Origin of the sequence: Lentzea sp. NPDC051213 (genome assembly GCF_044455585.1) — a bacterium.
Lineage (GTDB): Bacteria > Actinomycetota > Actinomycetes > Mycobacteriales > Pseudonocardiaceae > Lentzea.
Map to the genome: position 1 here is coordinate 56,818 of NZ_JBITEX010000013.1, position 57,444 is coordinate 114,261.

At 68.6% G+C, this 57,444-nt stretch carries 52 protein-coding genes (2 of these 52 cut by a window edge); 28 read left to right on the forward strand and 24 right to left on the reverse strand.

Annotated features, from left to right (window positions below; genetic code table 11):
• On the forward strand, positions 1–499 hold the 3' end of the coding sequence (locus ACIA8G_RS41420; protein ID WP_396424293.1) for a hypothetical protein. Its footprint begins 1,139 nt before the window's first position; the window shows 499 of its 1,638 coding nt (coding positions 1,140–1,638); its start codon lies beyond the left edge, outside the window; its stop codon occupies positions 497–499.
• On the opposite strand, the gene ACIA8G_RS41425 is transcribed toward ACIA8G_RS41420, so the two are convergent.
• From ACIA8G_RS41425 to ACIA8G_RS41440, 4 genes are all read right to left on the reverse strand, one after another.
• Complete coding sequence (locus ACIA8G_RS41425) at positions 480–1,091, reverse strand: ANTAR domain-containing response regulator (protein WP_396424294.1); 612 nt, start codon at positions 1,089–1,091, stop codon at positions 480–482. The genes ACIA8G_RS41420 and ACIA8G_RS41425 overlap by 20 nt on opposite strands.
• Before the next feature lie 42 nt (positions 1,092–1,133).
• A complete protein-coding gene (locus ACIA8G_RS41430; RefSeq protein WP_396424295.1) occupies positions 1,134–1,952 on the reverse strand; it encodes a hypothetical protein in 819 nt (272 codons plus the stop codon).
• 200 nt (positions 1,953–2,152) lie between these two features.
• Positions 2,153–2,758: a hypothetical protein gene (locus tag ACIA8G_RS41435; RefSeq protein WP_396424296.1), complete on the reverse strand. Its 606-nt coding sequence runs from the start codon at positions 2,756–2,758 to the stop codon at positions 2,153–2,155.
• Positions 2,755–3,111: a PLDc N-terminal domain-containing protein gene (locus ACIA8G_RS41440; RefSeq protein WP_396424368.1), complete on the reverse strand. Its 357-nt coding sequence runs from the start codon at positions 3,109–3,111 to the stop codon at positions 2,755–2,757. The genes ACIA8G_RS41435 and ACIA8G_RS41440 overlap by 4 nt, the downstream gene beginning before the upstream one ends.
• Positions 3,112–3,516: 405 nt before the next feature.
• On the opposite strand from ACIA8G_RS41440, the gene ACIA8G_RS41445 reads away from it, so the two are divergent.
• From ACIA8G_RS41445 to ACIA8G_RS41465, 5 genes are all read left to right on the forward strand, one after another.
• Positions 3,517–5,103: a thiamine pyrophosphate-binding protein gene (locus ACIA8G_RS41445; protein WP_396424297.1), complete on the forward strand. Its 1,587-nt coding sequence runs from the start codon at positions 3,517–3,519 to the stop codon at positions 5,101–5,103.
• Between the two features lie 29 nt (positions 5,104–5,132).
• On the forward strand, positions 5,133–6,512 hold the full coding sequence (locus ACIA8G_RS41450; protein ID WP_396424298.1) for an ArnT family glycosyltransferase: 1,380 nt from the start codon (positions 5,133–5,135) through the stop codon (positions 6,510–6,512).
• 99 nt (positions 6,513–6,611) lie between these two features.
• Entirely contained in the window at positions 6,612–7,445 is an 834-nt protein-coding gene (locus tag ACIA8G_RS41455; protein ID WP_396424299.1) for a helix-turn-helix domain-containing protein, read from the forward strand.
• Positions 7,446–7,456: 11 nt separating this feature from the next.
• Entirely contained in the window at positions 7,457–7,627 is a 171-nt protein-coding gene (locus ACIA8G_RS41460; protein ID WP_396424300.1) for a DUF397 domain-containing protein, read from the forward strand.
• A complete protein-coding gene (locus ACIA8G_RS41465; RefSeq protein WP_396424301.1) occupies positions 7,624–8,109 on the forward strand; it encodes a DinB family protein in 486 nt (161 codons plus the stop codon). Before ACIA8G_RS41460 ends, ACIA8G_RS41465 begins: the two co-directional genes overlap by 4 nt.
• Here ACIA8G_RS41465 and ACIA8G_RS41470 read toward each other — a convergent pair whose 3' ends face one another.
• The 3 genes from ACIA8G_RS41470 to ACIA8G_RS41480 all read right to left on the reverse strand — a co-directional run bounded on the left by ACIA8G_RS41470 (position 8,110) and on the right by ACIA8G_RS41480 (position 10,476).
• Positions 8,110–8,748, reverse strand: coding sequence for a HEAT repeat domain-containing protein (locus ACIA8G_RS41470; RefSeq protein WP_396424302.1), 639 nt, complete (start codon positions 8,746–8,748; stop codon positions 8,110–8,112).
• A gap of 101 nt (positions 8,749–8,849) precedes the next feature.
• Positions 8,850–9,461 carry a hypothetical protein gene (locus tag ACIA8G_RS41475; protein ID WP_396424303.1) on the reverse strand — a complete coding sequence of 204 codons (612 nt, stop codon included), beginning with the start codon at positions 9,459–9,461 and terminating at the stop codon, positions 8,850–8,852.
• Positions 9,462–9,558: 97 nt separating this feature from the next.
• Entirely contained in the window at positions 9,559–10,476 is a 918-nt protein-coding gene (locus tag ACIA8G_RS41480; protein ID WP_396424304.1) for a LysR family transcriptional regulator, read from the reverse strand.
• Between the two features lie 82 nt (positions 10,477–10,558).
• Between ACIA8G_RS41480 and ACIA8G_RS41485 the strand changes: the two genes are divergently transcribed.
• From ACIA8G_RS41485 to ACIA8G_RS41510, 6 genes are all read left to right on the forward strand, one after another.
• A complete protein-coding gene (locus ACIA8G_RS41485; protein ID WP_396424305.1) occupies positions 10,559–12,043 on the forward strand; it encodes an aldehyde dehydrogenase family protein in 1,485 nt (494 codons plus the stop codon).
• Positions 12,036–13,184: an NAD(P)/FAD-dependent oxidoreductase gene (locus ACIA8G_RS41490; protein ID WP_396424306.1), complete on the forward strand. Its 1,149-nt coding sequence runs from the start codon at positions 12,036–12,038 to the stop codon at positions 13,182–13,184. Before ACIA8G_RS41485 ends, ACIA8G_RS41490 begins: the two co-directional genes overlap by 8 nt.
• 9 nt (positions 13,185–13,193) lie before the next feature.
• Positions 13,194–14,312, forward strand: coding sequence for a Glu/Leu/Phe/Val dehydrogenase (locus ACIA8G_RS41495; protein WP_396424307.1), 1,119 nt, complete (start codon positions 13,194–13,196; stop codon positions 14,310–14,312).
• Positions 14,309–15,394 carry a CaiB/BaiF CoA transferase family protein gene (locus ACIA8G_RS41500; protein WP_396424308.1) on the forward strand — a complete coding sequence of 362 codons (1,086 nt, stop codon included), beginning with the start codon at positions 14,309–14,311 and terminating at the stop codon, positions 15,392–15,394. The genes ACIA8G_RS41495 and ACIA8G_RS41500 overlap by 4 nt, the downstream gene beginning before the upstream one ends.
• Before the next feature lies 1 nt (position 15,395).
• Complete coding sequence (locus ACIA8G_RS41505; RefSeq protein WP_396424309.1) at positions 15,396–16,556, forward strand: acyl-CoA dehydrogenase family protein; 1,161 nt, start codon at positions 15,396–15,398, stop codon at positions 16,554–16,556.
• Between the two features lie 101 nt (positions 16,557–16,657).
• Entirely contained in the window at positions 16,658–17,206 is a 549-nt protein-coding gene (locus tag ACIA8G_RS41510; protein ID WP_396424310.1) for a TetR/AcrR family transcriptional regulator, read from the forward strand.
• 8 nt (positions 17,207–17,214) lie between these two features.
• Here ACIA8G_RS41510 and ACIA8G_RS41515 read toward each other — a convergent pair whose 3' ends face one another.
• The 4 genes from ACIA8G_RS41515 to ACIA8G_RS41530 all read right to left on the reverse strand — a co-directional run bounded on the left by ACIA8G_RS41515 (position 17,215) and on the right by ACIA8G_RS41530 (position 20,066).
• A complete protein-coding gene (locus ACIA8G_RS41515) occupies positions 17,215–17,925 on the reverse strand; it encodes a peptidylprolyl isomerase (RefSeq protein WP_396424311.1) in 711 nt (236 codons plus the stop codon).
• 50 nt (positions 17,926–17,975) lie between these two features.
• Complete coding sequence (locus tag ACIA8G_RS41520; RefSeq protein WP_396424312.1) at positions 17,976–18,308, reverse strand: hypothetical protein; 333 nt, start codon at positions 18,306–18,308, stop codon at positions 17,976–17,978.
• 61 nt (positions 18,309–18,369) lie between these two features.
• The gene (locus ACIA8G_RS41525; RefSeq protein ID WP_396424313.1) at positions 18,370–18,996 is read right to left on the reverse strand and encodes a response regulator; all 627 of its coding nucleotides are present in this window, start codon (positions 18,994–18,996) and stop codon (positions 18,370–18,372) included.
• Positions 18,993–20,066 carry a sensor histidine kinase gene (locus ACIA8G_RS41530; protein WP_396424314.1) on the reverse strand — a complete coding sequence of 358 codons (1,074 nt, stop codon included), beginning with the start codon at positions 20,064–20,066 and terminating at the stop codon, positions 18,993–18,995. The genes ACIA8G_RS41525 and ACIA8G_RS41530 overlap by 4 nt, the downstream gene beginning before the upstream one ends.
• Positions 20,067–20,174: 108 nt before the next feature.
• Between ACIA8G_RS41530 and ACIA8G_RS41535 the strand changes: the two genes are divergently transcribed.
• The 6 genes from ACIA8G_RS41535 to ACIA8G_RS41560 all read left to right on the forward strand — a co-directional run bounded on the left by ACIA8G_RS41535 (position 20,175) and on the right by ACIA8G_RS41560 (position 27,890).
• Positions 20,175–20,858, forward strand: coding sequence for an ABC transporter ATP-binding protein (locus ACIA8G_RS41535; RefSeq protein WP_396424315.1), 684 nt, complete (start codon positions 20,175–20,177; stop codon positions 20,856–20,858).
• Complete coding sequence (locus tag ACIA8G_RS41540; protein ID WP_396424316.1) at positions 20,855–22,630, forward strand: FtsX-like permease family protein; 1,776 nt, start codon at positions 20,855–20,857, stop codon at positions 22,628–22,630. The genes ACIA8G_RS41535 and ACIA8G_RS41540 overlap by 4 nt, the downstream gene beginning before the upstream one ends.
• 117 nt (positions 22,631–22,747) lie before the next feature.
• Positions 22,748–24,307, forward strand: coding sequence for a discoidin domain-containing protein (locus ACIA8G_RS41545; protein ID WP_396424317.1), 1,560 nt, complete (start codon positions 22,748–22,750; stop codon positions 24,305–24,307).
• A 75-nt stretch (positions 24,308–24,382) separates the two neighbouring features.
• Positions 24,383–26,398, forward strand: a complete 2,016-nt coding sequence (locus tag ACIA8G_RS41550; RefSeq protein ID WP_396424318.1) for an NACHT domain-containing protein — start codon at positions 24,383–24,385, stop codon at positions 26,396–26,398.
• Positions 26,399–26,450: 52 nt separating this feature from the next.
• On the forward strand, positions 26,451–27,155 hold the full coding sequence (locus ACIA8G_RS41555) for a hypothetical protein (RefSeq protein ID WP_396424319.1): 705 nt from the start codon (positions 26,451–26,453) through the stop codon (positions 27,153–27,155).
• Positions 27,156–27,197: 42 nt separating this feature from the next.
• Positions 27,198–27,890: a hypothetical protein gene (locus ACIA8G_RS41560; protein WP_396424320.1), complete on the forward strand. Its 693-nt coding sequence runs from the start codon at positions 27,198–27,200 to the stop codon at positions 27,888–27,890.
• A 4-nt stretch (positions 27,891–27,894) separates the two neighbouring features.
• On the opposite strand, the gene recQ is transcribed toward ACIA8G_RS41560, so the two are convergent.
• Together recQ and ACIA8G_RS41570 are read right to left on the reverse strand one after the other, a co-directional pair.
• Positions 27,895–29,841 (reverse strand): DNA helicase RecQ, encoded by a 1,947-nt coding sequence (gene recQ, locus ACIA8G_RS41565; RefSeq protein ID WP_396424321.1) that lies wholly within the window; start codon positions 29,839–29,841, stop codon positions 27,895–27,897.
• Between the two features lie 39 nt (positions 29,842–29,880).
• Entirely contained in the window at positions 29,881–31,731 is a 1,851-nt protein-coding gene (locus tag ACIA8G_RS41570) for a Xaa-Pro dipeptidyl-peptidase (RefSeq protein ID WP_396424322.1), read from the reverse strand.
• A gap of 101 nt (positions 31,732–31,832) precedes the next feature.
• Between ACIA8G_RS41570 and ACIA8G_RS41575 the strand changes: the two genes are divergently transcribed.
• From ACIA8G_RS41575 to ACIA8G_RS41590, 4 genes are all read left to right on the forward strand, one after another.
• The gene (locus ACIA8G_RS41575; protein WP_396424323.1) at positions 31,833–32,771 is read left to right on the forward strand and encodes a maleylacetate reductase; all 939 of its coding nucleotides are present in this window, start codon (positions 31,833–31,835) and stop codon (positions 32,769–32,771) included.
• 90 nt (positions 32,772–32,861) lie between these two features.
• Entirely contained in the window at positions 32,862–34,160 is a 1,299-nt protein-coding gene (locus ACIA8G_RS41580) for an alpha/beta hydrolase (RefSeq protein ID WP_396424324.1), read from the forward strand.
• On the forward strand, positions 34,157–36,610 hold the full coding sequence (locus tag ACIA8G_RS41585; RefSeq protein ID WP_396424325.1) for a phosphatidylglycerol lysyltransferase domain-containing protein: 2,454 nt from the start codon (positions 34,157–34,159) through the stop codon (positions 36,608–36,610). The genes ACIA8G_RS41580 and ACIA8G_RS41585 overlap by 4 nt, the downstream gene beginning before the upstream one ends.
• 178 nt (positions 36,611–36,788) lie before the next feature.
• Positions 36,789–38,963: an ATP-binding protein gene (locus tag ACIA8G_RS41590; RefSeq protein WP_396424326.1), complete on the forward strand. Its 2,175-nt coding sequence runs from the start codon at positions 36,789–36,791 to the stop codon at positions 38,961–38,963.
• On the opposite strand, the gene ACIA8G_RS41595 is transcribed toward ACIA8G_RS41590, so the two are convergent.
• The 9 genes from ACIA8G_RS41595 to ACIA8G_RS41635 form a co-directional block, all read right to left on the reverse strand.
• A complete protein-coding gene (locus ACIA8G_RS41595) occupies positions 38,960–39,568 on the reverse strand; it encodes a LysE family translocator (RefSeq protein ID WP_396424327.1) in 609 nt (202 codons plus the stop codon). The two genes, ACIA8G_RS41590 and ACIA8G_RS41595, sit on opposite strands and share 4 nt — an antisense overlap.
• A gap of 19 nt (positions 39,569–39,587) precedes the next feature.
• The gene (locus ACIA8G_RS41600; protein ID WP_396424328.1) at positions 39,588–40,196 is read right to left on the reverse strand and encodes a LysE family translocator; all 609 of its coding nucleotides are present in this window, start codon (positions 40,194–40,196) and stop codon (positions 39,588–39,590) included.
• A 58-nt stretch (positions 40,197–40,254) separates the two neighbouring features.
• A complete protein-coding gene (locus ACIA8G_RS41605; protein WP_396424329.1) occupies positions 40,255–40,692 on the reverse strand; it encodes a GNAT family N-acetyltransferase in 438 nt (145 codons plus the stop codon).
• Between the two features lie 41 nt (positions 40,693–40,733).
• Positions 40,734–41,252, reverse strand: a complete 519-nt coding sequence (locus tag ACIA8G_RS41610) for a DUF4232 domain-containing protein (RefSeq protein WP_396424330.1) — start codon at positions 41,250–41,252, stop codon at positions 40,734–40,736.
• Positions 41,253–41,306: 54 nt separating this feature from the next.
• On the reverse strand, positions 41,307–42,434 hold the full coding sequence (locus tag ACIA8G_RS41615) for an acyl-CoA dehydrogenase family protein (RefSeq protein WP_396424331.1): 1,128 nt from the start codon (positions 42,432–42,434) through the stop codon (positions 41,307–41,309).
• Between the two features lie 51 nt (positions 42,435–42,485).
• Positions 42,486–45,560, reverse strand: a complete 3,075-nt coding sequence (locus tag ACIA8G_RS41620) for a S8 family serine peptidase (protein ID WP_396424332.1) — start codon at positions 45,558–45,560, stop codon at positions 42,486–42,488.
• A 202-nt stretch (positions 45,561–45,762) separates the two neighbouring features.
• Complete coding sequence (locus ACIA8G_RS41625; protein ID WP_396424333.1) at positions 45,763–48,102, reverse strand: chitinase C-terminal domain-containing protein; 2,340 nt, start codon at positions 48,100–48,102, stop codon at positions 45,763–45,765.
• Between the two features lie 85 nt (positions 48,103–48,187).
• Positions 48,188–48,856, reverse strand: coding sequence for a response regulator (locus tag ACIA8G_RS41630; protein WP_396424334.1), 669 nt, complete (start codon positions 48,854–48,856; stop codon positions 48,188–48,190).
• Positions 48,853–50,415, reverse strand: a complete 1,563-nt coding sequence (locus ACIA8G_RS41635) for an ATP-binding protein (RefSeq protein ID WP_396424335.1) — start codon at positions 50,413–50,415, stop codon at positions 48,853–48,855. Before ACIA8G_RS41635 ends, ACIA8G_RS41630 begins: the two co-directional genes overlap by 4 nt.
• A 142-nt stretch (positions 50,416–50,557) precedes the next feature.
• Between ACIA8G_RS41635 and ACIA8G_RS41640 the strand changes: the two genes are divergently transcribed.
• Genes ACIA8G_RS41640 through ACIA8G_RS41650 form a run of 3 tightly spaced genes read left to right on the forward strand, consistent with a single transcriptional unit; the run spans position 50,558 to position 53,515 of the window.
• Positions 50,558–51,526, forward strand: coding sequence for a Bug family tripartite tricarboxylate transporter substrate binding protein (locus ACIA8G_RS41640; RefSeq protein ID WP_396424336.1), 969 nt, complete (start codon positions 50,558–50,560; stop codon positions 51,524–51,526).
• A complete protein-coding gene (locus ACIA8G_RS41645) occupies positions 51,523–52,026 on the forward strand; it encodes a tripartite tricarboxylate transporter TctB family protein (protein WP_396424337.1) in 504 nt (167 codons plus the stop codon). The genes ACIA8G_RS41640 and ACIA8G_RS41645 overlap by 4 nt, the downstream gene beginning before the upstream one ends.
• Positions 52,019–53,515 carry a tripartite tricarboxylate transporter permease gene (locus tag ACIA8G_RS41650; protein WP_396424338.1) on the forward strand — a complete coding sequence of 499 codons (1,497 nt, stop codon included), beginning with the start codon at positions 52,019–52,021 and terminating at the stop codon, positions 53,513–53,515. The genes ACIA8G_RS41645 and ACIA8G_RS41650 overlap by 8 nt, the downstream gene beginning before the upstream one ends.
• On the opposite strand, the gene ACIA8G_RS41655 is transcribed toward ACIA8G_RS41650, so the two are convergent.
• A complete protein-coding gene (locus ACIA8G_RS41655) occupies positions 53,512–54,102 on the reverse strand; it encodes a TetR/AcrR family transcriptional regulator (RefSeq protein WP_396424339.1) in 591 nt (196 codons plus the stop codon). The genes ACIA8G_RS41650 and ACIA8G_RS41655 overlap by 4 nt on opposite strands.
• Before the next feature lie 10 nt (positions 54,103–54,112).
• Complete coding sequence (locus tag ACIA8G_RS41660; protein ID WP_396424340.1) at positions 54,113–54,898, reverse strand: SDR family NAD(P)-dependent oxidoreductase; 786 nt, start codon at positions 54,896–54,898, stop codon at positions 54,113–54,115.
• Positions 54,899–54,995: 97 nt separating this feature from the next.
• On the opposite strand from ACIA8G_RS41660, the gene ACIA8G_RS41665 reads away from it, so the two are divergent.
• The 3 genes in view from ACIA8G_RS41665 to ACIA8G_RS41675 are tightly spaced (at most 57 nt apart) and all read left to right on the forward strand, a layout consistent with a single transcriptional unit that may run on beyond the window.
• Entirely contained in the window at positions 54,996–55,379 is a 384-nt protein-coding gene (locus tag ACIA8G_RS41665; protein WP_396424341.1) for a hypothetical protein, read from the forward strand.
• A 9-nt stretch (positions 55,380–55,388) separates the two neighbouring features.
• Complete coding sequence (locus ACIA8G_RS41670; RefSeq protein WP_396424342.1) at positions 55,389–55,760, forward strand: MerR family transcriptional regulator; 372 nt, start codon at positions 55,389–55,391, stop codon at positions 55,758–55,760.
• Positions 55,761–55,817: 57 nt separating this feature from the next.
• Positions 55,818–57,444: the 5' portion of a BTAD domain-containing putative transcriptional regulator gene (locus ACIA8G_RS41675; RefSeq protein ID WP_396424343.1), read on the forward strand. 1,346 nt of this gene lie beyond the right edge of the window; only the first 1,627 of its 2,973 coding nucleotides appear in the window; the start codon lies at positions 55,818–55,820; the stop codon falls past the right edge of the window.

A 57,444-nucleotide genomic window follows, 5' to 3' on the forward strand; every position in this document is an offset into this window, starting at 1 on the left:
CACCGGCTGGTCGGCCGCCCAGGACAGCGAGCTGACGCTGGTCGGGGACGTGCCCGCCGAGCTGCTCGGGCCGGCGGGCGTGGACGCGCTGACGCCGTTCGTGCTGCGCATGCCGGGCGCCTCGCAGGCCCAGGTGCTGGAGAGCTACCTGGAGGTGCCGGGGCCTTCGCCGGTGAAGCTCGAGAACGCGCCGGGCGAGCCAGCGCCCGTTTTGCCCGTCCTGACGGCTGAGTTGACCTCTGTGACTCCGAACGAGGCGACGCTGGTGGTCACCCTCGACGCCGCTTTCGCGCGTTCAGTGGCCCCGATAGCGGGGTTTGAGGTGTACGTGGACAGCGGTCACGCCGCGACGGTGGCCATGCCGGGCGGAATCGGGGGCCGGCACGAGCTGCTCATCTCGCTGAAGGGGACCCACCACGTCGAAGTCCGCCTGCGCCCCGAGGATCCGGGGCGGCAGACGGACTCGGTCTGGCTCGACCTCAGCCGAAGTTCTCGATGACGGCCTCTGCGACGGCCTTCATCGTGGTGCGGCGATCCATCGCGGTGCGCTGCACCCACTTGAACGCCTCCGGCTCGCTCAGACCCTGCTTGGTCATGAGGATGCCCTTGGCCCGTTCCACGACCTTGCGCGTCTCCAGTCGCTCGGTCAGACCGGCGACCTCCTGCTCGAGCGCGGCCAGCTCGCCGAACCGGCTCATCGCCAGTTCGATCGCGGGCACCAGGTCGCGCTTGGCGAACGGCTTGACCAGGTAGGCCATCGCACCCGCGTCACGGGCACGTTCGACCAGGTCGCGCTGGCTGAACGCGGTGAGGATCACGACCGGCGCGATCCGGTTGCCCGCGATGTGCTGCGCCGCCTCGATCCCGTCGACCTTGGGCATCTTGACGTCCAGGATCACCAGGTCGGGGTTGAGCTCGGACGCGAGCTTGATGGCCTCTTCACCATCAGCGGCCTCGCCCGCCACGTCGTAGCCCTCTTCGCGCAGCATCTCCACGAGATCGAGACGGATGAGCGCCTCGTCCTCGGCGACGAGTACGCGAGGGGCCTTGCGCGTGGCTTCGGCTTGGGCCTCGGCAGCCTGCTGGGTCACCGGGGTCCTCCTGACGATTGTTCCTGCGGGCGAAACCGCAGTCTAGCGGCGGTCAAGCCGCTGATCAGGCTCACCAGCCGTGATGGCAGACACGAACTCCTCCGGCCACGGGTACGTCCGCATGCCTTCCTCAACGTCCTGAGTGGGCGCTTCGGCGCGTCGGAGCGTGATTTCCCGGGTGGTGCCGAACTTCGGGTCGTCCAGCCGTGCGCGGATCTCGTCTTCCGCCGGGCCGCCGGGCCATTCGACGAACCACCCTGTGCCCAGGGGAAGTGCTCGAAGCCAGCTCGCGTCATGCCACAGGTGTACCCGGCGGAGGAGAGCGCTCCCAGTGGCCGCTTCCGGGGTTTCCTCGTCGTTGCCGCCGCCGTCGGTGTACTCGAAACCGCGGAACTCGTGCATCCAGCGCACGTACCGCATGCCCAGGTCCCAGGCCTGCTCGTCGACTCCGGCGAGCACCACGCCCGCGTCGCCGGTGGTCAGTTCGGACGACCGCCGGTACTGCCGGTGGGTGAGGCCCGCGACGCCCATGCCGTAGCCGGCCTCGGTCCGCGGCAGGAGCTCGAACAGCAACGGGCCCAGCGCCCGTGGCGACAGGTGGAGCTTGAGGGTCTCCCCCGGTTCCACCGTCTGGAACGCGTGGGAGGGCCTGATGATGCTCGCCGGCGGCATCAGCTGGAGCACGCCGGCCGCGGTGCAGCCCGCGATCAGCAGCTTGGCTTCCAGTTGCCGCTGGGCCTCGGTGGTCGCGTCCGGCAGCACCGGCTCGTTGCGCACGGCGGGCACCGCCTGGGAGAGGTTCTCGCCCGTGTAGGTGCGCCGCAGATCGGCCAGCTGGTCCGTGATGGACAGACGTGCCATGACAGCAGTCCTCGTTTCCGCCGCCCGGCTCGGCACGACAAGGACGCATGTGTCACGCGTCTACGTGGTCGGTTCGCTTCAGTGAGCAGGAGTTGCTGAACACTGCGGCGGAACGTGCCGCTCGTTGCCGGGGAGCGGCTCCAGCCTCACGTCTGCTCGGACGCCACTGACCACGGTACCGGACCAACGCACCCGGTTTTCTAGTCCGCGCCCACGATCAGCTTGTACCGGACGTCGACCTCTTTGCCGTCGGCCGAACCGCGGATCAGCAGCTCGTGCTCACCGGAGGCGGGCGGGTCGATCCACGCGTACAGCCCGCAGCCGACCGAGTTGATGCGCCCGACCTGGTTGTTGAACGGGTTGCCCGCGCGGGCCTCGTAGGTGAACGGCGTGGCGGAGACCCTCGTGAGCGGCTGGGTCGAGCCGTTCATCAGCACCTCGCCCTGCGCGCCCTTCATGAACCTCTCGCACCCGGCGACGTCACTGGCGAGATTCACGACCGGTGCGAGCAGCGGCTTGTCGGCGGGGACCCGGCACTGCCGCTCCACGGCGCCGTTGCCGAGCGACCCGGCGAGCAGCCAGACCTCGACGGGCTGGTCCCGCATGCAGAACCGCCCGGAGGTGTCGGACACCGGATTGGTGTTGGCGGGCTGGGAGGCCCACGTCCACCAGCGGGCCTGGAAGTCGGCCGGTGCCAGCTTGTCCGAAGTGGACGTCTGGGGCGCCGGGGGTGGCGCCGCCATCTGAGCGTTGCCACCGCAACCGGCGGCGAGCAGAACAACTAAGAACAGCAGGGCTTTCCTCACTGGTTCTCGCGTCCCTTGCGTCGTTGTTCCTCCGCGCGCTCACGGCAGCGGCGCAGGAACTCCTCATCGTCCTCAGGATTGTCGGCCGCGAACCGTCCCGGCCGGTTGTACTCGGGAAAAGCAGGAGCGCTGCGCTCGTACGCACCAAGGCGCGCGCGTCCGGTCCCCACCACCGGACGGCCGGCAACGAACCATGCGATCGAGCCGATCAACGGGAACAGCAGGACCAGGAGAAGCCAAAGCATCTTCGGCAGATTGCGAACCGAGCCCTCGTCGGTCGTGATCACATCCACGACCGCGAAGATCGTCACGCACAACATCACCACTCCGAACAGCCCACCGAAGTACAGCATCTCCACCCCCAGGTCGTGCGGTCGCGCATATGGTGGCACAAGGGGCCAGTCCGTGAACATGGTTCACTTGTCAATCATCTCGGGGTCAATTCACGACAGCATTCGGGCAGCCGCGCAGCACGTCAGGCACCGCACGCCCGGCTCGACTGACAGGCCCATCGCCGTGGTCCAACCTGAGCAACCAATTCACTCCAAAGGGTGAAATGGCGCGGCCGCGACGTCGAATTCACGCACACCGAAGCTGCGGCCGCGGATTTCGTTTCCTCGATTCGGCACGAGGTTTTTACAAGCGCAGCCGGGAAGGCCGGAATTCCCGGCGTCCGCACACCAGCCGGCCTGACGCTGAGCACCAGACCTGCTGCACACCGGTTGATGCCTGACTAAGCAGCCCTTAGCGTCGGCAGCATGCCCAAGGGTGCCGAGAGTCTCCTGACCATCCTGGCCGAACACGGTGTCGAAGTCGTGTTCGGATTGCCCGGCGTGCACAACCTGGCCGTCTGGGAGGCGCTGGCACAGTCCGGCATCCGGATGATCGGCGTCCGGCACGAGCAGACGGCGGTCTACGCGGCGGACGGGTACGCGCGGACGACCGGCAAGCTCGGCGTCGCCGTCGTGACGACAGGGCCGGGCGCCGCGAACACCCTCGGCGCGACCGGCGAAGCCATGGCGTCGGGCAGCCCGGTGCTGGTGATCGCCACCGACATCCCGAGCACGCTGCGCCGTCCCGGCGTCTACCGAGGCGTGCTACACGAGACCCGCGACCAGCGCGCCATGTTCGTCCCGGTCACCAAAGCCGCGTTCGACGTGCCGACCGCCGCCGAACTGCCCGAGTACACCGACCGCGCTGTTCTGACGGCTCTCGAGGGCGCCCACGGCCCGGTCTACCTCGGCGTGCCCACGGACTTCCTGACCGCGAACGTCCAGCACCGCCACGCGACGATCACCCGCCAGGAGCGCGTGGAGATCCCGGACCTCACCGAGGCGGTAGCGCTGATCGACAGCGCCGAGAAGGTGCTGATCTGGGCGGGCGGCGGCGCGGCCACGGCGAACGCGGGCGTGCAGATCGGCGCGCTGGCCGAGGACCTGAAGGCACCGATCGTCACCACCTACGGCGCGCGCGGCATCACCGACCACGAACTGGTCGTGCACGGCCCGGCGCACGCGCCCCCGGTAGGCAAGCTGTGGGACGAGGCCGACCTGGTGATCGCGATCGGCACCGACCTCGACGGCATGATGACCCAGAACTGGTTGCAGCCCCAGCCGAAGAAGCTGCTGTCGATCAACATCGACAAGGCCGAACTCTCCAAGAACTACCAGAGCGACGTCACGCTCGAAGGCGACGCCCGGCACCTCACCGCCGCACTCATCCCGAAGGTAGCGACCAAGAAGGCCACCACCGACGTCCACCAGGTCAACGCCGCCGTGCAGGCGTTGATCAACGAGGACTCCCCGGAAGCCGCAACGTTCCTAGGCGCCCTCAAGGACCAGGACGCCACGATCGTCGCGGACATGTGCATCCCCGGCTACTGGATCGGCGGCTTCCACCACGTCCCCAAGCCGCGCGGCCTGGCCTACCCGGTCGGCTGGGGCACCCTCGGCTTCGGCTTCCCGGCCGCGATCGGCGCGGCCGTCGAGAAGCGGACGATCGCGGTGGTCGGCGACGGCGGTTTCCTGTTCGCGTGCGGGGATCTCGCAACGCTGCGGCAGGAGGGCCTGCCGCTCACGATCGTTCTCGTCGACGACGGCGGCTACGGCATGCTCCGCTACGACCAGCAGATTGCGGGCCACACCATCACCGGCGTGGACCTGACCCGGCCGGACTTCGCGAAGCTGGCGGAGAGCTTCGGCATCCCGGCGGTCACGCTGGAAGGGTTCGACGGCCTGAAGGACGCCCTGGAGAACTCCACGGGTCCCAACATGATCGTGGTGAACGCGGCGCTCAAGCCACCGATCAACACCTCACCGCGCTGGTACCGCAAAAACACCACCTGATCAGCACCTGCCCGGATACCGTCCCGCCCATGAGACGTGGGCTGGGGATCGTGCTCGCCGTGCAGGCGGTGGTGCTGACCGCGTTGTCGGGCCGGTACGGCTTCCACCGCGACGAGCTGTACTTCATCGCGGCGGGCAAGCACCCGGCGTGGGGCTACGTGGACCAGCCGCCGATCACCCCGATCCTGGCCCGCGTCACCACCGAGGTGTTCGGCGAGACCCCCGCCGGACTTCGCGTAATGGCAACACTTCTAGCCCTCACGACAACGCTCGTCGTGGCCCTGATCGCCAAGGAGTTCGGCGGCGGCGCGGTGCTCGCGGCAGCGGCCTCTGCCACCTCGACGTTCGTCCTGGCGGTGGCGCACATGCTGTCCACGGCGTCGGTAGACCTGCTGATCTGGGTGCTGATCGGCTACTTCGCCGTGAGGCTGCTGAAGTCCGGCGACGGCCGCTGGTGGCTCGCACTCGGCGCGACGGTCGGCGTCGGCCTCGCGAACAAGTGGTTGCTACTGCTCCTGCTGGCCGCACTGGCGATCGCGCTCGTGATCGTGGGCCCACGCGCCGTCCTGCGCACCTGGTGGCTGCCCGCCGGCGCCGTGCTGTGCCTGATCATCGCGGCTCCGGCGGTGGCGTGGCAGGCAACGCACGACTTCCCGTTGCTCACGGTGGCACAGGGCATCAGCGCGGACGACGGCACCGACAACCGCATCATGTTCGCGCCCATGCAGATCCTGATGCTGTCGCCGTTCCTGGTGCCGGTGTGGGTGATCGGCTTCCGGAACCTGTGGCGCGACAGGACCTTTCGCTCCATCGCTCTCGCCTACCCGTTGCTGTGCGCACTGTGTTTGTTGACGGGCGGCAAGCCCTACTACGCCGTGCCGTTGCTCCTAGTGCTGGTGGCCGCCGGAGCACGCCAGACCCAGGATTGGTTGTTGCGCCGCAGGGCACTCGGCGGCGTGCTGGTGGCGTTGAGCGTCGTGCCCGCCCTGGTCGGTTCGCTGCCGATCCTGCCGCCGAGTGCCCTCGCGCCGGTCATCGCGATCAACCCCGAGCAGGGCGAGCAGGTCGGCTGGCCCGAGCTCGCCGGCACCGTCGAGAGGGCGTGGCAGGAGAACGGACGCCCCGTCGTGATCACCCGCAACTACGGGCAGGCCGGTGCTGTCGAGGCCTACACGCAGATTCCCGTCTACTCCGGCCACATGTCGTTCTACGAGTGGGGACCGCCGCAGACAACGGACAAGAGGGTGTTGCTCGTCGGATTCGACACACCGCCGTTTGATGGTTGTACGCGCGTTGCGCAGCATCACAACGTTGTTGAGAACGAAGAAGACGGCACTGAGATTCTGGCGTGCACGGCACCACGCGGTACGTGGGAAGAAATCTGGCCGACACTACGGCGTTACTACTGACCACTTAGGACATTGGAAGCACTCCATCACCGACGCCCCTTCGGCTGAATTTGACCGAACTTGTTGGAATCAATGGACGACTGGCTCTAGCTTCATTTCATGCCAAAGAGAGACTCCACGGTGCGTGGGCGGGAGTTTGGCGCGGGCGTCCGCGAAGCCCTCCGCAGAGCGGGGTTCACCGGACGCGCCGCTGCCGAGGTCCTGGGCTGGGATCCCGCGAAGGTGTCCGACATGGTGAACGGCAAGGGCGGCGTGACCGAGGGCGACCTCCAACGCCTGCTCGGCCTCTGCCGCACCCCGCTGGAAGAAGCCGAACACCTGGTGAAGCTGTTCCACGAGACGCGCCAACCCGGTTGGCTACAGGTGCACGGCACGAGGTTTCCCATCCTGCTGCGCACGCTCGCAGAGCACGAGGCGGTCGCCACCGAGATCATCTTCTGGTGCATGAACGCAGTTCCGGCCGTCCTTCAACTCCCGGACTACCTGCGCGCCCTGATCGCGGCCAACCCGAACGTGCCGAACGAGGAGGCCGACGCGCGCGTGGCGGCTCGTGTCGACCGTCAGCAACAATTGTTCAAGCACCGGTGCGACATGACCTTCTACGTTGACGAGCAGGCGCTGCGTCGTCCCGTCGGCAGCCCTGAACTGATGTCAGATCAGTTGGACCACATCAACACCATGGGCATCCGCCCGTACATCACAAGTCGGGTCGTGCCCATCGCCGTGGGCGCCCACGCTGGCCAGGCAGGCACTTTCACCTTCCTGAAGTTCGCCAGCCTGGAACCGGTCGTCTACGTCGATGCGGAGAACCACGGCGTGTTCCTCGACGACAAGGACTCCATCAAGGCTTACGCGAACATCTTGAAGTCGCTCGATCGAACGGCGTTGGATGCGGAACAATCGAAGGAGTTGATCGCCAGCATCGCGCCGTGAGGAGCCGTTGGATGACCGAATGGCGAAAGAGCAGCTACACCGCCAACAGCGCGGAGTGCGTGGAGGTCGGTCCCGGCGTCGGTATCCGGGACAGCAAAGACCCCGGACCTCACATGGAGATCGGACCGTCTGCCTGGTCCGCGTTTCTCTCGGCCACGAAGGCTGACAAACTCGCGCGGTGACCCGAACCTGGCCCACCAACCTCGCCAAAGACGAAGGCGTACTCGCCTGGGAGTTCCTGGACTTCCTCCGCAAAACCGCCGTGCTGAAGGTCGACGGGCTGACCCGCGACCAGGCCGCGGCAGCGCCGATCGCCACCTCCCCGAAGCTGACCGCGCTCGGCGTGCTCAAGCACCTCGTCGCCGTGGAGCGCTACTGGCTGTGCATCGCAGGCGCGGGCCTCGATCTGCCGTCGCTCTGGGAAGGCAGCCCGGACCCGTCGTGGGACCTCACCGAGGACGACACGCCTGAGTCGCTCATCGAGGCCTACCGCGCGGAGTGGGCGAATGCCGAGGCGTTGCAGAAGCTCGACCCCGACGCGACGGCGGCGGACGGCAAGCGCACGGTGCGGTGGATCCTGGCCCACGTGGCGCAGGAGACCGCGCGGCACGCCGGCCACCTGGACCTGCTCCGCGAGCTCGCGGACGGCACGACCGGCGAGTAGCTAGCGGTTCCGGTCGCCGGCCCAGATCTTCGGCAGCGACGGGATCTCGCCGTGCAGGCACGTTTCCAGCGCGCGCTTCCACTTGCGCTGCCACCACGAGGCTTTGCCCGGTGCGTCGGCGACGAGGGCTTCGTCGCCGAGCACGCACAGGGCTCGCGCCGCCTCCACGCGCACATTGAGGTGCGGGTCGGCCAGCAGCTCGGCGAGGCGCTGCCGGACGGGATGGGCCCGGTACTCGGCGTCCAGACCGGCTCGGGCGAGGCGGCGCACCGCGTGCACGGCGGTGGCTCGCATCCGTGGTTTCCGGTCCGACAGGACCGGCAGCAACACGTCGAACGCGGCCGGGTCCGCCGTGTCGCCCAACGCGAACACCGCACCCAGTCGCATCAGCGACTTCGCGAAACCGTCGTAGTACAGCTGGTCGGCGTACCACTTGACCGGCTCGAGGCGGCGCAGGCGGGTGAAGCCCCAGTCCTCGGCGCCCAGCACCGCTCCGTCCTCCAACTCGCCGTCGAGGCCGTAGCGGAACATCCGCTCGACGTACGCGGGGTCGCGGTCGGGGTCACGCTCGGCCAGAACCCTGCTGATCAGCTCGGCGTGCTCAACCGACCTGATCTTCTCGCGGACCTTCGACTCCATCCTGAAGGTCTCGTCGGCGGCTGCACCGGAACAGCTTCAGCAGAGCGACCTCCCCCTCGGTGCCGGAGCTGATCGCTTCGAGTGCGCGCGTCTCCTCGGCGTCACGCCGGGTCTTTGCCCGTCACGGCCCGCGCGACCTCGACCCAGCGAGGTGGCGGATCCGCAGCCGGCGAACCCACGCACTGCACCGCGAACGCCGCGATCACGCTGCCGTCGTCCAGCACCAGTTCCACGCCATACGATCCCTGGCGGACGCTCCGGACCGACGAATGCGGGACGGACCGGACCCCCCACGGGTTGATCACGCGCACCCACTGCTCGTCGAGGTCGAGCCGCGAGCGGAACGCCGCCCACGCCGCCAGTCCGAGGGCCGCGTAGACGAGCGCGACGACGATCAGGTCGCCCAGCGGCACACCGGCGTTCCAGTCGGGGTTGAGCCACCCCGGCTGGAACACGAACGGCAGCCCAGCGAGCGGGACGACGACCGCGACGAGCCTGACCCACCACCGGACCCGCCAGACCCGGCGGGACTCCGGAGAGCCGTCGTGAGCAGGCTTCTGTTCTACCGGGTCGCGGCCGGCCCACCACCTCATCAGAGCCGGCACGCCGGCGAACATGACGAACAGCACCAGCGACCCCTCCAGCGCTGGGAGCGCGTCGTACACGAGCGAACAGGCGATCAGAAAGGCGACCACTATGAGCAGTCGCAGCACCGTGATCCTTGGCAACAAGACCTTCCACCCCCGACTGCGGTTCTGCGAATGTCCGAAACCTACTTGTTCATCCGATCAGGTCACCGCCACCCGCCGATCAAGCCGGAGCGATGTACTCACCCACCGCGCTCTGACAACCGTGGCGAAGTGCGTTCACCGCGTCACGCAGCAACGGGTTCGTGTTCGCGGTGCGGTGCACGACGTGCACGTGACGACGCAAAGGCTTGCTGCGCAACGGCATCGCATGCGTGCCAGCCAATGACTTGTAGCCGAGCGCGGGCACGAGCGCGACACCGACGCCGGCCGCCACCAGCGACTGCACGACCTCGTAGTCGTTGCTGCGGAAAGCAATTCTCGGGGCGAAGCCGGCCGCGGCGCAGAGCCTCGTGAGGCACGTGGCCCCGGAAGTGCCGTCCCGCGAGGCGATCCACCGTTCGTCCTTGAGGTCTTCGATCCGCCCGGACGTCTTCGCGGCCGGGTGGTCGGCCGGCACCAGGAGCAGCAGCGTCTCGTGCAGCAGCGGCAGCACCGTCAGCTCTTCCGGCCACGTCTGCGGGACGAGGTCGTAGGCGTAGACCAGCGCCAGGTCCAGCTCGCCGGTCAGCACGAGCGGCAGCACGTCCTCGGGCTCGGCCTCGTCCAGCCGGATCTCGGCGTCCGGCAGGTCCGCCGACAGCTTCGCCACCGCCTTGGGCACGACCCGCGAGCTCGCCGTCGGGAACGTGCCGATGCGCAGGCGGCCACGCAGGCCCTGCACCATCGCCTTGACCTCGTGCTCGAAGCCGTCGAACGCGGCGAGCAGCTCGCCCCCTCGATCAGCGATCAGCAGGGCCGCGCTCGCCGGCCTGATCGAGTGCGCCTCACGTTCGAACAGGGTCACGCCGACCGCGCGTTCGAACGCCGAGATCTGCTGCGAGACGGCGGACGACGTGTACCCGAGCCTGCGCGCGGCCTCGGCGAACGAGCCCGTCTTCACGACCTCGACGAGCGTGCGGAGATGAACCGGATTGAGCACAAGGACAGCTTATGCTCGACGTCGCGAGGTTTCATTCTGCAACCCCTGGCGGAACCACCGGGTAACAACCAGGGTGAGGTGCATGCCCTATGTCTCCACGAACCCGGCGAACACCTCCGACGTGGTCACCGAGCTCGAGCTCGGGACCAGCCGCACCTTCGTCGACGCGGCCAGGCGTGCGAAGGCGGCCCAGCGCGCGTGGGCGCGCGTGCCCGCACCCGTGCGTGGGCAGGTCATCGGCAACATCGGCCGGCTCGTCGAGGCCAACTTCGAGCCGCTCGCCCAGCTCGTGACCCGCGAGATCGGCAAGCCGATTGCGGAGGCCCGTGGCGAGGTGCAGGAGATCGTCGACACCTGCGACTTCTTCGTCGGCGAGGGCCGGCGCCTCTACGGGCAGACCGTGCCGTCCGAGATGGCGGACAAGCAGCTCTTCACCTTCCGCAACCCGGTCGGCGTCGCGGCGATCATCACCGCCGGCAACTTCCCGGTCGCCGTGCCGTCCTGGTACATCGTGCCGGCGCTGCTGTGCGGCAACTCGGTCGTGTGGAAGCCCGCCGAGTACTCGGCCGCGTCAGCGCAGGCCTTCTACGACGTGTTCCAGGCAGCCGGCCTTCCGGCAGGCGTGTTCGAGATCGTCTTCGCCGAGGGGTCGGAGACGTTCGACGGCCTGGAGCAGTCGCTGCAGGAGGGCCTGGTCGACAAGGTCGGCTTCACCGGTTCCAGTGAGGTCGGCGTGCGGATCGGCGAGCTGTGCGGGCGCCACCTCCAGACGCCGTGCCTGGAGCTGGGCGGCAAGAACCCGATGGTCGTCACCGAGGACGCCGACCTGGAGCTGGCCGTGCAGGGCGCGCTGTTCGCGGGCTTCGGTTCCGCGGGCCAGCGGTGCACCTCGCTCGGCACGGCGATCGTGCACGAGTCGGTGTACGACGAGTTCCTGTCCCGGTTCGTCGACGCCGTCGCCGGGGCCGCGGTGGGCGACCCGACCGGTGACGTCCTCTACGGACCGCTGCTGGACGAGAAGTTCGCGCTGGCGTACGAGAAGTACCTCGGCTGGGTCGGCGAGCACCACACGGTGCACGGCCCGACCGGCCGCATCACGACGTCGAACCCGCGCAACGACTTCACTGGTTCGAACGGCTTCTTCTACCACCCCGCAATCGTTTCCGGTGTGCGTGACGACGACGAGCTCTTCCTGCAGGAGACGTTCGGCCCGATCGTCGGCGTCATGAAGTACTCCGACCTCGACGAGGCGATCGAGCTCGGCAACAAGCCGGGCTACGGCCTGTCGTGCTCGATCTACACCACGGACCCGAACAAGGCTTTCCGGTTCCGCGCCGGCATCTCCGCGGGCATGGTGAGCGTCAACAACTCGACGTCCGGGGCCGAGGCGCACCTGCCGTTCGGCGGCAACGGCAAGAGCGGCAACGGCTCCCGGCAGTCGGGCGTGTGGGTGCTCGATCAGTTCACCCGCTGGCAGTCCATGAACTGGGACTACTCCGGGAAGCTGCAGAAGGCGCAGATGGACACGCTCGCGATCGAGGCGAACCTTGACTTCCGGCTTGCCTGAGCTACCAAATCAGGCAGAGGTCGTCGTCATCGGCGGCGGGGTGATCGGCACATCCATTGCCTTTCACCTCGCCGAGGCAGGCGTCCGGGATGTTGTGGTCGTGGAGAGGGATGAGCTGGGTTCCGGCTCCACCTGCAAAGCAGCGGGTGGGGTGCGCGCCCAGTTCTCCGACGAGCTGAACATCAGGCTCGGAGCTCGATCACTCGAGGCGTTCCAGCGCTTTCCGCAGCGACCGGGGCAAGAGATCGATCTGCACCAGGTCGGCTATCTGTTCCTCCTTTCGTCGGCTGAACACGTGGCGGCGTTCGAGCGCAACGTCGACCTCCAGAACTCCCTCGGCGTACGCAGTCGCATGCTGACTGTCGAGGAAGCACAACGGATGTCGCCGTTGATCGAAACGGACGGCCTGCTCGCGGCGACCTTTTCGCCGGACGACGGACACTGCACTCCTGAGTCCGTGGTCCTCGGCTATGCCACCGCGGCCCGCCGATTCGGGGTCCGCTTCTTCACCAGAACCACCGTGAGATCGATGCTAGCGACGGGGTCCGACAGTTTTCGCGTGCAGACCGACCGCGGGACGATTTCGACCGGCACGGTCGTCTGCGCGGCAGGTGCGTGGTCGTGCTCGATCGGCGAGATGGTGGGCGTTGACCTGCCGGTTTCCCCGTTGCGGCGGCAGATCATGTTCACCGAGCCGATGCCCGAATTACACGATCGGGTAGTGCCTTTCACGATCGACTTCGGCAGCTCCTTCTACTTCCACCGCGAGGGCCGCGGGCTGCTGTTCGGCATGTCCGACCCGGAGGAGACGCCGGGCTTCAAGCTGGAGATGTCCGACGCGTGGCTGCCCCGGCTGACCAGCGCGATCGAACGGCGCGCGCCACGGCTGTTGGACGTGGGTGTGCGCAACGGATGGGCCGGGCTGTACGAGGTGACGCCGGACCACAACGCGTTGATCGGCTCGGTCGGCCGGTTCTTCTACGCAACCGGCTTCTCCGGGCACGGATTCCTCCAGGGCCCCGCCGCCGGCGAGGTCGTGCGGGACCTCGTGCTGGACCGCGAGCCCTTCGTCGACGTGTCCAGTTTGGACGCCTCCCGCTTCGCCGCCGACAAGGCACGGCCCGAACTCAACTGCGTGTGAGGAATGCTGATGGACGTTCTCCAGCTCATGGACGAGTGGGGGCCTGAGAAGGTCGTCTGCGTGTCCGACCGGCGCACCGGTATGAAAGGTGTGCTCGTCATCGACAACACCGCGCGCGGCATGGGCAAGGGCGGGACGCGGATGAGCCCGTCCGTCACCGTCGCGGAGATCGCGCGGCTGGCGCGGGTGATGACGTGGAAGTGGGCCGGGGTCGACCTGTTCTTCGGGGGCGCCAAGGCGGGGATCGTGTTCGATCCCACTTCTCCTGACAAGGAAGCGGCGCTGCGGGCGTTCGCGCGCAAGCTGTCCAACGAGGTGCCGCGCGAGTACGTGCTCGGGCTCGACATGGGGCTCACCGAACGGGACGCGGCGATCGTCCAGGACGAACTGTCGGACCGCGGCGCTATGATGGGCGCACCGGCTCAACTCGGCGGGTTGCCGTACGACGAGCTGGGCGTCACCGGGTTCGGCGTGGCCGAGGTGGCGGACGAACTGATGTTGTTGCCCGGCAAGCGGGTGGCGATTCAGGGTTTCGGTGCGGTGGGAGCGGCGGCGGCCAAGCGGTTCGCCGAGCTGGGCGCTGTTGTTGTTGCCATCTCGTCGGTGCACGGCACGTTGGTGGATGCCGATGGCCTGGATGTCGCGCGACTGCTGAAGTTGCGGGAGGAGTCCGGTGACCTCGCGGTCAAGGAGTACGGGACCGTGCGGGAGCTCGGAGCCGAACTGCGGGTTCCCTGTGACGTACTTGTGCCGGCGGCACTTCAGGACGTCATCGACGCCGATCTCGCGCAGGAGCTCGACACCACCCTGGTGATCGAGGGTGCGAACCTGCCCACGTCCGTTGGGGCGCAGGAGGTTCTCGCCGCACGCGGGATCACGGTCGTGCCGGACTTCATCGCGAACGCCGGTGGCGTGGTCGCGGCGGCGTTCGGGATGGACGCGCGGTATTCACCGTTCCCGGTGAACCCCGCGACCGTGCTGGACGCGGTCTCGGCGAAGCTGCGGGCGAACGCGGCGAACGTGCTCGTCGAAGCGCGGAATCGTGGCACCACACCGCATGTGGCGGCGCGTGAGCTGGCGCAGGAACGCGTGCTCGACGCGATGAAGCTCAAGGGGCGGGTCGCATGAGCTCGCTCGAAGGCGTGGTGATCGCGGACTTCAGCCGGGTGCTGGCCGCGCCGTACGCGACGATGATGCTCGGCGACCTCGGTGCCGAGGTGATCAAGGTCGAACAGCCCGGCCGGGGCGACGAGACCCGCACGTGGGGTCCGCCGCACTTCGAGGGCGAGGCCACGTACTTCTTGTCCGTCAACCGGAACAAGACGTCCGTGCAGATCGACCTGTCCACCGGCGAGGGCAGGGAGCAGGCGCGCGAGCTGATCGCGCGTGCCGACGTGGTGGTCGAGAACTTCAAGCCGGGCACCATGAAGAAGTTCGGGCTGGACTACGAGTCGTTGGGGCGTGACGACCTCGTCTACTGCTCGATCTCGGGCTTCGGCGCGGGCAAGGGCGCGGATCTGCCCGGCTACGACCTGCTGGTGCAGGCCGTGGGTGGGCTGATGAGCGTGACCGGGCCGGGTCCGTCCGAGCCGGTCAAGACCGGTGTGGCATTGGTGGACGTGCTGACCGGGTTGCACGCCTGCGTCGGCATCCTGGCCGCGTTGCGGCACCGGGAGGCGACCGGGCTCGGGCAGCTGGTCGAGCTCGACCTGCTGTCAGTGCTGTTGTCCAGCATGGTGAACCAGAGCGCGGGCTTCACGCTGGCCGGCTCGATTCCCCAGCCGATGGGCAACCGGCATCCGTCGATCGCGCCGTACGAGGTGTTCCCGACGGCCGGTCAGCCGATCGTGCTCGCGGTCGGCAACGATCGGCAGTTCCGCCGGCTGTGCTCGGTGCTGGACGTGCCCGAGCTGGCCACGGATCCGCGGTTCGTCACGAACGCGGACCGGGTCGAGCACGTCGACGAGCTGTTCGAGGTCCTGTCGGGCCGGCTGCGCCTGCAACCGGCGCAGCACTGGTTCGAGACCCTGACGCCGCTGGGCGTTCCGTGCGGGCCGGTGAACGACATCGCGCGGGCGTTCGCGCTCGCGGAGTCGCTGGAGCTCAACCCCACCGCGACGATCGACGACATGACGCTCGTCGCGAATCCCATCCGCCTGTCGCGCACGCCGGTGTCGTACCGGCTGCGCCCGCCGAAGCTGGAGCAGTGACGTGCAGGACCCGTTGCAGTTGCTGGACATCCCGTCGTTGCTGAGCGACGAGGAGCGCGACATCCAGGCCACCGTCGCGGCGTTCCTCACCGACCACGTGCGGCCGCACATCGGCACCTGGTTCGAGGAAGGCATCCTGCCGCGTGAGCTCGCGCAGGAGCTGGGCAAGCTCGGCGTGCTAGGCATGCACCTGGAGGGCTACGGGTGCGCGGGGACGTCGGCGCTGGCCTACGGGCTCGCGTGCCTGGAGCTGGAGGCCGTGGACAGCGGTGTGCGCAGCTTCGTGTCCGTGCAGGGCTCGCTGTCGATGTACTCGATCTGGAAGTGGGGATCGGAGGAGCAGAAGCAGGAGTGGCTGCCGCGACTGGCCGCCGGTGAGGCGATCGGGTGCTTCGGGCTGACCGAACCCGACTTCGGCTCGAACCCGTCCGGGATGCGCACGCGGGCTGTGCGCGACGGCGCGGACTGGGTGCTCAACGGCACCAAGATGTGGATCACCAACGGTGGCCTGGCCGACGTGGCCACCGTGTGGGCGCAGACCGAGGACGGAATTCGAGGATTCCTCGTTCCCCGCGGCACGCCGGGATTCTCGACCCGTGACATCAAGCACAAGATGTCAATGCGAGCGTCCGTCACCTCCGAGCTGATCCTGGAGGACGTGCGGCTGCCGGAAAGTGCGCGGCTGCCGCTCGCGACTTCCTTGCGCGCTCCCCTTTCGTGTCTCAACGAGGCGCGGTTCGGGATCGTGTTCGGGGCCGTCGGTGCCGCGCGGGATTCGTTGCAGGCGGCGCTCGCCTACTCCGGCACGCGCATCCAGTTCGACCAGCCGATCGCCGGGTTCCAGCTGACGCAGCGCAAGCTCGCGACCATGTCCGTGCAGGTCAACAACGCGATGCTGCTGGCGTTGCACCTCGCCAGGCTGAAGGAGGCCGGCACGCTCAAGCCGGAGCAGATCAGCATGGGCAAGTACAACAACGTCGAGGCGGCCATCGCGATCGCGCGGGAAAGCCGGACGATCCTCGGCGCGAACGGCATCTCGCTCGAGTACTCGCCGCTGCGTCACGCCAACAATCTGGAATCCGTCCTCACCTACGAGGGCACCTCGGACATCCACCTGCTATCCATCGGCCACGCGTTGACCGGAATCGCCGCATTCCGCTGATCTTTCCCCCTATCCTGCACTCGCAATTCGTTCGCGGGTGGGAGGACGCACTGCCGGAGGAGACAAGCAGCCGCAGCGACGCGCGCCGCAACCGCAAGCGATTGCTGGAAGCCGCGACGCACGTGCTGCGGACTGAACAAGGTACGGCGACGATGCAGTCGATCGCACGCAAGGCGGCCCTGTCGCAGGCGACGGCGTATCGGCACTTCCCGTCCGTGGAAGCACTTGTCGTGGCCTACCACGAAGACGTCGTGTCGTCGTTGGTCGAGCACGGCGAGAGGTCCCGCAAGACCGGTAAGGCGCTGTTCGAACATCAGGCCGCGCGCTGGGTGAAGCTGCAGAACGTGCACGGCCCGGTGATCGTGCGGTTCTGGTCCCAGCAAGGGTTCCTGGAGCGCCTGCACGACTCCGACGCCACGACGGCGCTGTCGTGCCAGGCCTGGGACCGGGCGTTACGCGGGGTGCTGATCGAGCTGGCGCTGCCGGACGCGTTGCTGTCCATGGCGCGCTTCCTGCACGACGCGTTGTTCGACCCGCGGGAGATCATCGATCTGACGAAGACCGCCGGACTACCTGACGAGCAGGTGGTCCGGCGGCTCTCGGACGCGTTCTACGGCGCGTTGGCCGGGTGGGCGTTCTCCGGGGTGTGAAGCCGCGGTCAGAAGCTGGCGGGGCAGACCTTCTTGAGCTCGGCCTTGAGGTTGGGCGGGCCGTCCAGCGGGTTCTCCCCCGCGATGCCGCCGGCCGCGATCTTGTCGAGGGTCTTGAGGCCCTCCGGCAGGATCGTGCCGAACACCGTGTAGTTGGGGCGCAGGCTGCTGTCGCTCTGCACGAGGAAGAACTGGCTGCCGTTCGTGTCCGGGCCCGCGTTGGCCATCGCGAGCGTGCCGCGCGGGTAGATGCGGCGCAGTCCGGTCGGGTCGTTCGGCGCCGGCTTCAGGTCGGTCGGCAGCTCGTCCTTGTACTTGTAGCCGGGGCCGCCCTCGCTGGTGCCGGACGGGTCGCCGCACTGCAGCACCTTCAGCGTCGGGTACGCGGTGAGACGGTGACAGTCGGTCTTGTCGTAGAAGCGGTGCTCAGCCAGGTGGACGAAGCTGTGCACCGTGCACGGGGCCTTGGTGCGGTCGAGGATCATCGGGATGTCGCCGTGGTTCGTCCGGATGTGGACGAACACCTTTCCCTTGGTGCGCTTCGGGTCCTTGGGCACGGGCACCGGACGAGCGGGAGGTTCCTCCGGCGTCCGCGTGATACCGCAGTCGATCCGGGCCTGTGCTTCTGGTTGAGCTTCTTCCTGGGCAGAAGCCGTTCCAGTCGTGATGAATCCAACGGCCAGTGCCGCCACTGCCAGACCAGCTGCGATTCGCCTCATGCGCGCTTCCTACGGGAGCCGGCGGCACCCGGCAAGGTTTAACGGATCACTCAATTGTCGGTGGCTTCGGTGATCTCGTACTCGCAGGTGGCTTCCTTGCCAGAATTGGAGATCTCCTTCTCCTTCTCGACGCGGAGCTTGCAGGTCACCTGGCCGTTCTCCGGCTTGATCTTCAGCGAGATCTTGCCGAGCGCGTTGGCGAGCATGGCGCTGTTCTTCACCGGCAGGTCGACGGTCTCGGTCCGGGTGGCGCCACCGGGCAGGACCAGCGTCATCTCGGCCTTGCCGGTGCCCTCGATGTCGTAGAACGCCTCGTAGGTGTAGCTCTTCTGGCCACACGCCGCGAGCGCCAGCACGGGAATCAGCAGGAGGAGTTTCTTCATGTCTCGAATTCTGGTGGTCGGGCTCGGGTCGGTGCTTCTGTCCGCAGACGGGTTGTAGATCCTACTTTTGGCCGACCAGTCCGGCTTCCCACGCCCAGGCGGCGATCTCGACCCGGTTGCGAGCGTCCAATTTGGTCTGAACGCTCGCCAGGTGCGTCTTCACCGTGCCGATGGCGATGAACAGTTCCTGTGCGATCTCCGCGTTCGTTCTGCCGAGGGCGGCGAGTTTCACAACGTCGACTTCGCGCGCAGAGAGGTTGTGCGGCTGTTGTTGCTCCGGCAGGTTCATGTGTTGCAACAGCCTGACCGTGACCGACGGGCTGATGAGCGCGTCACCCGTGACGGCCGCACGGACAGCTTCGACGAGCAGGTTCGGGCCGGCGTCCTTCAGCAGGAAGCCGCACGCGCCGTTCTTGAGCGCTGTGTGGACGTACTCGTCGTGGTCGAAGGTCGTGCACACCACCACGCGGACGTCGTTCGCGATCTGTTTGAGCGCTTCGAGTCCGTCCATGCGGGGCATGCGGATGTCCATCAGTGCGACGTCCGGCTTGGTACGGCGCGCCTCGGCGACGGCCTCGATGCCGTCCCGGGCTTCCGCTACGACCTCGATGTCGGACTCGGCACCTAGAATCATGCCGAACCCCGTGCGCACCATCGCCTGGTCGTCCGCGACGAGAACCCTGATCACGCGGTGGCCTTTCTGGTCGGGAGTGCGGCGTCGACGACCCAGCCGCCGTCGATGCCGGGACCTGCCTTGATCCTGCCACCGAGCGCCTGCACGCGTTCGGTGAGTCCGATGAGGCCGAAGCCGTTGCCCAGCCTGGCGGGCTTGCCGTCGTCGGAGACCTTGACGGTCACCCAGTCCGGCGAGGCCTGGATCCGGACGTCCACTTTGGTCGCTTCGTGGGCGTGCTTCCTGATGTTGGTCAACGACTCCATGACCACGCGGTGCACCGAGCTCGCGACCTCCAGCGGCAGGTTCTCCGCGTCGCCGTGGACCTCGAGGGTCGCCCTGGGCTCGGCCTCGATCAGCGGTTGGATGTCAACGATGCCCGCGACCGGTGCGACCGGGACGTCGTCGCGGAGCATGCCGATCATGCGGCGCATGGCGGTCATGGCCTCGCCGCCGGCTTCCTCGATGCGTTCGAGGGCCTCTTTGGCCTGCCGCGGGTTGCGTTCGACGATCCGGCTCGCGCCCTGGGCGAGGACGACCATGCCGGTGATGTGGTGCCCCACGAAGTCGTGCAGATCCCTGGCGAACTCGGCCTTCTGCTCCGCTTTGACGGCGGCGACCTGCTTGTCGCGCGCGTTGTGGAGCAGGCGGAGGTAGCCGACGAGCGCGAGCACGGTGGTGGCGATGACCAGCAGGCCCATCGCCAGGGTCACCGAGGTCTCGCCGAGCGGGTACCGCAGGGGCTGGGTGACCAGCGCGATGGCGATCCAGCCGAGCAGCGGCGCGTCCCACCTCGACTTCGCGCGGTAGGCGGTGACCGCCAGCACCCCCGTGAGCGCCAGGCCCTCGGCGAGCCCGAACTCCTTGTCGAGGGGGTTGACCAGCGTGAACGTGAGGCAGGCGGTGGCGGCGAGCGCGGCCAGCGCCCGGTGGGGTCGCAGCCACGCGAACGCGGGCAGCAGGATGCACGCCAACGCGGCCCATCCGGTCCACGGGTAGAGGCCAGGCGATTTGAACAGGCCGTAGTACTCGTCCACGAACGCGGCGGCGACAAGTGCGGCGATCGCGCCGGCCTTCCAGAGCATGGCCATGACCTTATGCATTTGTGCCCGTTCCGCAGATCGGCCGAAAGACAGAGGCAGTCCGTGCGGGGGACGGAGGTTTTCCGTCGCGTTCTGCCTTTGGCTTGTCATGTGAACAACTACGCTTCCGCCGCGGTCGACCTCGTGAAGGTGTACGGCTCCGGCGACACCGCGGTTCGAGCACTCGACGGGGTGACGGTCGGGTTTCTGCCGGCCGCGTTCAGCGCGATCATGGGGCCGTCCGGCTCCGGCAAGTCGACGCTCATGCACTGCCTGGCCGGGCTCGACACGGCCACGTCCGGTGCGGCGCTGCTCGGCGGCAAGGACCTGACCCGGCTGTCCGACAACACGCTGACCCGCGTGCGCAGGGACCGGATCGGGTTCGTCTTCCAGGCGTTCAACCTGCTGCCTACGCTGTCCGCCGAGCAGAACATCCTGCTGCCGCTGAACCTGGCCGGGCGCCGGCCTGACCGCGCCTGGTTCACGCAGCTCGTGGAGAGGCTGGGCCTGTCGTCGCGGCTGTCGCACCGGCCGTCTGAGCTGTCCGGCGGGCAGCAGCAACGCGTGGCGCTGGCGCGCGCTCTGGTGACGCGGCCCGAGGTGATCTTCGCCGACGAGCCGACCGGGAACCTGGACTCGCGGGCGTCCGCGGACGTGCTGACCCTGCTGCGGCAGGCGGCGCGGGAGTTCGGCCAGACGATCGTGATGGTCACGCACGACGACCGTGCCGCCTCCTACGCCGACGCCGTGGTGCGGATGGCCGACGGCCGGATCGAGCAGGCGGTCTCGGCATGAGGAAGTTCCTGCCCGTCCTGTCGATCATGATCGCGGCGTTCTTCGCCTACTCGACTGTGCTCGCGAAGGACATCACCGAACGCTCGCTCGCGGTCAAGGCGGCCCAGCTGGTCGAGGTGTTCGCGTTGCTCGGCGCGTTCGTCACGGTGGCGATGATCGTGGCGGCACTGGTGTCGACCTCGACGTTCCGGATCGTGTTCGCCCAACGGATGCGCGAGCTCGCGTTGCTGCGGGCCGTTGGCGCCACCCGTGGCCGCCTGGCGCGCGAGCTGGTCGTCGAGGGAGCGGTGACCGGGCTGCTGGCCTCGGTCGCCGGTGTCGCGCTGGCGGCGGGTGCCGGTCGGCTCGTGCCGCTGTTCGGTCTGGTGGCGCCCGGCTTTCCGCTCACGCCCGCGTTGATCGTCGTCTTCGGGTCGTTCGTGCTGACGACGCTGGCCGTGCTGGCACCTGCCTGGTCCGCGGCCAAGGTCTCACCGCTGGAGGCCCTCCGCACCTCCGCTGTCCAGGACGCCAAGAACCGGATCGGCGGGTTCCGCTGGGTGCTCGGGATCCTGATGGTCGCGGGAGCGGGCGTGCTGCTGGTCACCGTCGCCGTCGAGGGGCTCGCGTCCACGAAGCGGCCGGCCGGGATGACCGAGGACCTGTTGCTGCGGACCACGATCAGCGGCACGCTGGCGTTCGGCGCGTTGATCACGCTCGGACCCGCGTTGATCTCGCCGGTGCTCCGGTTGATCAGCATTCCGTTGCGGCGCAGCACCATCGGGTCGCTGGCCGTGAGCGGCGTCGGCGGCGCGCCGCGCCGGGCGGCGTCGGTCACCGCGATCGTGGCGCTCGGGGTCAGCCTGATCATCGCCACGCTCACGGGCGCGAACACGTTGCAGGGACTGGGCAAGGCCGAGATGGCGGGTGCCTACCCGGCGGACCTGGAGATCATCGGCCAGGTCGACGCCGACGCGTTGAAAGCCGCCGGGCTCACGGACGTCCTGCCCTACCGCCGCACCGAGATCACCATCGACGGGCGGCTCACCATGCAGAGCACCGATCTCGACATGACCAAACTCCGCGACCTCTCGGACTTCCAGGTCGACACGGGCTCTCTCGGCGACATGGGGCCGCGCAAGATCATCCTGTCGACCTACGTGGCGAGCCAGCTCGGACTGGCCGCAGGGTCACAGGCCGACGTCAACGGTGTGCGGATGACCGTCGCGGCAACGGTGTTCGGCGGTGTTCCCCTCGGCAATGCCTTGCTGCACGCCTCCGACTCGACCGGTGAACCGGTTGGCGCACTTGCCAACGGCGCCAAGGAGCTGGTGCCGGCAGGGTTCGAGGTCGTGTCGCTCACCGAGCACCGCCGCGCCCAGGAGAACTGGTTCACCTCATTGGTGGCAATTGCCGTCGGACTGCTGTTCCTCACCATGTTGATCGCGGTGGTGGGGGTAGGCTCGACCACGGCGTTGTCGGTGCTGGAACGAACCCGCGAGTCCGGGTTGCTGCGCGCGATCGGCTTGACCCGCAATGAACTCAGCCGTCTGGTCACCACCGAGGCCGGGCTGTACGGGATCGTCGGCGCGATGATCGGGCTCGCCATCGGGATTCCCTACGCGTGGCTCGCGATCATCTCGCTCGGCATCGAGTGGCCGATGCAGGTGCCCGTCGTGGCCGTGGGCGTGGTGGTGCTGGTGCTGACCGCACTCACAGCAGGTGCGGGGCTGCTGCCTGCCCGGAGCGCGGCTCGCGTGACTCCCGTGACAGCACTGGGCGCGGTGACGTGACCTGGGCCGTGATCGCGCGGTACCGGTACCGGGGAAAATGACTGTCCCTCACCGTTGACAAGCCTGTCACCATCGTTCGTGAGAGCGCTCCCATGCCTCTCGTTCGGAGGGTTGGCAATGAGGCTTACTCGACCACGAACATCCCTCGTGCTGGCCGCGGCCACCGTGCTCACCGTGGGCACGCTGGTCGCGGTCGCACACGACACGAACGCCGCGCTGCCACCACCGCCCGCCGGGTGGACGCAGGTGTTCGGCGACGACTTCACCGGCGCAGCGAACTCGTTGCCCAACACGGGAAACTGGCGGTTCTCGCTCGGCCACGGCTATCCGGGCGGACCGGGGAACTGGGGCACCGGCGAGATCGCCGCGCACACCAACAACCCCGCCAACGTCTCCCTCGACGGTGGCGGAAACCTGCGCATCACGCCGCGTCGTGACGGCGCGGGCAACTGGACGTCAGCACGCATCGAGACCAACGCGCAGAACTTCAAGGCGCCGGCCGGTGGCGTGATGCGGATGGAGGCGCGGCTGCAGATGCCGAACGTCTCCGGTGCCGCGGCACTCGGGTACTGGCCGGCGTTCTGGGCGCTGGGCTCGCCGTATCGCGGGAACTGGTGGAACTGGCCCGGTGTCGGCGAATTCGACATCATGGAGAACGTCAACGGTGTCAACCGCGTGTGGGGCGTGCTGCACTGCGGTGTCTCGCCGGGCGGGCCGTGCAACGAGAAGAACGGCATCGCGAACAGCCGGCCGTGTCCGGGCACCTCGTGCCAGGGCGGCTTCCACACCTACCGGTTCGAGTGGGACGCCTCGGTCTCGCCGCAGCAGTTCCGGTGGTACGTCGACGGCGAACTCTTCCACCAGGTCAACCAGAACCAGTTGCCCGCGGACACGTGGAACCAGATGACCGGGCACGCCGGGTACTTCATCATTCTCAACATCGCGATCGGCGGCGAATTTCCGGACAACTACTCCGGCACCCGCACTCCGGGTCCGGGGATCGTGCCCGGTATTCCGATGGTCGTGGACTACGTCGGCGTGTGGACACGTGGATCCGGCGGCGGACCCACGACCACCACGACTCCCCCGCCGACGTGCGGACCGTTGCTCTCCCAAGGCCGGCCGACGTCGGCGTCCAGTGTGGAGAGCGGCAACCAGGCGGCGGCGTTCGCGGTCGACGGTTCCACGTCGACGCGGTGGTCGTCCGCGCACAGCGAACCGCACTGGTGGCAGGTCGACCTAGGGTCCTCGCGCGCCCTGTCCCGCGTGCGGATCAACTGGGAGGCCGCGTACGGGCGGTCGTACTCGATTCAGCTGTCCGACAACGGCAGTACGTGGCGAGACGCCTATTCCACGTTCGCCGGTGCCGGTGGCATCGAGGACATCGGGATCTCCGGCAGCGCGCGTTATGTGAGATTCAACGGAACAAGCCGTGCCACTGTGTATGGATTCTCGTTCTGGGAGTTCGAGGTGTTCGGTGCGTGTGGATCACAACCAACCACCACAACGACGCAACCTCCCGGCGGCGGGACATACCCAGCGTGGGCACCTGGGACTGCTTATGCGGTTGGTTCGCGTGTGAGTTACACCGGATTGGACTATCAGTGCCTGCAGGGCCACACATCGATCACTAGCTGGGAACCGCCGAACGCGGCATCCCTCTGGCAACGCCTCTGAGTCACTTCCGCGATCCCGGCGGCCCGGTTACCGTCGTTCGCCGGGATCGCGGAGGTGAAGGTGGATCCGAGCGGGGTGACGAGAGCAGCACGGCTGACCGCACTGGCCGCGTTGTGCCTGGTCACCGTGGTTTTACTGCTCCCGGCGGCCATCAGCGTCAGCACCGGCGGGGCGACGCCGGAGTTCCTCGGCCAGTTCGGCCGCTGGCTGTGGCCGCTGTTCGGCGCGATGGTGCTGGTCGCGATCGGTCTCGCGGTCTGGGAACGTGTCCGCGGTCACGAGACCAGCAGCCGCACCGCGGCTCTGGGCCGGGTCGAGACGCGAGTGAAGTCCCTGCTTGCCTCATCGTTGGCCGCACAGGCCCAGATCAAGCTCGGCGCGTTGCGGCAGCCTCAACTCTCCGTGCGCGTCGATGGCGAGGAAGTCTCCTCTTCGGACTTGGAAGCCGTCTACGACCGCCTCGGCCGCACCATGGTGCTGGTCGGCCCGATCGGCAGTGGCCGGTCGACGTTGCTGGGCGAGCTTTGCCTCGTGCTGGTCGAGCGCGCGCGTAACGACCCGGAGGCACCGATTCCCGTCCTCGTGGACTTGGCGACGTGGCGCGCGTACGGCAACCGCAAGCCGACCGAGTTCACCGCGTGGCTGCTGCGTGAGCTGAATCGCCGCTACGGCATCAGCCGCTCGGCGGGCACGATCTGGTTGCGGCGCGGCCGGATCGCCGTGCTCATCGACGGCCTGGACGAGGTGCCGCGCATCGACCGCGCCCACTGCGAGTCCGAACTGGCGCCGTTCGCGTCGGTCGTGTGCTCGACCGAGCCGATCGAAAACCTGCCGTCGGTGTTCGTCGATCCGTTGTCCCGTGGCCAGATCCTCGAGTACATCGCCTCCGTCAGCCCTCGTCTCGACGGCTTGGAATCGGCGCTGACGCCCGAGATCTGGGAGCGGCTGGACTCCCCGCTGGCGCTGAACCTGCTGGCCCTCACGCATCTGGACAAGCAGGTCGACACGATCGGCGACGACTTCGTAGGTTCCTTTGTGGTGGAACGACTTTCCGGCCAGCGCGGGGCAGGCCCCACCATCCGCGCGTTGAAGTTCCTCGCGCGGTTGGACCGACCGGACCTCGGTGCTCCCGTGCACATGCCTCACCGCCGTGCGTGGCTTCCGTTGCTACCGACACGTCCGTTGTGGCTGCTGTTCGTGCGCGCGGTACCTGCCGCCTACGCCGGTGGTGTGTGTGCCGTGGCGTTTCTGACGGGGCTGCGCTTCGGGTTGTGGTCTGCATTGGCGTTCGTGGTCGCGGCTACTTCGTTGCTCGTGTTGGTGAACAAGCTGCCGCACGTCTTCCACCCTCCCGGGCGTGCGCACGGCATTCTGACTGCTGCCCTTGGTTTCTTGGCGGGCGTGCTGATGGGGCTGCTGGTCGGGCTGGCCGGTTTGTGGCTCGGGGGCTTCGGCACGTCGTGGCCGTACGCCGTGGCGTACGTGTTCGTGGTGGTGGTCTCATTCTTCCTGGCGTTGGGCTTCATACCGGGTGACGCACCCGTGCCGTGGGCGGTGTTGATCGCCGCCGCGCCAGGCGTCTCGATGATCTGGGTCGGCCCCTATTCCGTGTTGGCAGGCATGGGGATGGGCTTCTCCGCCGGCGTCGCGGGCGGAATCTTCGCGGCCGCGGTGGGACGCGTGTGGCGCACGGTGCGCCCGGTGCAACACCAACGCATGCGGACCGGACGGCCCTGGTGGATCCAGCCGGTGATTCCGGTGCTCGGCCTGGCCGGTGCGCTGGGCGGTCTCAACACGTGGGGATCTTGGGGCACCGCACTGGGCGTGGCGCTGGGGCTCCTGGTGACCCCTACCGCAGCCCGCGACTACGTCTGGCCGTTCGACGCGCTCGCCGAGGTCGCCGCCGAGGGCCTCACCCGGCCGCTGTCGCTGGGCGAGTTGTCGTTCCGCCGCAAGGCTTTGCTGCACCTCGCCCAGGACCGGCTGCTGCTCACCCGCGTCGACGGCGACTACCGTTTCGCCCACGTGGCGCTGCGCGATCATTTGGCATCATGCGATCCAACGGCCCTGGTTCGAGCCACGCGTCGTTGAACCTTCCCCTTCTGCGGGCCGTACGGCCTGACAGAGAGGTCGGGTGTTGCACATGCGCTGGTCGAAGGGCTGGATCGCGGCCACCGGGGTGTTGTCGGTAGTCGCGGCCATCGGAGGCACGGCCTTCGCCCTTGCCGGCTCCGATTCCCCGGCGTCGCAGTCGGGGGTGGCGGGCAAGGAGGTCTGCGCCGGCAAGCCACTGGCTGTGGTGGACTTCACCGGCCCGGCAGGCGTGGTCTCCAACCAGTTCCCGGTCGGGACGTCGTTGCGGATCAGCAACCTGGCGAACGGCCGCGCCGTCACGCTCGCGGTCGTCGCGGTTTCGCAGACCTGTGCGTCGGTGAACGCCGCCGCGTTCGACCTGCTCCAGTCTCCGGACGCGGGACGTGAGGCGGAAAGCGTTCTCCGCAGGGTCCGGGTGGAGATCGTGGGCAACGCACCGGCGCCGGTGCCGACATCGACACCGACTCGGTCTTCGACTCCCCGCCTTCGGGCTTCCGGGGTGGTGGGGCAGGTCATCTGCGACGGGGCGACGGTCGGGTTGTCCGCTGTAGGCGGGGCGCCGGGGGCGTTCTCGTCACAGCTGCCGATCGGCACCTCGGTGCGGGTGACCAACCTGGACAACGGACGGCAGGCCACCTTCCGGATCGTCGGGGTCGGATCGGGCTGCGTGGTGCTGAACAGCGCGGCCTTCGATCTCGTCGGCGAGTCCGGGAAGAATCTGGTCAAACGCGCTCAGATCGAGAAAGTCACCTGACCTGACGACGTATGCTCCTCCCTCGACCTGGGGGTATGAGCGATGTTCCGACGTTTTCTGGTGCTGGCCGTGCTGCTGGCGGGATGTACCGCGCAGGAGGGTGCACCGCCGCCCTCGTCGTCCGCACCACCGCCTTCGTCCTCGGCCGTGCCGGTGCCGGACCAGTGGAACCAGATGGGACGCCGGGCCCAGTCCGCGTACGTGGCCAAGGAAGCCTTCGGAACGGACGCGAAGTGGGAGGAAGATCAGCCGAGCGGTCCCGGCGGCTACGAGCACGGAACGCCAGAGGTGTCCGAGGTGTGCGGCGACGTCAAGATCGGCTCCGGCTTCAAGGTGACGCGCAGCAGGTGGTGGCGCGGGGAGTACGTGGTCCTGGGACAGGTCGTGCACGCGTTGTCGGAGCAGAAGGCCTCGGAACTGCTCGACCAGATCTGGGCGAAGTCGCGGACCTGCCCCACCTACGCGCCGACGGACGGCTTGGCCGCACGGGCGGTGTCGTCGGACGCCGCTGTGGCATCGCCCGAGGGTCTCGACGGGTTCTACGCCTTCTGCGAGACCGCTCCGGACATCGGCGATGGCTCGGACATCTGCATGGCGTACCTGGCGCGGGGAGACCTGCTGGTCTCCCTCCGCAGCAACACCCTGTCCAGCGACCCGCTCGTCTCCCGGCACGAGGCGATGCAACAGCTGCAGAAGGCGACGCCGCTGGCGGCCAAGGCGCTCGCGGCGGCCTGACCGGCTACCAGTCCATCGGCTCCTCCGGTTCCGGCCACTCCTCCGGCTCCACGAGGTCGGAGAAGCCGTCGTCCGCGGCGACGGGGGCGGCCTTCTGCGCCGGAGCGGGAGCCTCGGACGGGGCTCGGTCGGCGACCACGTCCAGGATCAGGGCGCCGTACTTGGTGAGCTTGGCCTGGCCCACTCCGCTCACGCCGCCCAGTTCCGCCAGCGAGGCGGGCCTGGACGCCGCGATGGCGCGCAGCGTCGCGTCGTGGAAGATCACGTAGGCCGGGACGCTCTGCTCGCGCGCCTGGGTGGCGCGCCACTCGCGGAGCTTCTCGAAGAGCGGCTCGGCCTCCTTGGGCATGTCCACCTTGGCCTTGGTGGTGCTCGCGGAGGCGGCGCGCGTGGCCGATCGGGCGGCGGCCGGGTCCTTGCGCATCAGGACCGTGCGTTTGCGGCCCAGGACCTCGGAGCTCGCCTGGGTGAGGACCAGCGTCGAGTACTCGCCTTCCACCGCCAGCAGGCCCTGGGCCAGCAGCTGGCGGACCACACCTCGCCACTCGCTCTCGTTCAGGTCCTCACCGATGCCGAACGTGCTGAGGCGGTCGTGGTCGAACTGGATGATCTTGGCGGTCTTGCGGCCCAGCAGGATGTCGATGGCCTGGCCTGCACCGAACTTCTGGTTGCGTTCGGTGCGCAGCCGCCAGACCGTGGAGAGGACCTTCTGGGCGGCCACGGTGCCGTCCCAGGACTCCGGCGGGGTAAGGCAGGTGTCGCAGTTGCCGCAGGGGATGCCGGACTCGCTGAAGTAGTCGAGGAGCATGGTGCGGCGGCACGACACCGTCTCGCACAGGGCGAGCATCGCGTCGAGGTGCGCCTGGGAACGGCGGCGGAACGCGAGGTCGCCTTCCGAGGATTCGATCATCTTGCGTTGCTGGACGACGTCGGCGAGACCGTAGGCGAGCCAGGCGGTGGACGGGAGGCCGTCACGACCCGCGCGACCCGTCTCCTGGTAGTAGCCCTCGACCGACTTCGGCAGGTCGAGGTGGGCGACGAAGCGGACGTCCGGCTTGTCGATGCCCATGCCGAACGCGATGGTGGCGACCATGACCAGGCCGTCCTCCCGCAGGAAGCGGGCCTGGTTGCGCTGACGGGTCGAGGCGTCGAGGCCCGCGTGGTACGGCAGCGCCGCGATGCCGTTGGCCACCAGGAACTCCGCGGTCTTCTCGACGGAGGCCCTGGACAGGCAGTAGACGATGCCGGCCTCGCCGCTGTGCTCCCCGCGCAGCAGGTCGAGGAGCTGCTTCTTGGGTTCCTTCTTCGGCACGATGCGGTACTGGATGTTCGGCCGGTCGAAGCTCGACACGAACTGGCGGCCGTCGCCCAGCTCGAGACGCGACAGGATCTCCTTGCGGGTCGCGTCCGTCGCGGTGGCCGTCAGCGCGATGCGCGGGACCTTGGGCCAGCGCTCGTGCAGGTGCGCCAGCGAGAGGTAGTCGGGCCGGAAGTCGTGGCCCCACTGGGAGACGCAGTGCGCCTCGTCGATCGCGAACAGCGCGATGTCGCCCTTGTCGAGCAGGCGCAGGGTCGCCTCGGACGTCAGCCGTTCCGGCGCCAGGTAGAGCAGGTCGAGCTCGCCCGCGACGAACTGGGCCTCGACCGCCTGCCGTTCGTCCCACGACAGCGAGGAGTTCAGGAAGCCCGCGCGCACGCCCAGGGCGAGCAACGCGTCGACCTGGTCCTGCATCAGCGCGATGAGCGGCGAGATCACCACACCGGTACCCGGCCGGACCAGGGCAGGGATCTGGTAGCACAACGACTTGCCGCCACCGGTCGGCATCAGCACGAGCGCGTCACCACCAGCGATGACGTGATCGACGATGTCGGCCTGGTCGCCGCGGAACTCGGGGTACCCGAAGACGCGCTGCAGGACCTGCAGCGCGTCTCCGTGGTCGGTTGAACCCATGGCGCCGATGCTAGCGAGCAGCACCGACAATGCCGGGCACTAGCCCAGGGTGCCCTTCGTACCAGCGGAAACAGCGGAAGCCGTCACCTCGGCCGCCGACGCCGACGGCACCGAGCCGCGCAGCGGGATCCGCACCGACGTGTCCGCCAGGTCGACGGTCAGCCTGGGCAGCTGGCTCGGCCGGACGATCACGCTGGAGTCGGTGCCGCCGATCAGCAGGCCCAGCCGGTGCCCCGCCGGGATCAGATGGTCCGTTGTGGACAGTCGGAACGTCATGCGGTACTTGGTTCCCGGTGTGATGGTGCGCGGAGTGGTGAGCGACGAGTAGTTCGCCAGGTCCGCCCACCCGCGCGCGATGATCTGCGCGTCGACGTTGCCGGACGTTGCCTCCGTGTTGCGGTAACAGGCGTCATCGCCCGTTCGGCTCTCGCCCCAGCACGATTCGGTGGTCAGGGTCCGGATGCCTTCACCGGTCCGCACCCGTGCCGGCCCGAAGTCGACCAGGTACGCCGTGAGGTGCGCAGTCGACGTCGACGACGAGACGCCCACCGTGATCGACGACGTGCCCGCGACGCGCAGGTCCGAGGTCAGCGGCGCGGTCGAGTAGATCACCCGGCCGGTGTTGGAGCCGGAGAGCCACGACGAAGGCGTCGCACTGCCGTTGTCGGTGAACGCCGAAGTACCGGTGCCAGGTGCCGTGCCGAGGCCCGCAGCAGAAGGACGCAGCACGGTGCTGACGGTCCCGGCCGGCGGCCACGTCTGGTCGTCCGCCCACTGGTCCGGCGCGCGCTCCGAGGACACCTGCGGTTCGTTCTCGATGCCGTTCGGCACGTCCAGCAGCCAGCGGTCGAACCACCGGTGCAGGGTCGAGACCCACTCACCGCGGCGGAAGTCGAACGGGTCGACGTGCGCGGTCTGCGAGAACCACAGCTTCTTCGGCACCGATGCCGGCAGTGCGTCCCAGAACTGGCCGTACTGCAGCGTCTTCACGTTCAGGTCCGCCAGGCCGTGGATCGCGAAGACCGACGCCTTCACGCGCGAGGCATCGCGCACGAAGTCACGTTGCTGCCACATCGCCGTGTAGTCGCCGTTGGCCGGAGAACCGTTGTTCATCTCCGTGCGCACCGCACCACACCGTGAGCGCGCATTGGTGTTCTCGAACCGCGAACCGAGTCCGGTCGGCGAGCTGTAGCTGTTGTAGGCGACGCCGTCCGAGCGGAACCAGTCGTACCAGGAGCTGATGGCCGCGATCGGCACGATGGTGCGCAGGCCGTCGACCCCGGTCGCCGCCACGCCGTTCGCGATCGAGCCGTCCCACGACTTGCCGATCATGCCGACGGCACCGGTGGACCACGACGCGGACTTCACCGCGGACCCGGTCACGGTCGTGTAGCCGGTGCGGCGGCCGTTCAGCCAGTCGATCACGGCCGTGCCGGACGCGATCTCCGCCCGGCCGCCGACGTCGACGCAGCCGCGCGACCGGTTCGTGCCGAGGAAGTCGACCAGCACGACGGCGTAGCCGCGCGGCACGAAGTAGTTGTCGTAGAAGAGCGGGAACTTCACCGGCACGCCGGCGGAGTCGTAGGACTTGACCTCGCTCTCGTTGCCGCGGCCCGCGCTCTGGTAGTACGGGCTGGCGTCCATGATCACGGGCACCCGCCCGGTGGTGGCGGGTCTGATGATGTCCGCGGCCACCCGGTCGCGGACCCCGTCACCGTCGAGGTCGAGACCGGAGTCGACGTAAACGGTTTCGCGGACCGCGTCGGCCAGGGAGTGGATCGGCGCGGACACGCCGCCGGACAGGGAGAACGCAGGTGTCGCCGCTGTGGCAGGGATTGGCGCGAGGGTCAGGGCCCCTACGAACGCCACTACAACACGAACACGCTTCATGAGTTTTCACGCTAAGGAGTGACGATGTCACCCGTCAGAGCCGAAAGGCTTGATCCTCAGCGCTTGCGGCGACTACCCCGTGTGGCGAATATTCGACCTTCGTGAGCTTCACCTTCGAACCCGCGCGTACCCGCATCGTGTTCGGCCGCGGCACCGCTGCCTCCGTGCGCACCGAGGCCGAGCGGCTGGGCGCGACGCGTGTCCTGCTGATCGCCCGGCACGGCGGTGACAAGGTGGCCGCCGAGCTCGACGGGCTGCTCGCGGCGAGGTTCACCGGTGCGGCTATGCACACCCCCGTCGAGGTCACCGAACGAGCGCTCGCGTTGCTGAAAGACCACGGCGCGGACTGCCTGGTGTCGGTCGGCGGCGGGTCGAGCACGGGGCTGTCGAAGGCGCTCTCGGTGCGCGCGGGCGTGCCGCAGATCATCATTCCGACGACCTACGCGGGCTCCGAGGTCACACAGGTGCTCGGCGAGACGGCCGCCGGGCTGAAGAAGACGCGGCGGGACGCGGCGATCCAGCCGGACACGGTGATCTACGACGTGGACCTCACGCTGGACCTGCCGCTCGACATCACGGTGACCAGCTCGTTGAACGCTCTCGCACACGCCGTCACGGCACGCGGCAACGAGAACCCGCTGATCGACGCCATCGCGACCAGGGCGATCGAGGGCGTTTTGCACGGTTTGAGCGGAAACCCGTCCACTGTGGATGCCCGGACGGAGCTGCTGCACTCGGCGTGGCTCGCGGGCACGTGTCTCGCGTCCGTCCCCATGGGACTGCACCACAAGCTCGCGCACGTGCTGGGCGGCACGTTCGGACTGCCGCACGCCGCCACGCACACGGCGCTGCTCTCCCACACAGCGCCCGCTGACCTGGCCGAACGCATCCACGACACGGCCACGCGGTTCGGTGCAGTAACCTCGCTGCGCGAGCTGGGGATGGCGGAGTCCGATTTGTCCCGTGCTGCGGAGATCGCCGGGCACCCGGACGCTCTGCGGATCCTGACGAGCGCGTGGCGGGACGTATCAACCGTCTGAGGGGTTGTCAGACTTAAGGCTGATGTTCAGCAGGCTGAACATAGACCATCCTCTGATGTGGACCTGAAGATTTGCTGATGAACTGAGGGCATGCTCAGTCCACTGGATCTGTCCCTGATAAACGGGCCGATCCCCGTCGCCGCGACCGTCGCCAGTGCGCTCGCGCTGACCTACCTGGCGATCCGGAAGAACCGGACCTGGTGGACCCGTGTCCTTCCGATCCTGGTCGTGTCGTGTGCCGCGGTCGTGGCCGGCCTCACGTACGTGGTCGACCACCTGTGGAAACCGTGGCCGGAGCCGACGCCGCCGATCCTCATGGTGTGGGTGGGCGCGGCGCTGGCAGCCCTGTCCCTCGCGGCCGTGCGGCTGCGTTCGGGCCGCTGGTACGGCCGGGTGTTCGGCGTGCTCCTGGCGCTGGGGGTGGTTGCCTCCGCGGTGACCGCGGGGAACGCGCACTTCGCCCTGTATCCGAACGCACGCGCGGTGCTGGACACCTTCAGGAACGACCGGGTCGATCTCGACGAGGCGGCCAAGCCCCCGTCGAACGTGGTCGAGGTACCCGCGGGCAAGAAGCTCGTCGACGTGTGGAAGAAGCCGGCGGACCTGCCGGAGAAGGGCACGATCTCCGAGGCGGAGATCCCCGGCGCGATGAAGGCGCGGCCGGCGTGGATCTACCTGCCGCCCGCGTACCACGTCACGCCCCGCCCGAAGCTGCCGGTCATGGTGCTGCTCGCGGGACAGCCGGGCACACCGCGCGACTGGTACGACGGCGGCCGGCTCGCCGAGAACCTGGACGCGTTCGCGCGTGAGCACGACGGCCTCGCCCCGATCATCGTGGTGGCGGACCAGCTCGGCACGTCGCTGGCGAATCCGCTCTGCCTCGACTCGAAGCTGGGCCAGTCCGAGACCTACCTGGCGCGCGACGTACCGGCGTGGATCAAGCAGCGGCTGACGGTCGACGAACGCCGCGAATCCTGGACCATCGCGGGCTACTCACACGGCGGCACGTGCTCCTTGCAGCTCGCTGTGCGCGCGCCGGACGTGTACGGGAACTTCATCAACGTCACCGGGCAGCGCGAGCCCACTCTCGGCACGCGCGCGGAGACGGTCAAGGCCGCGTTCGGCGGTGACGAGGCGGCGTTCGTGCAGGTCAACCCGATGGACATCCTCGCGAAGAAACAGTTCCCGAAGACGGCGGGTGTGATCGTCGCTGGCAAGCACGACGGGCAGTACCGCCAGGGCAACCTTGATGTGTTCGAGGCCTGTCGCAAGGCCGGAATGGACGTGCTGTGGACGGAACTGCCGGGGGGACACGACTGGAACGTGTGGCGACCGGGTCTGTACGGCTCGCTGCCGTGGCTCGCGCAGCGAACAGGGCTCAGCAGATGATCGCCCGATTGGTGCGCGCCGCCCCTCTGACCAGCGTCTTCCTCATCGCGTTCTGGACGGTCGGGGCGCTGACCAGAGCGATCAGGAACCCGAACGAGGAGTTGCTCGTCCGCGTCGGGTTCGGCACCGAGAGTCCGCTGTGGACCGTGTTCAGCTCGGCGCTGTGGTCGATGGACCTGGTCGGCTACGTGGCGACCACGGTGCTGCTGGTCATCGTCGGACCGCTGGCGGAACGCGAGCTCGGCGCGCTGCGCACCGCGGCGATCTTCCTGACCACGCACGTGGTCGGCGCGTTCCTCGGCATCGGGGTGGTGCTCCTCGGCCGGGACGTGCACTGGACGTGGCTCGAGTCGCTCGTGGGCGAGGTCGCGGCGGGGCCGTCGATCGGCGGGGTCGGGTTGCTCCTGGCGCTGTCGTTCCGGTTGCCGCCCCTGTGGCGGCGCCGGGTGCGGCTGATGACGATCTTGTCGGTGCTGGTGCTTACGCTGTACTCGGGTTGGCTGGAAGATCTGCTCCGGCTGTCCGGTGGCGTGGCCGGACTGGTGATCGGGGCGTTGTTCCTGAGGCGCGGCGCGGCGAACCAGCTGCGGTCGTTCCAGGAGACGCGGGTGCTGGTGGCGTTGCTGCTCGCGGCGTCGGCGCTCGGGCCGGTGGTGGCGATGATGTCGCCGTACCCCAACGGCCCGCTGTGGTGGTTCGCGGACGTCGTGGCGGTGGTGCAGCCGTCGCAGGAGGACGTGGACGCCGTCTGCGGTTCCGATGCGGTGGAGCTGTGCCGGACGATGCTGGTCCAGCTGTCGTACGGACGGTTCCCGGCACTGGTGATGTCGGTGCTGCCGGCGCTGCTGCTGCTCGTGCTGGCGGAAGGGCTGCGGCGCGGACGGCGGTTCGCGTGGTGGTCGGCGCTTGTGTTCAACGTGGCGTTCGCGGCGTTCATCGGCTGGTACGTGGTCGATGCCGCACGTTTCCCGGACGCCGGTGCACTGGAGCTCGCGGTCTCGTTCGGCGTCCCGATGCTGGTGCCACTCGCGATCACGGTCGTGTTGTTGTTGACGCGCAAGCACTTCGCGGTGCGGCTGCCTCGGCATGCCATCAGGAAGTTCTGGCGGTTCACGACGATCAGCATCGCGCTGCTGTCGGTGCTGTACGTCTTCGGCGGGTACCTGGTGCGTGACCAGTTCTCGCCGGAGCCGGGGTTCGCGGCGCTGCTCGCGGACCTGCCGGCGCGGTTCCTGCCGCCGGGCTACCTGCTCGGCCTGGTGCCGCTGCAGTTCTCCGCCGAGGGGTTCGTCGGCTCGCTGCTGTTCGAGTACACGGGCGTGGTGTTCTGGCTGATCGTGCTGGCGGGTCTGCTGATGGCGTCGTGGCGCGCGTGGCCGTCGTCGTGCGAGAAGGAGGCAGCGCGCGCCCGCGACCTGATGGAGCGGTACGGCGGTTCGTCGCTGTCGTACATGACGACGTGGCGCGGCAACCAGTACTGGTTCACGCCGGACGGCGAGACGGCCATCGCGTACCGGGTGGTGGCGACGATCGCGCTGACCGTCGGCGACCCGATCGGCCCTGCCCGCGTGGAGGCCGTGCGCGGGTTCGCGGAGTTCTGCGCGGTCAACGGCTGGACGCCGTGCCTCTACAGCGTCGGCGCGGAAACGCGGGACGCGGTGGCGGGCCTCGGCTGGTCGGCGGTGCAGGTGGCCGAGGACACCGTGATCGAGCTCGACAAGCTCGCCTTCACCGGCAAGAAGTGGCAGGACGTGCGCACGGCGCTGAACAAGGCCGCGAAGGCCGGCATCAGCGCCGAGTGGTGCACGTACGCCGACGCGCCCTACGCGATCACGGACCAGATCCGGTCGATCTCGTCGGAGTGGGTGGCCGACAAGGGCTTGCCGGAGATGGGCTTCACGCTCGGCGGGTTGCAGGAGCTGACCGGCGACGGCGTGCGGTGCCTGCTGGCGATCGACGCCGACCGCACCGTGCACGGCATCACCAGCTGGCTGCCGGTGTACGCCGACGGCGAGATCGTCGGGTGGACGCTCGACTTCATGCGCCGCCGCGCGAACGGCTTCCGCGGCTCGATGGAGTTCCTGATCGCCTCGGCGGCGCTGGAGCTGAAGGAGGAGGGCGCGCGGTTCCTGAGCCTGTCCGGGGCACCGCTGGCCCGCCTGGACCGCGGCGAGCGGCCGAAGGCGTTGCAGCGGCTGCTGGACTTCACCGGTCAGGTGCTGGAGCCCGTGTACGGGTTCCGCTCGCTGTTCGCGTTCAAGGCGAAGTTCCAGCCGACCTACCGCCCGATGTTCATGGCCTACCCGGACTCGGCCGCGCTGCCGCGGATCGCGAACGCGGTGAGCCGCGCCTATCTCCCGCACCTCAACGCGCGCCAGGGTGTGCGGCTGGCCACCAAGATGATCATCCGATCAAAGGACCGGGTCACCGCGCCGGGTCAACCTCGCTAGTGCCGTGGCCCGGAATTTGCCGGGTCGGTTCGCGGTCAGACGGGTGGATCGTGGTGCCATGAGCCGCCCTGCTGAGCGTGAACTGGCTCGCCGAATTCCGGGCCGCGGCACTAGTCCGAAAGGGTGGAAGGGCGATCCTCGCGGTTGCGGCGCGGCACCACTGAGCGAAGATGCGCCGATGACCGTGCGGGGCAATCTGCCTGCCCAGACCACGACGTTCATCGGCCGGCCCGCGGTGCTCGCCGAGACCGAGGTGCTGCTCGGCAAATCCCGCCTGGTGTCCCTGGTGGGTGCGGGCGGTGTCGGCAAGACGCGCATCGCGGTGGAGACCGGGCGTGCCATGGTGCACGCGGGGGCGTTCCAGCACGGGGTCTGGCTGGTGTCGCTCGCCGATCTCCGGGATCCGGCGGCGCTGGCACGCACGGTCGCGGCCGAGCTGCGGATCGTCGACAACGCACGGGAGTCCGGGCTCGGCAGGTTGATCGAGTCGTTGTACGACAAGCATTTGCTGCTCATCCTGGACAACTGCGAGCACCTGCTGGAGGCGGTGCGGCACCTGGTGCACCACCTGGTGCGCAACTGCGAGGGGCTGACGATCCTCACGACCTCGCGGGAGCAGCTCTGGATCTACGGCGAGCAACTCCTGCGGGTGCCACCGTTGGACGAGGACGAGGCCGTGCAGCTGTTCGCCGAACGTGCGGCAGTGTCCGATGAGGACCTGACTGAAGTCACGGCGCTGTGCCGGGCGTTGGGCGGGGTGCCGCTGGCGATCGAGCTGGCCGCGGCACGGCTGGCGGAGGCGTCGCTGACCGAAATCCTGCAGGAACTGGACGACGTCACGCTGGAGCAGGTGTTCGAGTGGGCGGCCCGCCACTGCACGGGCGAGGAGCGGCGGCTGTGGGCGGTGCTGTCGGTGTTCCCGGCGGACTTCGACCAGGCGGCCGCCGAGGCGGTGGCCGAAGCGGTGGCCGAAGCGGACGTGCTGGAACCGTTGGCGGCGTTGGTGCGCAAGTCGATCGTGGCGACCACGACCAGTCCGGTCACACAGCAGACGCGCTATCGGTTGCCGGGCTCCGTGTCGCGGTTCGGGGCGGGCATGCTCGCCGACGCGGAGGAGCCGTTACGACGGCACGTGTTGCACTACGGCTCTTTTACCGGCGAGGCGACGTTGTCGTGGCTCACGCGGAACGACGCGTCGTGGATGGAGCGGTTGCGCGAGGAGTGGCCGAACGTCCGGGCGGCGATCGGGTACGCGCTGCAGAAACCGGACCTGGCCGAGGTCGGCGCGGTCATGGCGATGAACGTGGACCGGACCCGGTTCCCGGCGTTCGCGGGCATGCTCGGGCAGATGCAGGACGTCCTGACAGCGGCGCGGCAGGTGATCACTGAGGGGCCGTTGCGGACCTCGTTGCTGGCGCACAGCGCGTGGGTCGCGCAGACACAGGGCGACACGTCGGCGGCCATCCCGCTGATGCACGAGACACGGGCGTTGCCGCGGCAGCCGGAGACCGATGTCGACGTGGTGTGGGTCGAGGCGACGCATCTCTTCTTCGTGGAGGGCTCACCGGACTGCGTGCCGTTGTACCAGTACCTCATCGACCGGAGCCGGCAGCACGGGACGCCGGGCGACACCTACATCGCCGAGCTGTTCCACACGATGTCGTCGTGTTTCCTGCTGGACGCCGAGGCCGCGGACAAGGCCACGACCAGGCTGGCCCAGGACAACGGTGCGGACCGGTCGTACGCGTGGGGACTGTGGCACCGGGGCCTCTACGAGCTGCTGCACGGTGACCCGGCGCAGGTGCACCCGCTGGCCGTGGAGGCGCTGCGCGTTCAACTGGTGGTCGGTGACACGTGGGGACCCGCGTACAGCCTGTGGCTGCTCGCCTGCGCGTGCGCCGAACTGGGGGCGTACGACCGTGCGGCACGGCTGCTCGGGGCGTTGCGGTCGCGGGAGCGGGCCGTGCGGATCTCGTTCGCCGGGATGAGCCCGTTCCACAAGGTGCTCGACCGCACCGACCGCACGGTGCGGCGCGCGCTCGGCGACGACTACCCGGTCATCACGACGCTGGGCGCCGACCTGCGGCCCGAGCAGGCGCTGGAGTTCGCGCTGGAGCCGGTGCCGGAGTCCGAACGACGACCGCCCAAGCCGACCCTGCCCGGCGGGCTGACCAGGCAGGAGTTCACGATCGCCGGGCTGGTCGCGGAGGGGCTCACGTCGAGGCAGATCGGGGCCAGGCTGTTCATCTCGCCGCGGACGGCCGACCGGCACGTGGTCAACATCCGGGCGAAGCTCGGGCTGCCGAACAGGGTGTCGCTCGCCTCGTGGCACCGGTCGGCGACCGGAGGCTAGCGGGCCTCGAACGCCAGCTTCAGCCCGAGCGCGACGAACACCGAGGCCGTCAGGCGGTCCAGCAGAACCCGTTGGCGCAGCACGAAAGCACGCGCCCGACCGGCCACCACGATCAGGATCGGCAACCAGACGAACCCGATACCGAGGTGGATGGCCACGAGCAGCGCGCCCCACGCCGGCTCACCGGCGGGCATGAACTGCGGCAGCAGCGACAGGTAGAACACGCCGACCTTGGGGTTGAGCAGGTTCGTCAGCAGGCCCACCCGCATCGACGCACCGGCGTTCGGCACCGGCCGGGAGTCCTCGAGGGCCACGGCCTTGCGCGAGTTCCACAACGCCTTGGCGCCCAGATAGACCAGGTACGCCGCGCCCAGCCAGCGAACGATGTTGTACGCCAGTTCGGACGCCTGCAGCAACGCCGTCAGGCCGGCGAGGCTCGCCACCGCCCAGACCAGACACCCCAGGGTGATGCCGAGAACGACGCCCGCCGCCGCGCGCTTCCCGCTCAGCAACGCCGTGCGCAGCACCATCACGGTGTCCAGGCCCGGGGTGAGGACGGTCAGCAACGCGACCAGCGAGAAACTCAGGAGCGCGGTGGTCGTCACGCGGACATGAGATCACACGTCAGCGGGCGTCCGCCGCCGTTTTGAGACCGAAGGCGATCAGCGCGGACGCGGACAACCGGTCCAGCACAACCCGTTGGCGCAGCAGGAAAGCACGCGCCCGACCGGCCGCCGTGATGAGGATCGGGAACCACAGCAGGCCGATGCCGAGGTGGATCGCCACCAGCACCGCGCCCCACGCCGGCTGCCCGACGGGCAGGAACTGCGGCAGCAGCGAGATGTAGAACACACCGGGCTTCGGGTTGAGCAGATTCGTCAACAGTCCTACCCGGACTGCCGCGCGCACCGACGGCACCGGCGCGGGTTCATCGACCTCGACAGGCCTGCGAGAGTTCCACAGCGCCTTGACGCCCAGATAGATCAGGTACGCCGCGCCCAGCCAGCGAACGATGTCGTAGGCCAGTTCGGACGCCTGCAGCAACGCCGTCAGCCCGACCAGGCCCGCCGTCGCCCACACCAGGCATCCAAGGGTGCTGCCCACCACGACACCCATGGCGGCACGGCGCCCCACCAGCAGCGCCGTCCGCAGCACCAGCAGGGTCTCCAGTCCCGGCGTGATGACGGTGAGCAGCGCGACGAACGTGAAGCTCAGGAGAGCAGCAGTCGACATGACGTCATCAGAACACGGAAGGACCGCACCGCCACAGGAATTAACACACCCGACACGATCACCGCCGCACCGGCTTGGTGTAGCGGTGCGCCGGGACGGGGATGGGACCGTCCGGGTGGGGTGCTCGATGATCGAACAGGCCCTCGTCGGTCCAGCCCTGCCGCTCGTAGAACCGGCGCGCCCGCACGTTGCCCGCCACGACCGCGAGCCACGCCCCGGCGAACCCGTTCGCCGCCACCTCCTGCTCGGCGGCGGCCAGAAGTGCCTGCGCGACACCGGATCCGCGATGATCAGCGGAGACGTAGACCTGTTCGACCTCGTCCCCGATGACCATCACGAACCCGGCGACCTCGCCGTGCACGGTCGCGACCGTGGTGTGCTGGACGTGCTCCACCGCGCGCGGCTCGAACGTCTCCTCCGGCCGTGCGTCGATGAGCTGCTGCGGCACGTTGCCGAGGTGCGCGTCGCACCAGCCGGGATACCAGATCCTGGCCACCGCCGGAGCGTCCTCGGGCGTCGCGCGCCGCAGCTCGACCACTAGCGGTGCCAGGCCTTGACGCCCAACCGGCCGGTCGTGCCCAGGTCGATGTACAGCGTGGTCGACCCCGGCCGCGGCGCCAGGTCGTACCAGGTGCCACCCGGTGCGGCCGCCATGTCGGCGTAGCGGGCGAGCTGTGGCTCCACCTCGCCGGTGTTCCTGTTCTTCCACATGAACGCGCTCTTCGCGGTCTCCCCCGGCAGCACCGTGATCGGCTGCGGCGGGTCGTCGAAGCCCTCGACGGACGAGATGCCGCCGGAACCCTCGAGGATGTCGACGGTCAACGGCCGCCGGTCCTCGTCCAGTAACTGCACCTGCGGATATCCGTTGAGCTGCAAGGATTCCGGACCACAGTTGAGCACCTGCACCTGCACGACCCGCAAGCCCATCGCGGCGTCACCGTCGCCCATGCTGAACCGAAGTCCGTTGTCGCACACCGGTTCGGCGGACGCCGTAGCACCCCCGGACAAGCCGGCGAGCACAGCCAGCAACACGAGAATTCTTCCCCCAGCTCTCATGCAGCTGATCGTGCCACAGGAAAGCGAGGCATGTTGTGAAGGATTTGCGAAGGTTCAGATCAACGGGGTGATGTTGGGTTCCACGCCCAGCAACGCCCGGCCGAAGACCTCCATGCTCATCGCCGGGCTGATCATGGCGTGCCGCAGCGCTGTCTGCATGTCCCGCAGGTACACGTTGAGCGGACTGGACTCCGAGACGGCCGACGCCCCGTGTGCGGCGACCAGCCCGTCCAGCGCTTCGCCGCACTGCCGCACGGCGTGCGCGGCGTGCAGGCGGACTCGGGCTCGGGTGAGGTAGTCCAACGAAGAAGCCCCGTCGGCGGTGTCGGCGCACGACCTGGCGAGCAGACCGGCGACGTCGATCTTGGCCGCGGCTTCGGCCAGGGCTACCTGGAAGACCGGGGAGTCGCTCTGGCGCTGGTAGCTGGTGAACGAGACTGGGCGCTTGTCCGCCTGTGCCACCACGTGTTCCAGGGCGGCCTGGGCGGTCCCCAGGTAGGGGCTGATCATGTAGCTGAGCACGGTCGGCAGCAACGGGGTGCGGTGGCGCGGGGCGGTGCCCGCCACGGTGCCGGAGATGGCGTCGGCCAGGCGCAGGACGCGTTCGTCGGGCACGAAGACGTCCTCGCCGACCATGAGGTTGCTGCCGGTGGCGCGCATGCCGGTGGTGAACCAGGTGTCCTTGATCCGCAGCTCGCTCAACGGCACGGCGGCCACAGCCGAGTCCGCCTCGGCCAGCGGGAACCCGACCAGGGCCCACGTCGCGTGCAGGCAGCCGGAGGCCGGGAACCACTCGCCGTTCAGGCGCCAGCCGCCGTCGACGCGTTGCGCCGTCGAGCGTGGCGTCAGCACGGTGCAGACGTGGGTGTCCGGGCCGTCGGCGTAGATCTCGCGCTGGACGTCCTCGGAGAACCGGCCGGTGAGCAGGTCGCCCTGGTTGAGGATCATCACCACCCAGGCGGCCGACGGATCGCCCTTGGCCAGCTCGGCGGTCGCGGCCACGGCGGTGTGCAGGTCCAGTTCGAGACCGCCCAGCGCACGCGACACGAACATGCGGAACACGCCCGCGTCCCGCATCGCGGCCATCGCCTCGTCGGTCAGCCGGCGATCCCGGTCGCCGGCCGCCTGATTCCGCTCCAAGACCGGCCTCACCTTGGCCGCTGCCTCGACGAACTCGCGCATGGACGCCCCCTTGCCAGCCGAGGCTAACAAGGGAGCGCTCCCTGCGACGGGCTACCTGATGCTGTAGGCCCGAAGAACGGAACTGCTGTGCGTGTCACCGGCCGTGTCCGTCGCAGTGGTGCGCAGTGACACGTAGCCGCTGCGCGGGTTCTGCACGAGCGCGTACCAGTTGCTGCCCTTGCCCGCGGACAGCGCGCGCTTCCAGGACACGCCGTCGTCGGTGGAGTACTCGACGGTCACGGTGCGGACCGTCGCCGTGGTCGAGGACGATCGCGGCTGCCTCAGCACTTCGATGGACAACGGGAAGATGCCCGGCCTGGCCTTGCCCAGGCCGTCGAACGCGCCGTTCGTGCGCAGGAACATCAACGGCAGCAGGTCGTACTCGCTCTTCGACGACTTGAACGTCCAGGACGCCTCTGTCGTCGACGAGTGGTCGGAGAACGGCACTCCATCAGCACGAGTGGCCTTCGCGGTCAGCTTGTACCGCGCTTCCTCGTCCGGCAGGCCTGCCCACGAACCGAGACCCGGTGCGCCGCTGCTCACCGGCTCGCTACCGGCCAGCTCCAGCGTCGTGTCACCCGTGGAGGTGAACGGCGCGAAGCCGGGGAAGTTGCCCTGAGAACCAGCCGCCGGCGAGAACATGCCGATGAACGCGCCGAACTGGTCGCCGAAGCGGTAGACCTGGGTGGAGAAGTTCGGCGCCAGCGCGAGAGACGGGCCCACGATCGGCGCGTTCCAGTGCTCCGACCCGGCTTTGCCCACCACCGGAGTGCCCATGACGTCGAAGATGTGGCCGTACGGCGCCGTCATCGGCTGGCCGACCGGCCGCTGGAACGACATCGCCGTCGACCACGACGCTTCCACGCTCAGGTAGTCGGTCCTGCGCTGCGGCATGGTGACGGTCTCGTAAGGCCCGAAGGAGAAGAACATGCCGGGGAAGTAGGTCGGTGCCCGGCCCAGCTCGGCGTCGGCCGGCTTCCCCTGCGCCGAGAACCTCACGTCGCGGCGGGCCAGCGAGGAGGCGCGGGTCGTGAACACGGGGTTCTGCGGGAGGACGTTCTCCTCGCCCAGCCCCGTCACGAAATAGCGATCACCACCCGATCCGAGCACCGCCGACACACCCAACCGCACAGCGGTCCCGTTCTCGGCCTTCGTCGGCACGACGTACGACTCGTGCTTGCCGTAGGTCAGCGATCCGCCGGCGGCACCGCGCTCGCCGAACGTCGTCAGCGTGTCGACGTTGAGGATGCGGTTCTCGGTCCTGCGATCGGTCACCCGGTAGCCGACCCGCTTGCCCTGCCTGGCATCGAGCACGATCTGGGTGTCACGATCGAGGGTGACCTTGGTGAGGATCTGTTCCGTCGTGCTCGCCTGGTTCCCGGCATCGGCAGGCGTGCCGGTCGAGCCGCCGATCGTGACGTCCCCCTTGGGCACCCGGACCTTCGCGACACCGTCGACGACCTCCGGCTGGAAGGCCCACTGGCCGTCCATGGTGTGGTGCAGTATGTAAACGTCCTGGCCGACGTCGTTGCTCGCCGCGTTCCCGTTGCGATCGATCAGCTTCACCTCGACGTCGAACGACTCGGGTTCGGCGGACGCACCGACCGCGGTCTGCAGCCGGACGGTGCCGGCGGTGGCGATCACCCGTGCCCCTGCCGGGCCTGACGGCAGCCTGCCTGGGTTGACCGTGACATCGGCCGTCGCCTTGCCTCCTGCGGGAACCACGACCGAGGTCGCGCCGAGGCTGTACGCGCCGCTCTCGTCGGACAGCGCGAGGTTCAGCGTGACGTCCGCAGCGCCTTTGTTCCGGTAGGTCACCGACTTGGTCACCGGCTCGCTCGGCCGCGGCCAGGGAACCAGGCCGAAGCTCACGCTGCCGTCGGCGAACACGTTCTGCGCCACGGCACGCGCCGCGTCGACCCGGCCCGCACCCGCCGCGAACACCGGCAGGTTGCCGGTGCTGGACGACATCAGCGCGCCCTTGAGCTCGGCGGCGGTCCAGTCCGGGTGCGCCTGTGCGAGCAGTGCCGCGACGCCGGCCACGTGCGGCGAGGACATCGACGTTCCGCTTGCCGCGACGTGGGATTCACCGACGGGCCTGCCCATGCTGGTTCCCGCCGCGCGCGCCGCGACGATCTGTTCGCCGGGCGCGGTGATGTCGGGCTTCACCGCGTGGTCACCGGAACGCGGTCCCTCACTGGAGAAGTCGCTCACGCTGTCCGTGCGGCTCACGCTGCCGACCGACACCGCCGCGTCAGCGGTCGACGGCGACGCCACGGTGTGCGGGGCGGCGGAGTTGCCCGCGGAGACGACGAAAAGCGTGCCGGTGGACGCGGTCAGCCGGTTCACGGCCTGGGCGAGCAGATCGTCGTTCGTGCCACCGTCGCTGCCGAGGCTCATGTTGACGACCTCGGCCTTGCCCGCGATCCACTCCATGCCTGCGAGGATGTCGGCTTCCTCGCACCCCGTGTCGACGCACACCTTTCCGGAGATCACGCTCGCTTTCGGCGCCACACCACCATAGGCGGCACTGGCGCCGGCGATGATCGACGCGACGTGCGTGCCGTGGCCGACGCCGTCGGTCAGCCCGGAACCGGTGAAGTCCCGGACCTCGGTCACCACGTCCTTGAGATCCGGATGATCCTTGTCCACGCCCGTGTCGAGCAGACCGACCGTGACGCCCTTGCCGTCGAACCCGGCCTCACGCGCTTTCGGCACCCCGATCTGGGCGTTCGACTCGGCGTCGTGCACCTTCGCCTTACCGCTCAACCAGATCTTGCTCGTGGACCGCTGCGCCGTCACCGACCTCCAGAAGGTGTCGTCCTTGGCGGCCGCCACCGCGAAGCCGTTCACGCTCGTCAGCTGCCGGGTGACCGGGGCGCTCGCCGCGAGGGCCCCGGTCACGATCAACGGCAAGGTGCTTCGCTTGAAGTCGTCGTATCCCCACTCGACGAGCTGGGTGACGTCGAAGAGCCGATCGTCGAGCCGGCCCTGGTTGATCAGCACCGAGGCGTCCGACGGGACGACGTGGACGTGTCCGGCCACCGCTCGGGTCGAGAAGCTGATGTGCTCTCTTCCGCTGGCGGGCTTGATGAACGTGGAGGTCCTGCCGTCCTGCTTCGTCATGGTGACCTTGTCACCGGTGATGAGTGTGACGACCGACTCGGCAGATTTCGGCAGGGGTGTCAAACGGATCTGACCCGAGGCGTGACTCTGTCCGGGAATCATGAACGGCAGTACCAGGATCAGCACCGGTATCGATACGCGACGCTTGGGACTCACAGGGCGTTCCCCAATCGCAGTAGGGTGTTGCCGATTCGGCGGCAGATCAGATGCGTTCCCACAACGCCGGGACGTTCGGCGGTTCCCAGCCGGGCAACGAGGTGTGGCCCTGCCGGCACCGATATGTCGCACCTCCGTACGTCACCTGGGCGCCTGTCGCATAGGTGGTGTTCGGAGCCCACGCGGAGCCGCCCGGATTGGTCGTGGTCGTCGTTGTGGTTGTGGACGTGGTGGTTGAGGTGGTGGTCGTCGACGTCGGCGGGTTGCCGCCGCCGCGCGGCAGGTCGGCCGCGATGACGTAACTGGTGCCACCGAAGGTGAACGTGAAGTTCGACGGCGAGGCGATCGGCATGTAGTAGTTCAGCCGCACGTCGACGGACGCGTTCGGCGCGATGGTCTGCCAGCTCGGCAACGTGACGACGACGTGCTGGAAGTCGCCACGCAGACCGCCGACGTTGGGACCGCTGTGGCCTCGGGTGGCGACGGCGAGCCCGAAACCGGACTGGTCGGTCATGCTGCCCGGCGCGCTGGTGCCGTAGTCGAACTCGACGCGGGTGCCACCGGGGATCGTCGTGGTGGAGTTGTTGGTGATCCGCATCGTCGGGTTGATCGGGTAGTTGTTGTCGCCCAAGGCGAAGCCGGAGACGCTCACGTTGACGTTCAGCACGGACGAAGGCATGGTCCGGCCGGCCTTCGAGTTCCCGTAAGGTGCCGCGCCGCGCAGGCCGTCGTTGATCTTCGTGAGCAGCGTGTCACCGATGTAGTACTGCGATTTGGCGCTGTCGAAGGCGTAGTCGCCGGCCAGCTCCCAGATCATGATGCCGCCGAGGCCCTTGCTGGACACGTAACTCGCCTTGGCCGCGATCGACACGTCGTCCTCAGTGGACAGGAACACGCCCTTGGAACTGTTCCACAGCCACGGTGTCACCATCGTGCTGTTGTAGTTGCGGGCGTAGGTGCCGGTGAGCCGGTCGTCCGGGTCGTTCACCGGGTCGAGGCCGTACTTGGTGAGGTAGTCCGGCGTGATGCCGTTCTGCAGGTTCATGGCGTGCCACATGGGGTTCACGCCCGACGGCACCTCCATGCCGTTGAGCTCGTCGTGCCAGAGGTTGTCGATGCCGATGGCTCCGTTGCCGCAGGGCACCGTCGACCCCACGGTGCCGCCCGTGCCCGGCGGGCACTGCGCCTGGTTGGGCAGGGCGGCGCGGCCCCACAACCCGTTCGTGCCACCGGTGACGCCACGCCAGCCGCGGGTGTAGAAGCCGACGCCGATGTTGATCCGGCCGGCCTGCATCGCGCCGCGGAAGTAGTGGTAGGCCCAGTCGGTGTTGAGGTAGCCCTGCCCGTCGTACTGCGGTGTCGTGTACACCTGCCAGTGCGCCAGCTCGGCGTCCTGACCGTTGTCGTACAACGCGGCGTTCGGGCCCACGAAGTGGTTCCACGCGCCGTGCAGGTCGTAGCTCATGACGTTGAGGTAGTCGAGGTACCGCGTGACGCCGTAGGTCTCCTGGCCGCGCAACAACCAGCCCGACGCGGGCACGGCGGCGGTCAGCAGGTAGTGCTTGCCATCGGCGACCCCGGCGCGGTCGAGCTTGTCGCGCAACGTTCGCATCAGGTTCTCGTAGCCCGCCCACAACGTGCCGCGGTTGGCGTTGGAGATCCAGAAGTCGTCCGGGTTGCCGGCGTAGTTGTTCGACGTCGCGTACTCGTAGTCGATGTCCGCGCCGTTGAAACCGTACTGGCGCAAGAAGGCCACGACCGAGTCGGCGAACGTGTTGATCGCCGCCTGCGACTGGGCGAGCTTGTAGAAGCCGCCCGTGGCGTTGCGCGTGCCGTCGGGGTTGAGCAGGCCGCCCGACTCCGCCCAGCCGCCGACCGAGATCAGCGTCTTCACGTTCGGGTTCTGCTTCTTGTACTTGGTCAGCAGGTTGAAGTGACCCTTGTAGGACAGCGCCGGGTCCATCTCCGCGCCGGGCACACCGGGCCACTCCATGCCGGTCGAGGCGTTGTTCGCGCCCGCGGGGCCGACCGAGATCCGGTTGTCCGTGCCGATGTGCGCGAAGGCGTAGTTGAGGTGGGTGACCTTGTTCCACGGGATGTTGCTCGCGAGGTACGCGGGGGCGCCGTTCTTACCGGTGCGCCAGCTGGTGAAGTACCCGATCACCCGGCGGGAGCGGTTGGGGCCCATCAGTTCGCGGCCGGCGGTGTCGTAGACGGTGCAGTACGGGGTGTCGACGCCGGGCGTCCGGTAGAGGCCGTCCGGGCGGCAGTCCTCGTGGCCCGCGGCCAACGACGACGTCGGGCCGACCAGCGACACGACCACGAGCCCGGCGACGGTGACCAGCGCGGCCAACAGTGGAAGGAGCTTTCTGGAGAACCTGCGCATGCCGAACCTCCAGTGCAGGGAGGCGGCCTGTGCACCCCAGTCTGGAACCGGGAAAGTTCCCGGTCAAGTTGAGGTATAGACCAATTCAGGTCAGGCGGTACCCGTGCGCCGGCCGGTTCGCCATGCCGTACCGCGGCTGCACCTCGGCCTTCCCCATCGTCACCAGGTGTTCCAGGTAGCGCCGCGCGCTGACCCGCGACATCCCGGCCCGCTCGCCGACCTCCTGCGCCGAAAGATCGGCGTCGCTGTCCTTCAACGCGTCGGTCACCAGCCGCAGCGTCAACGCCGAGAGTCCCTTGGGCAGCATCGCCCGCGGCCGGTGGTGCATCAGCTGGTCGACCTCGTCCTGGTCCAGCATCTGGCCCAGCCGCTGCACCTCGGTCCGCTGCGCCAGGTACTGCCGCATCCGGTCCAGGAACGCCGTGCGGGTGAACGGTTTGACGAGGTAGCTGTCCACGCCCCGCGACATCGCCTGCCGCACGGTCTCCCGTTCCCGCGCGGCCGTGACCGCGATGACGTCGACCGGCGGCCCGTTGCGGACCCGCAGCCTGGCCAGCACTTCGAGCCCGGACATGTCGGGCAGGTGGATGTCCAGCAGCACCAGGTCGGGCCGCAACGCCTCCACCGCCCGCAACGCCTCGCCGCCGCGGTGGGCCTCGCCGACGACCTCGAACTCGGGCATCAGCTCCAGGAACCCGCGGTGGATCGCGGCCACGGCGAAGTCGTCGTCGACCACGAGCGTCCGGATGCTCATCGGTTCCCCGTTTCCGGCAGCCACACGTCGAACGACGCGCCGCCCAGCTCCGAGTCGGTGATCGCCACCCGGCCGCTGCGCCGGGTCACCACCCTCGACACCAATGCGAGTCCAATCCCCCGGCCGTGCGCGCCCTCGACGTCCTTCGAGCTCACGCCGAGGTCGAAGATGCGGCCTCGTTGCGACTCCGCCACGCCCGGTCCGTCGTCGTCCACGACCATCCGCACCCCGTGGTCCGACGCACGGACCAGCACGCGCACGATGCCGCCCATCTCCACCGCGTCCACGGCGTTGTCCACGAGATTGCCCAGCACGGTCAACGCGTCGTCGCCCGCGCGAATGTCCACCGCGCTGTCCGGGTCGAGCCTGAGTTCGATGCCGCGCTCGTGCGCGGTCGACGACTTGGCCAGCAGCAACGCGGCCAGTGCCGGGTCCGCGTTGGCGCCGTCGATGATGTCCGCGGTGATCGAGCCGGCGCCGCCGACGCGTTCGATGTAGGTGACGGCGTCGGCGCGCCGGTCCAGATCCAGCAGGCCACCTATGACGTGCAGGTGGTTGGAGAACTCGTGGGCCTGCGCACGCAGCACCTCTGTCACGGTGCGTTGGCCGTCGAGTTCGCGCAACGCGTCGTGCAACTCGGTGCGGTCACGCAAGGTCAGCACGACGCCGACGGCACGGCCGTGCGTCTTGGCCGTCATCCGGTTCGCCACCAGAACCCGTTCTCCCGCAAGGACAAGCCGGTCCGCCACGTCGTCGACGGAGCGCGCCAAGTCCAGCAGGCCGTCGTCGAGCACGTCCGCCGCACGCAGGCCGCTCGGATCAGCGGTGAGTCCGAGCAGACGCATCGCCTCGTCGTTGACCAGCGCCAGCTTCTCCTGATCGTCCACCGCCACCACACCTTCGCGGATGCCGTGCAGCATCGCGTCCCTGGTCTCCAGCAGCTGCGCGATCTCGGCGGGTTCGAGCCGGAACGTCCTGCGGCGCACCAGTTGCGTGACCAGTGCCGCACCGAGCACGCCGACCAGCGCGGCGGCGGCCAGCCAGACGATCAGCTCGGGCAGGTCCTCCGCCAGGTCGGCGGACAGCTGGCTCTCCAGGATGCCGACCGACGCCATGCCGATGATCCGCCCGTCGGCGGCCCGCACGGGCACCTTGGCGCGCAACGAAGTGCCGAGCGTGCCGGTCTCGGTACCGACGAACACCTCACCCGACAGCGCGGTGCTCGGATCGGTGGAGACGCGTTCACCGATGCGCTTCGGGTCGGGATGGGCGTAGCGAACGCCCTGACGGTCGGTGACGACGACGTACGTGACGCTGGATGCCTTGCGGAGCAGTTCCGCCAACGGCTGGATGGTCGCGGCCGGGTCCGGGGAGTCGAACGCCGCCACGACCGTCGGCAGTTTCGCCACGCTTTCCGCCACGGACAGCATCCGGTCCTTGTAGGCCTCCCGGATGCGGTCGCTCTGCAGTTTGGCCGCGAGCAGGCCGGCGGTGCAGGTGGTCATCAGCACGATGACGACCTGCAGCACCAGCAGAGAGACCCCGAGGCGGCGGAACATGGGAGGCATTCTCACCCAATCCGTGTGAACTGGGTCACGAACAAAACGACCAATAGTTCCTTTACGACCGATGCTCGGTTTCTCACCCCTGCGCTACCTACCGTTCCCGCCCAACGTCGGCAACGAGGCTGAGGAGTGCTCGATGGGTGCAGGCTGGAGACGCGCGGTGGCCATCACCGCGGTCGGACTGGTGCTCGCGGGGTGTGGCCAGGGCGCGAAGAGCGCGGACGGCGCGATCGGCAAGCTGGAGATCATGGCCCCCGCCGACCCCGGCGGCGGCTGGGACCAGACGGCACGGGCCATGCAGACGGCGGTGTCCGGCGCGAAGCTGGCCGGGTCCGTGCAGGTCAGCAACGTCGGCGGCGCGGGAGGCACGGTCGGGCTGCAGAAGCTCGCGAACGAGCGCTCCGAGGCGTACCTGATGATCACCGGCCTGGTCATGGTCGGCGCGGTCGAGACCAACGCGTCGAAGACGCGGCTCGAGGACACGACGCCGATCGCCCGGCTGACCGCCGAGGACGAGGTCGTCGTGGTCCCCGCGGACTCCCCGCACAAGACGATCGAGGACCTGCTCAACGCCGTCGCCGAGAAGGGCAAGGGCGTGTCGATCACCGGCGGGTCCGCGGGCGGCACCGACCACATCCTCGCCGGGCTGCTGCTCAAGGCGAAGAACATCGAGCCCGGCAAGCTGAACTACGTGCCCTACTCCGGCGGCGGTGAGTCGCTGGCCGCGCTGCTGGGCAAGAAGGTCGACGCGGGCATCTCCGGCATCGGCGAGTACAAGGAGCAGATCAAGGCGGGCAAGCTGCGCGCGCTGGGTACGTCCGGGCCCAACCCGCACGCCGACCTGAACGCGCCGACGTTCAAGGACCTCGGCGTGGAGCTGATCAACTGGCGCGGCGTGGTGGCACCCGGCTCCATCTCGGCCGAGGCCAAGAACCGGCTGACCAAGCTGGTCACCGACATGCACGCGAGCCAGACGTGGAAGGAGGAGCTCGCCAAGAAGGGCTGGACGGACACGTTCCTCACCGGCAACGAGTTCTCCACGTTCATGTTCAAGGAGATCGGCCGCGTCAAGCCGGCACTGCAGGACATCGGGCTCGTCAAGTGATCTCAGAAAAGGTCTCCGCGAAGGCCGAGGAGTACGGGTTCGGTGGTCTGGTCACGGCGATCGGGGTCTTCACCCTCGTCGACGCGACCACGATCGCCGCACCCGGCGGCGACACCGTAGGGCCGCGCGCTTTTCCTTGTGCCGTAGGGGTTCTGCTGGTCGTGACCGGGGTGGCGGCGATCATCGCCACCGCGCGCGGCAAGCTCGGCCAGGCCGAGGAGGGCGAGGACGTCGACGAGGGCGTCCGCACCGACTGGGTGACCGTGGGCAAGCTGGTCGCCGTGCTGATCGCGCACCTCGCGCTGATCGACGTCGTCGGGTGGCCGGTCGCGGCGGCGCTGCTGTTCTTCGGGGCGGCGTGGTCGCTGGGCGCGGTCTGGTGGCGTGCCTTGCCGATCGCCGTGGTGCTGGCGCTCGTCGTGCAGGTGGTGTTCGCCTCCGGGCTCGGCCTGTCGCTGCCCGCCGGGATCTTCGAGGGGGTGCCGTTCCTCGATGGGTAGCCTCACCGCGCTGCTGGAGGGTTTCGCGACCGCCGCGCAGCCCGAGTACCTGCTGTACGCCTTGCTCGGCGTCACGCTCGGCACCGCCGTCGGCGTGCTGCCGGGCATCGGACCGGCGATGACGGTGGCGTTGCTGCTGCCGTTGACCTACACGCTGGAACCGACCGCGGCGCTGATCATCTTCGCCGGTATCTACTACGGCGGCATGTACGGCGGGTCGACGACGTCGATCCTGCTGAACACCCCCGGAGAGTCCGCGTCCATCGTGACTGCCTTGGAAGGCAACAAGATGGCGCGCGCCGGACGTGGCGCGGCGGCACTCGCCACCGCGGCGATCGGGTCGTTCGTCGCGGGCACGATCGCCACGGTGTGGCTGACGTTGCTGGCGCCGACGATCGCGGACTTCGCCGTGATGCTGGGTCCGGCCGACTACGTGGCACTGATGGTCGTGGCGTTCACGACCGTGGCGGCACTGCTCGGGTCGTCACCGATGCGCGGGCTGGCGTCGTTGGGACTCGGGCTGTTCATCGGCCTGGTCGGCACCGACACGCTGTCCGGGCAGCAGCGGTTCACCCTCGGGGTGTCGACGCTGGCCGACGGGATCGACGTGGTCGTGGTGGCGGTCGGCGTGTTCGCGGTCGGCGAGGCGCTGTACGTGGCGTCACGGCTGCGGCACGGGCCTATCGAGGTCGTGCCGGTCGGCGGAAAGTGGTTCGACCGCGAGTTCTGGTCGCGGTCGTGGAAACCGTGGCTGCGCGGGACTTTCATCGGGTTCCCGATCGGCACCGTGCCGGCCGGAGGCGCGGACGTGTCGACGTTTCTGTCCTACGCGGCGGAGAAGAAGCTCTCGAAACGGCCCGAGGAGTTCGGCAGGGGCGCGATCGAGGGCGTGGCGGGCCCGGAGGCGGCGAACAACGCTGCCGCGGCGGGCGTTCTGGTGCCGTTGCTGACGCTGGGCCTGCCGACGACCGCGACGGCGGCCGTGATCGTGGCGGCGTTCCAGAGCTACGGCATCCAGCCAGGACCGTTGCTGTTCACCAACAACTCGGCGATGGTCTGGGCGTTGATCGCGTCGCTGTACATCGGCAACGTGATGCTGCTCGTGCTGAACCTGCCGTTGGTGAAGATCTGGGTGAAGGTGCTGCAGATCCCCCGGCCGTACCTGTACGCGGGCATCCTGCTGTTCGCGGCGCTCGGCACCTACGCGGTGAACTTCGTGGTGGACGACCTGATCGTGCTGCTGCTGATCGGTGTGGCCGGCTTCTTCATGCGGCGGCACGGTTATCCGGTCGCGCCGCTGGTGGTCGGCCTGATCCTCGGGCCGATGGCGGAGGAGCAGGTGCGGCGCACGTTGCAGATCAGCGAAGGTTCGCCGGCGGCACTGGTGACGAGCCCGTTCGCGGCCGTCGCCTACACCGTGCTCCTGGTGTTGCTGGTGCTGGCGGCGGTGGTGCGGTTGCGCCGCAAGAAGGCGGAGGTGACGGTCTAACCCCGCACGGCGGCAAGTGCTAGTTCGTAGAGCTCGAACGGATCAGCCTTGCCGCCGTGACGAACCCACAGTTCGGACGCGGTGTCGATGCACGCGAACACCGTCGCGATGACGCCCATCGCACGCGGATCCGGGATCTCGCCCGGCTCGATGCCCATCCTCTGCTCGATGACGGGAACGAGCGCCCGCTGCCACTTCAGCCGCTTCTCGGAGTACCTCGCGCGCAACGACGGCGTGGCGAAGATCAGCGTGGAGATCTCCAGCACCCGTTGCGGGGAGTGGTGGGCGGCGGTGAGGATGGTGGTGAACCCGGCCCGCAACGCGTCCCAGGTGGACACTTCGGGAGGCTGGGCCGCGACCGTCTCGACCAGCAGGTCGCCCAGGGCGTCCTGCTCACCGCAGACGAGGTCCTCCTTGGTGCCGAAGTACCGGAACAACGAGCGCTGCGAGACGCCGGCCCGCGTGGCAACCTGCGCCATCGTCGTGGCTTCGTACCCCTGCTCCGCGAACAGCGCCAGGGCCGTGTCGACGATCTCCGCGACCACGGCCTGGCGCGACCGGTCCCACAGCGTCGCCGACTTCTCCATGAACCCCACTCTATCGACGGGTCACCATGCGCCCGATGACCCTCGCGTTGAGCGCGCGGGTGGCGAAGTGGCGCGAGGCGAACGCCATCAACCGGTTCGTCCGGCCCGAGATGACACCGGGCGGCGTGATCCGGCGGTCCAGTGCGCGCAACGCGGTCGCGACCACCTCGGCGGCGGTCTGCATCCGCAGGCCTCCCGTCATGTCCTCGCTGCCGGCGACCTCGAAGAACTCGGTGCGCGTCGCGCCGGGTGACAGCACCATGACGCGCAGACCCGTGCCGCGCGACTCGACCCACAACCCCTCGGTGAAGCTCACCACGAACGCCTTCGTCGCGCCGTAGACCGACATCCAGGGGCTCGCCTGGTAAGCGGCCATGCTCGCCACGTTCACGAGGAAGCCGTCACCGTTGGCGCGCAACGACTCGATGAACGCCCGGCTGATCTCGACGACGGCGTTGACGTCGACCGCGACCTCTTGCTGCAGCCGCTCGGGCTCCTCCTCGTGGAACGGCCCGAAGTTCCCGAACCCGGCGTTGTTGATCACGCTGGTGACGCCGGTGACCTCCGCCGCCAGACGCGCCCCGATGCCCGGCTGAGCGAGGTCCGCGGCCACGACGTCGACCGTGACGCCGTGCGCCGCGCGCAGCTCTTCGGCCAGTTCCTCCAGCCGGTCCTTGCGCCGCGCGACCAGCACGAGGTCCGAACCCCGCGCCGCGAGCTGCCTGGCGAACTCCGCGCCGATGCCCGCGCTCGCCCCGGTGACCAGCACCTTCTGCTTTCCGAAGTCAACACCCATGTCGTCACCGTACGCCTGCCTGGCAGTCACTGCCAACTTGGCAATTTGCGCCACCCCCTTGACCTTGCACCAAGGTGCAGGGTTCAGGGTGGGCGGCATGATGATCGAGACTTCGAAGCAGTCGGCCGTGGCGCGCTGGGGCCGGGCAGGTGCGGCGTACGACCTGGTGGCGAGCATCGCGTTCCTCACGCCGTGGACGGCGGGCTGGATGCTGGACCTGATCGGCTCATCCGTCTCAGGTACGCCGTCGTTGATGCTGGCAACCCTGTTCGGCACCGTGGTGGTGATGTGGTCGATCGTGCGGTGGCTGCGCCCGGAGCCGTTGCTCATCGCCGCCGACACCGCGGGCCGGGCGGCGTTCAGCCTCTGGTTCACGTGGGCGTTGCTGAACGACGGGACGCCGGCCCTGATCGGGTTCCTGGCGCTGGAGGTGGCCTGGGCTGTTGTGCAACTGCGGGCACTGATCCTGGACCGCAGGTAGTTTCTGGTGGTGCGCATCTCCGAACTCGCCCGGTCCGCCGGGGTCGGCATCAGCACGGTGCGGTTCTACGAACGCCGTGGGCTGGTGGTGCCCACGGCACGAACCCACGGCGGCTACCGCGAGTACGACGCCGAGGCGTTGAAACGACTGCGGTTCATCCGGCGGGCTCAACTGCTCGGCTTCACCCTCGCCGAGGTCGAGCAGATCCTGGTGCTGTCGTCGGCACCGCTCGACCTGGCCTCGGTGGACGGTGTGATCGCGGAGAAGGTCGCCGAGATCGAGGACCGCGTGCGTGATCTCGAACGGGTGCGGCTGGCGTTGCTCGATCTCGCCCAGAACGGTCCACAAGTGCCGTGTCCTGTGGTCGGTGCCTTGAGCTGAACTGCGCGGTGTAACGCAAAGTGCGGAACCACGATCTTGGGGCGTGGGAGGACACCAGTGATCCGGCGCCCCCGTCTCGAGGGGCTGCTCCGCACGACGAGACTCACCACGCTCGTCGCGCCCGCCGGTTACGGCAAAACAACTCTGCTGACACAAGCGGACATCGACCGTCCGGTCGTGTGGCACACCTGCCAGGAAGGTCAACGGCTGTTGCAGCCGATGGCCAACGCCTTGGCAGCCAACTGGACCAGCGTTCCGGCGGTGTCCGGTGAGGACGAGTCCGGCCGGGCTCACGCCATCGCCGGACTCCTGGCCGACGCGTGGCCGGAAGACGTGCTGGTCGTACTGGACGACATACATGTGCTGAGACAGGGAGATTCGGCCGCACAGCTGCTGGAGGCGCTCTGCCTCCAGCTGCCGCCGTCCGCGCGACTCGTGCTGTCCGGCCGCACGCCACCGCCGTTCTCGTTGCGGCGACTCAAGGTTGACGGGGAGCTGACTGAGATCAACGCGGCTGCACTGGCCTTCACCGCCGAGGAGACCACCGAGGTCGCCGGTCGTGATGTGCACGACGTCACCGGCGGATGGCCGATCGCCGTGCGGCTGGTCGCCGAGACGGGCACGGTCGAGGAACTCGCCGACCTCGTGGACGAAGTCGTTGGCAGAGAACCGGAACAGACGCGTCAGCTGCTCAGGGCGGCCGCGGCGTTCGATCGATTCACGGCCGATCTGCTGACATCACTCGGGCACGCCTCGGCGGCGGCCATTCTGCCCGACCTCGCGCGGCGCGGGCTGTTCGTCGAGCACGTCCGGGCGGAACCGGGCTGGTTCGCGCTCGTGCCGCTGGCACGGGAGTTCCTGGAGCCGGCGGCCGACGTCCACACTGGCGCGGCACGCTGGTTCACCGAACGGGGTGAGTACGTGCGCGCGGTGGATTCCCTTGCCGCGCTGGAGGATTGGCCCGGCGTCACGGCGTTGCTCGGCGACGTGCTGCGGACCAAGGGTGCGGACGCCGTGCTCGCGGCGACGCAGCGGGTGCCGGAGGATCGGCGCACGGCCGAGGTGTGGCAGCTCGAAGGGATCGCGCACCAGCTGCGTGGTGAGTGGCGGCTGGCGGCGGACCGCTTCACTCAGGCCACGACGGACGGACTGACCGCGGAGCTCGCGTGGCGCATGGCGTGGATCCAGCACCTGCGCGGCGGTCCGCAGGACGCGTTGAAGATCTGCGACGAGTACGTGGCGACCGGCGACGACCCGACGGCGGAGTCGATGCTGGCGAGCACGGCCGCCAGCGCGCACTGGGCGTTGGGGAACCTCGAAGCCGCCGAGCGGAAGGCGACCGAGGCGCTCGCCACGGCGACCACGGACTGCGCGATCGGCACTGCGCACACCGTGCTCGCGATGGTCGCTGCGGCACAAGGAAAGCGCGACGAGCTGACCGAGCACTACGACATCGCGCTCGACCACGCGCAGAAGGCCGGCGACGTGCTCGGCGTCATCCGCATCCGGTCGAACCGGGCGTCGCACCACGTCGAGGCGGGCGAGCACCGCACGGCGTTGCAGGAGATCGAGGAGATGCTGCCGCTGGCGGACATCACCGGTTTCGCGACGTACCGGGCGATCGGCCTGCACAACCGCGGCGAGGCGTTGCTCGGGCTCGGCAGGTTGGACGAGGCGGCAGCCG

Coding starts and splice junctions, on each gene's coding strand:
- ACIA8G_RS41625 (WP_396424333.1), bottom strand. CDS start 48,102: ATGCGCAGGTTCTCCAGAAAGCTCCTTCCACTGTTGGCCGCGCTGGTC.
- ACIA8G_RS41495 (WP_396424307.1), top strand. CDS start 13,194: ATGGACGTTCTCCAGCTCATGGACGAGTGGGGGCCTGAGAAGGTCGTC.
- ACIA8G_RS41650 (WP_396424338.1), top strand. CDS start 52,019: ATGGGTAGCCTCACCGCGCTGCTGGAGGGTTTCGCGACCGCCGCGCAG.
- ACIA8G_RS41515 (WP_396424311.1), bottom strand. CDS start 17,925: ATGAGGCGAATCGCAGCTGGTCTGGCAGTGGCGGCACTGGCCGTTGGA.
- ACIA8G_RS41460 (WP_396424300.1), top strand. CDS start 7,457: ATGACCGAATGGCGAAAGAGCAGCTACACCGCCAACAGCGCGGAGTGC.
- ACIA8G_RS41560 (WP_396424320.1), top strand. CDS start 27,198: ATGTTCCGACGTTTTCTGGTGCTGGCCGTGCTGCTGGCGGGATGTACC.
- ACIA8G_RS41655 (WP_396424339.1), bottom strand. CDS start 54,102: ATGGAGAAGTCGGCGACGCTGTGGGACCGGTCGCGCCAGGCCGTGGTC.
- ACIA8G_RS41545 (WP_396424317.1), top strand. CDS start 22,748: ATGAGGCTTACTCGACCACGAACATCCCTCGTGCTGGCCGCGGCCACC.
- ACIA8G_RS41555 (WP_396424319.1), top strand. CDS start 26,451: ATGCGCTGGTCGAAGGGCTGGATCGCGGCCACCGGGGTGTTGTCGGTA.
- ACIA8G_RS41580 (WP_396424324.1), top strand. CDS start 32,862: ATGCTCAGTCCACTGGATCTGTCCCTGATAAACGGGCCGATCCCCGTC.
- ACIA8G_RS41620 (WP_396424332.1), bottom strand. CDS start 45,560: ATGACGAAGCAGGACGGCAGGACCTCCACGTTCATCAAGCCCGCCAGC.
- ACIA8G_RS41540 (WP_396424316.1), top strand. CDS start 20,855: ATGAGGAAGTTCCTGCCCGTCCTGTCGATCATGATCGCGGCGTTCTTC.
- ACIA8G_RS41615 (WP_396424331.1), bottom strand. CDS start 42,434: ATGCGCGAGTTCGTCGAGGCAGCGGCCAAGGTGAGGCCGGTCTTGGAG.
- ACIA8G_RS41635 (WP_396424335.1), bottom strand. CDS start 50,415: ATGTTCCGCCGCCTCGGGGTCTCTCTGCTGGTGCTGCAGGTCGTCATC.
- ACIA8G_RS41485 (WP_396424305.1), top strand. CDS start 10,559: ATGCCCTATGTCTCCACGAACCCGGCGAACACCTCCGACGTGGTCACC.
- ACIA8G_RS41440 (WP_396424368.1), bottom strand. CDS start 3,111: ATGCTGTACTTCGGTGGGCTGTTCGGAGTGGTGATGTTGTGCGTGACG.
- ACIA8G_RS41520 (WP_396424312.1), bottom strand. CDS start 18,308: ATGAAGAAACTCCTCCTGCTGATTCCCGTGCTGGCGCTCGCGGCGTGT.
- ACIA8G_RS41445 (WP_396424297.1), top strand. CDS start 3,517: ATGCCCAAGGGTGCCGAGAGTCTCCTGACCATCCTGGCCGAACACGGT.
- ACIA8G_RS41570 (WP_396424322.1), bottom strand. CDS start 31,731: ATGAAGCGTGTTCGTGTTGTAGTGGCGTTCGTAGGGGCCCTGACCCTC.
- ACIA8G_RS41590 (WP_396424326.1), top strand. CDS start 36,789: ATGACCGTGCGGGGCAATCTGCCTGCCCAGACCACGACGTTCATCGGC.
- ACIA8G_RS41640 (WP_396424336.1), top strand. CDS start 50,558: ATGGGTGCAGGCTGGAGACGCGCGGTGGCCATCACCGCGGTCGGACTG.
- ACIA8G_RS41665 (WP_396424341.1), top strand. CDS start 54,996: ATGATGATCGAGACTTCGAAGCAGTCGGCCGTGGCGCGCTGGGGCCGG.
- ACIA8G_RS41660 (WP_396424340.1), bottom strand. CDS start 54,898: ATGGGTGTTGACTTCGGAAAGCAGAAGGTGCTGGTCACCGGGGCGAGC.
- ACIA8G_RS41585 (WP_396424325.1), top strand. CDS start 34,157: ATGATCGCCCGATTGGTGCGCGCCGCCCCTCTGACCAGCGTCTTCCTC.
- ACIA8G_RS41455 (WP_396424299.1), top strand. CDS start 6,612: ATGCCAAAGAGAGACTCCACGGTGCGTGGGCGGGAGTTTGGCGCGGGC.
- ACIA8G_RS41450 (WP_396424298.1), top strand. CDS start 5,133: ATGAGACGTGGGCTGGGGATCGTGCTCGCCGTGCAGGCGGTGGTGCTG.
- ACIA8G_RS41470 (WP_396424302.1), bottom strand. CDS start 8,748: ATGGAGTCGAAGGTCCGCGAGAAGATCAGGTCGGTTGAGCACGCCGAG.
- ACIA8G_RS41430 (WP_396424295.1), bottom strand. CDS start 1,952: ATGGCACGTCTGTCCATCACGGACCAGCTGGCCGATCTGCGGCGCACC.
- ACIA8G_RS41500 (WP_396424308.1), top strand. CDS start 14,309: ATGAGCTCGCTCGAAGGCGTGGTGATCGCGGACTTCAGCCGGGTGCTG.
- ACIA8G_RS41610 (WP_396424330.1), bottom strand. CDS start 41,252: ATGAGAGCTGGGGGAAGAATTCTCGTGTTGCTGGCTGTGCTCGCCGGC.
- ACIA8G_RS41630 (WP_396424334.1), bottom strand. CDS start 48,856: ATGAGCATCCGGACGCTCGTGGTCGACGACGACTTCGCCGTGGCCGCG.
- recQ (WP_396424321.1), bottom strand. CDS start 29,841: ATGGGTTCAACCGACCACGGAGACGCGCTGCAGGTCCTGCAGCGCGTC.
- ACIA8G_RS41530 (WP_396424314.1), bottom strand. CDS start 20,066: ATGCTCTGGAAGGCCGGCGCGATCGCCGCACTTGTCGCCGCCGCGTTC.
- ACIA8G_RS41600 (WP_396424328.1), bottom strand. CDS start 40,196: ATGTCGACTGCTGCTCTCCTGAGCTTCACGTTCGTCGCGCTGCTCACC.